At 75.7% G+C, this 57,671-nt stretch carries 47 protein-coding genes (2 of these 47 cut by a window edge); 10 read left to right on the forward strand and 37 right to left on the reverse strand.

All coding sequences use genetic code 11. The annotated features are described in order from the left end of the window. The 6 genes from rny to E4A51_RS04110 all read right to left on the reverse strand — a co-directional run. Positions 1-426, reverse strand: the beginning of a protein-coding gene (rny, locus tag E4A51_RS04085) for a ribonuclease Y (protein WP_134850951.1). Its footprint begins 1,107 nt before the window's first position; 426 of the gene's 1,533 nt are visible here — the first part of the coding sequence; the start codon lies at positions 424-426; its stop codon lies off the left edge, out of view. Positions 427-579: 153 nt separating this feature from the next. Continuing rightward, the gene (locus tag E4A51_RS04090; RefSeq protein ID WP_070319361.1) at positions 580-1,176 is read right to left on the reverse strand and encodes a regulatory protein RecX; all 597 of its coding nucleotides are present in this window, start codon (positions 1,174-1,176) and stop codon (positions 580-582) included. Positions 1,177-1,178: 2 nt separating this feature from the next. Continuing rightward, on the reverse strand, positions 1,179-2,216 hold the full coding sequence (gene recA / locus E4A51_RS04095; RefSeq protein ID WP_046528147.1) for a recombinase RecA: 1,038 nt from the start codon (positions 2,214-2,216) through the stop codon (positions 1,179-1,181). Positions 2,217-2,471: 255 nt separating this feature from the next. Then, entirely contained in the window at positions 2,472-3,248 is a 777-nt protein-coding gene (locus tag E4A51_RS04100) for an MBL fold metallo-hydrolase (RefSeq protein WP_134850952.1), read from the reverse strand. Further along, a complete protein-coding gene (locus E4A51_RS04105) occupies positions 3,245-5,440 on the reverse strand; it encodes a phage holin family protein (protein ID WP_240696372.1) in 2,196 nt (731 codons plus the stop codon). Before E4A51_RS04105 ends, E4A51_RS04100 begins: the two co-directional genes overlap by 4 nt. Positions 5,441-5,445: 5 nt before the next feature. After that, the gene (locus tag E4A51_RS04110; protein ID WP_046530458.1) at positions 5,446-5,688 is read right to left on the reverse strand and encodes a DUF3046 domain-containing protein; all 243 of its coding nucleotides are present in this window, start codon (positions 5,686-5,688) and stop codon (positions 5,446-5,448) included. Positions 5,689-5,751: 63 nt separating this feature from the next. Between E4A51_RS04110 and E4A51_RS04115 the strand changes: the two genes are divergently transcribed. Both E4A51_RS04115 and E4A51_RS04120 read left to right on the forward strand, forming a co-directional pair. Further along, positions 5,752-10,833: a DEAD/DEAH box helicase gene (locus tag E4A51_RS04115; protein ID WP_134850953.1), complete on the forward strand. Its 5,082-nt coding sequence runs from the start codon at positions 5,752-5,754 to the stop codon at positions 10,831-10,833. 27 nt (positions 10,834-10,860) lie between these two features. Next, positions 10,861-11,682, forward strand: coding sequence for a DNA-formamidopyrimidine glycosylase family protein (locus E4A51_RS04120; RefSeq protein WP_134850954.1), 822 nt, complete (start codon positions 10,861-10,863; stop codon positions 11,680-11,682). A gap of 82 nt (positions 11,683-11,764) precedes the next feature. On the opposite strand, the gene E4A51_RS04125 is transcribed toward E4A51_RS04120, so the two are convergent. From E4A51_RS04125 to E4A51_RS04145, 5 genes are all read right to left on the reverse strand, one after another. After that, positions 11,765-12,103 carry a helix-turn-helix domain-containing protein gene (locus E4A51_RS04125; RefSeq protein WP_046528143.1) on the reverse strand — a complete coding sequence of 113 codons (339 nt, stop codon included), beginning with the start codon at positions 12,101-12,103 and terminating at the stop codon, positions 11,765-11,767. Positions 12,104-12,311: 208 nt separating this feature from the next. After that, complete coding sequence (locus E4A51_RS04130; protein ID WP_070319380.1) at positions 12,312-12,785, reverse strand: CinA family protein; 474 nt, start codon at positions 12,783-12,785, stop codon at positions 12,312-12,314. A gap of 5 nt (positions 12,786-12,790) precedes the next feature. Beyond that, entirely contained in the window at positions 12,791-13,384 is a 594-nt protein-coding gene (gene pgsA / locus E4A51_RS04135; RefSeq protein WP_052748179.1) for a CDP-diacylglycerol--glycerol-3-phosphate 3-phosphatidyltransferase, read from the reverse strand. 87 nt (positions 13,385-13,471) lie between these two features. Beyond that, entirely contained in the window at positions 13,472-15,637 is a 2,166-nt protein-coding gene (locus E4A51_RS04140) for a bifunctional diguanylate cyclase/phosphodiesterase (RefSeq protein WP_134850955.1), read from the reverse strand. Between the two features lie 11 nt (positions 15,638-15,648). Beyond that, on the reverse strand, positions 15,649-18,264 hold the full coding sequence (locus tag E4A51_RS04145; protein ID WP_082739930.1) for a DNA translocase FtsK: 2,616 nt from the start codon (positions 18,262-18,264) through the stop codon (positions 15,649-15,651). A gap of 130 nt (positions 18,265-18,394) precedes the next feature. Here E4A51_RS04145 and E4A51_RS04150 point away from each other — a divergent pair, with 130 nt between their 5' ends. Further along, positions 18,395-19,552, forward strand: a complete 1,158-nt coding sequence (locus E4A51_RS04150) for a DNA glycosylase AlkZ-like family protein (protein WP_240696373.1) — start codon at positions 18,395-18,397, stop codon at positions 19,550-19,552. 220 nt (positions 19,553-19,772) lie between these two features. Here E4A51_RS04150 and E4A51_RS04155 read toward each other — a convergent pair whose 3' ends face one another. The 4 genes from E4A51_RS04155 to E4A51_RS04170 form a co-directional block, all read right to left on the reverse strand. Continuing rightward, positions 19,773-21,458 carry a ribonuclease J gene (locus E4A51_RS04155; RefSeq protein ID WP_046528137.1) on the reverse strand — a complete coding sequence of 562 codons (1,686 nt, stop codon included), beginning with the start codon at positions 21,456-21,458 and terminating at the stop codon, positions 19,773-19,775. A 37-nt stretch (positions 21,459-21,495) separates the two neighbouring features. Beyond that, positions 21,496-22,425: a 4-hydroxy-tetrahydrodipicolinate synthase gene (gene dapA / locus E4A51_RS04160; RefSeq protein WP_134850957.1), complete on the reverse strand. Its 930-nt coding sequence runs from the start codon at positions 22,423-22,425 to the stop codon at positions 21,496-21,498. An 88-nt stretch (positions 22,426-22,513) separates the two neighbouring features. Next, positions 22,514-22,996 (reverse strand): dihydrofolate reductase, encoded by a 483-nt coding sequence (locus E4A51_RS04165; protein ID WP_179210963.1) that lies wholly within the window; start codon positions 22,994-22,996, stop codon positions 22,514-22,516. A gap of 5 nt (positions 22,997-23,001) precedes the next feature. Next, complete coding sequence (locus E4A51_RS04170; RefSeq protein ID WP_046530455.1) at positions 23,002-23,838, reverse strand: thymidylate synthase; 837 nt, start codon at positions 23,836-23,838, stop codon at positions 23,002-23,004. Between the two features lie 146 nt (positions 23,839-23,984). On the opposite strand from E4A51_RS04170, the gene E4A51_RS04175 reads away from it, so the two are divergent. The 4 genes from E4A51_RS04175 to E4A51_RS04190 all read left to right on the forward strand — a co-directional run bounded on the left by E4A51_RS04175 (position 23,985) and on the right by E4A51_RS04190 (position 27,160). Further along, on the forward strand, positions 23,985-25,454 hold the full coding sequence (locus E4A51_RS04175; protein ID WP_134850958.1) for an NAD-dependent succinate-semialdehyde dehydrogenase: 1,470 nt from the start codon (positions 23,985-23,987) through the stop codon (positions 25,452-25,454). A 111-nt stretch (positions 25,455-25,565) separates the two neighbouring features. Beyond that, positions 25,566-26,270, forward strand: coding sequence for an AzlC family ABC transporter permease (locus E4A51_RS18530; RefSeq protein WP_134850959.1), 705 nt, complete (start codon positions 25,566-25,568; stop codon positions 26,268-26,270). Beyond that, positions 26,267-26,581, forward strand: a complete 315-nt coding sequence (locus tag E4A51_RS18535) for an AzlD domain-containing protein (RefSeq protein WP_046528134.1) — start codon at positions 26,267-26,269, stop codon at positions 26,579-26,581. The genes E4A51_RS18530 and E4A51_RS18535 overlap by 4 nt, the downstream gene beginning before the upstream one ends. Positions 26,582-26,608: 27 nt before the next feature. Further along, entirely contained in the window at positions 26,609-27,160 is a 552-nt protein-coding gene (locus E4A51_RS04190) for a GNAT family N-acetyltransferase (RefSeq protein ID WP_134851170.1), read from the forward strand. Between the two features lie 19 nt (positions 27,161-27,179). Here the strand turns inward: E4A51_RS04190 and E4A51_RS04195 are convergent, their stop codons facing one another. The 14 genes from E4A51_RS04195 to rimP all read right to left on the reverse strand — a co-directional run bounded on the left by E4A51_RS04195 (position 27,180) and on the right by rimP (position 44,770). Further along, positions 27,180-27,671, reverse strand: a complete 492-nt coding sequence (locus E4A51_RS04195; RefSeq protein ID WP_070319370.1) for a hypothetical protein — start codon at positions 27,669-27,671, stop codon at positions 27,180-27,182. Further along, entirely contained in the window at positions 27,668-28,426 is a 759-nt protein-coding gene (gene dapB / locus E4A51_RS04200) for a 4-hydroxy-tetrahydrodipicolinate reductase (RefSeq protein ID WP_082739933.1), read from the reverse strand. The genes E4A51_RS04195 and dapB overlap by 4 nt, the downstream gene beginning before the upstream one ends. Positions 28,427-28,477: 51 nt before the next feature. Beyond that, positions 28,478-29,305 carry an AraC family transcriptional regulator gene (locus E4A51_RS04205; protein WP_134850960.1) on the reverse strand — a complete coding sequence of 276 codons (828 nt, stop codon included), beginning with the start codon at positions 29,303-29,305 and terminating at the stop codon, positions 28,478-28,480. Positions 29,306-29,371: 66 nt separating this feature from the next. After that, the gene (locus E4A51_RS04210) at positions 29,372-30,694 is read right to left on the reverse strand and encodes a pitrilysin family protein (RefSeq protein ID WP_134850961.1); all 1,323 of its coding nucleotides are present in this window, start codon (positions 30,692-30,694) and stop codon (positions 29,372-29,374) included. A 1-nt stretch (position 30,695) separates the two neighbouring features. Then, complete coding sequence (locus E4A51_RS04215) at positions 30,696-32,933, reverse strand: polyribonucleotide nucleotidyltransferase (RefSeq protein WP_134850962.1); 2,238 nt, start codon at positions 32,931-32,933, stop codon at positions 30,696-30,698. A 202-nt stretch (positions 32,934-33,135) separates the two neighbouring features. Next, positions 33,136-33,405 (reverse strand): 30S ribosomal protein S15, encoded by a 270-nt coding sequence (gene rpsO / locus E4A51_RS04220; RefSeq protein WP_046528127.1) that lies wholly within the window; start codon positions 33,403-33,405, stop codon positions 33,136-33,138. A gap of 156 nt (positions 33,406-33,561) precedes the next feature. Beyond that, the gene (locus E4A51_RS04225; protein WP_046528126.1) at positions 33,562-34,551 is read right to left on the reverse strand and encodes a bifunctional riboflavin kinase/FAD synthetase; all 990 of its coding nucleotides are present in this window, start codon (positions 34,549-34,551) and stop codon (positions 33,562-33,564) included. A gap of 189 nt (positions 34,552-34,740) precedes the next feature. Continuing rightward, entirely contained in the window at positions 34,741-38,001 is a 3,261-nt protein-coding gene (locus tag E4A51_RS04230; protein ID WP_240696374.1) for a glycoside hydrolase family 9 protein, read from the reverse strand. 167 nt (positions 38,002-38,168) lie between these two features. Continuing rightward, positions 38,169-39,128, reverse strand: a complete 960-nt coding sequence (gene truB / locus E4A51_RS04235) for a tRNA pseudouridine(55) synthase TruB (RefSeq protein ID WP_134850964.1) — start codon at positions 39,126-39,128, stop codon at positions 38,169-38,171. Next, the gene (gene rbfA / locus E4A51_RS04240) at positions 39,125-39,559 is read right to left on the reverse strand and encodes a 30S ribosome-binding factor RbfA (protein WP_046528123.1); all 435 of its coding nucleotides are present in this window, start codon (positions 39,557-39,559) and stop codon (positions 39,125-39,127) included. Before rbfA ends, truB begins: the two co-directional genes overlap by 4 nt. Before the next feature lie 173 nt (positions 39,560-39,732). Continuing rightward, the gene (gene infB, locus E4A51_RS04245) at positions 39,733-42,612 is read right to left on the reverse strand and encodes a translation initiation factor IF-2 (RefSeq protein WP_134850965.1); all 2,880 of its coding nucleotides are present in this window, start codon (positions 42,610-42,612) and stop codon (positions 39,733-39,735) included. Between the two features lie 70 nt (positions 42,613-42,682). After that, complete coding sequence (locus E4A51_RS04250) at positions 42,683-42,997, reverse strand: YlxR family protein (protein ID WP_370297470.1); 315 nt, start codon at positions 42,995-42,997, stop codon at positions 42,683-42,685. Positions 42,998-43,152: 155 nt separating this feature from the next. Further along, on the reverse strand, positions 43,153-44,199 hold the full coding sequence (nusA, locus tag E4A51_RS04255; RefSeq protein ID WP_046528120.1) for a transcription termination factor NusA: 1,047 nt from the start codon (positions 44,197-44,199) through the stop codon (positions 43,153-43,155). Between the two features lies 1 nt (position 44,200). Next, on the reverse strand, positions 44,201-44,770 hold the full coding sequence (gene rimP / locus E4A51_RS04260; protein ID WP_134850967.1) for a ribosome maturation factor RimP: 570 nt from the start codon (positions 44,768-44,770) through the stop codon (positions 44,201-44,203). Positions 44,771-44,917: 147 nt separating this feature from the next. Here rimP and E4A51_RS04265 point away from each other — a divergent pair, with 147 nt between their 5' ends. Further along, positions 44,918-45,994 carry a DUF4439 domain-containing protein gene (locus E4A51_RS04265; protein WP_134850968.1) on the forward strand — a complete coding sequence of 359 codons (1,077 nt, stop codon included), beginning with the start codon at positions 44,918-44,920 and terminating at the stop codon, positions 45,992-45,994. Between the two features lie 93 nt (positions 45,995-46,087). Here the strand turns inward: E4A51_RS04265 and E4A51_RS04270 are convergent, their stop codons facing one another. Then, entirely contained in the window at positions 46,088-47,881 is a 1,794-nt protein-coding gene (locus E4A51_RS04270) for a proline--tRNA ligase (RefSeq protein WP_070320603.1), read from the reverse strand. Positions 47,882-47,991: 110 nt separating this feature from the next. Between E4A51_RS04270 and E4A51_RS04275 the strand changes: the two genes are divergently transcribed. After that, positions 47,992-48,882, forward strand: coding sequence for an Fpg/Nei family DNA glycosylase (locus E4A51_RS04275; RefSeq protein ID WP_134850969.1), 891 nt, complete (start codon positions 47,992-47,994; stop codon positions 48,880-48,882). 114 nt (positions 48,883-48,996) lie between these two features. On the opposite strand, the gene E4A51_RS04280 is transcribed toward E4A51_RS04275, so the two are convergent. From E4A51_RS04280 to E4A51_RS04290, 3 genes are all read right to left on the reverse strand, one after another. Continuing rightward, entirely contained in the window at positions 48,997-49,896 is a 900-nt protein-coding gene (locus E4A51_RS04280; protein WP_134850970.1) for a DUF4081 domain-containing GNAT family N-acetyltransferase, read from the reverse strand. Between the two features lie 82 nt (positions 49,897-49,978). After that, the gene (gene ispG / locus E4A51_RS04285) at positions 49,979-51,115 is read right to left on the reverse strand and encodes a flavodoxin-dependent (E)-4-hydroxy-3-methylbut-2-enyl-diphosphate synthase (RefSeq protein ID WP_174524314.1); all 1,137 of its coding nucleotides are present in this window, start codon (positions 51,113-51,115) and stop codon (positions 49,979-49,981) included. Between the two features lie 145 nt (positions 51,116-51,260). Then, a complete protein-coding gene (locus tag E4A51_RS04290; RefSeq protein ID WP_046528113.1) occupies positions 51,261-52,574 on the reverse strand; it encodes an RIP metalloprotease in 1,314 nt (437 codons plus the stop codon). A 252-nt stretch (positions 52,575-52,826) separates the two neighbouring features. Between E4A51_RS04290 and E4A51_RS04295 the strand changes: the two genes are divergently transcribed. Then, a complete protein-coding gene (locus E4A51_RS04295; RefSeq protein WP_240696376.1) occupies positions 52,827-54,152 on the forward strand; it encodes an FAD-binding oxidoreductase in 1,326 nt (441 codons plus the stop codon). 36 nt (positions 54,153-54,188) lie between these two features. On the opposite strand, the gene dxr is transcribed toward E4A51_RS04295, so the two are convergent. The 4 genes in view from dxr to E4A51_RS04315 are tightly spaced (at most 32 nt apart) and all read right to left on the reverse strand, a layout consistent with a single transcriptional unit that may run on beyond the window. Next, the gene (gene dxr / locus E4A51_RS04300; RefSeq protein WP_134850972.1) at positions 54,189-55,343 is read right to left on the reverse strand and encodes a 1-deoxy-D-xylulose-5-phosphate reductoisomerase; all 1,155 of its coding nucleotides are present in this window, start codon (positions 55,341-55,343) and stop codon (positions 54,189-54,191) included. A gap of 32 nt (positions 55,344-55,375) precedes the next feature. Beyond that, a complete protein-coding gene (locus E4A51_RS04305; protein WP_134850973.1) occupies positions 55,376-55,930 on the reverse strand; it encodes a DivIVA domain-containing protein in 555 nt (184 codons plus the stop codon). Next, on the reverse strand, positions 55,927-57,057 hold the full coding sequence (gene rlmN / locus E4A51_RS04310; RefSeq protein ID WP_046528109.1) for a 23S rRNA (adenine(2503)-C(2))-methyltransferase RlmN: 1,131 nt from the start codon (positions 57,055-57,057) through the stop codon (positions 55,927-55,929). Before rlmN ends, E4A51_RS04305 begins: the two co-directional genes overlap by 4 nt. Positions 57,058-57,089: 32 nt before the next feature. Continuing rightward, positions 57,090-57,671: the 3' portion of a phosphatidate cytidylyltransferase gene (locus tag E4A51_RS04315; protein ID WP_070320607.1), read on the reverse strand. Its footprint extends 261 nt past the window's final position; the window shows 582 of its 843 coding nt (coding positions 262-843); its start codon lies beyond the right edge, outside the window — the gene reads right to left on this strand; it ends in the stop codon at positions 57,090-57,092.

Consider the following 57,671-nt stretch of genomic DNA (forward strand, 5'->3'; position numbering starts at 1 on the left):
CTGCGTGAGTCCGCTGACCGACTCGAGCTCGGCGCGCGCCTGCGCGCGGGCGTCGGCGAGGCGTTCGTTGGCGGAGCGGTCGGCGTCGGCGAGCGTGCGGGCGGCGACGTGCTCGGCACGGTCGAGCGCGCGGGCCGCGCTGCGCTCGGCGGCGGCGACGGCCTCCGCCTCGGCGCGGGTGCGGCGCTCGAGCTCGGCGATCTCGGCGCGCTGCGCGGCGACCTCCTGCTCGCGCTCGACGACGCGCCGTTCGCGCCGTTCGGCGTCGGCGAGCATCGCGCGCGCGTCCTCGCGGATGCGCTCGACGTCCTGCGAGGCCCGGCGTCGCTGCAGGTCGGCCTCGCGGCGCGCGACCAGGACGAGCAGGAGCGCGACGAGGCACGCACCGAGCAGCCCGACGACCGTCGCGATCGTGCTCTGGTCCACGTGGTCCTCCCGACGTCGGGAGCCGCGGCAGCACCCGTGACGTTCATTGTGCCGGGCGACGGGCCCGCCGATGACCAGGTGGCGGCGCGGCGGCGCCACGGTGGGGCGTGGTGCGGGGCACGACGCGCGACCCTGCGGACCCGAAGAGCGTGGCTACAGCGTGCCGTCGTCCGGGGCGTCCTCGTCGTCGACGCCCTCGGCCGCGAGCTCCTCGCGCACGAGTCTGGACACGAGCCCACCGGGGTAGCCCTTGCGCGCGAGCGCTCCGTAGACGCGCCGTACGCGCACGTCGCGCTCGAGCGCCGCGGTGGTGCGCAGGCGGCGCCGCACGAGCTCGCGCGCGGCGTGCTCCTCGTCCTCGTCGTCGACGCCCTCGAGCGCGACGGCGGCGGTCTCGTCGTCGATGCCCTTGCGGCGCAGCTCGACGGCCAGCGCGCGCCGCGACAGCCCGCGTTCGGCGTGGCGTGAACGCACGAGCATGTGCGCGTACTCCTGGTCGTCGATCAGCCCGACCTCGGTGAAGCGGTCGAGCACGCGCGTCGCGACGTCCTCCGGGACGTCGCGGCGCGCGAGCGCGTCGGCGAGCTGGGCGCGTGACTGCGCCGCCCCGGTGAGCCGGCGCAGCACGATCGCGCGCGCCACCGACTCGGGGTCGGGCTCGTCGTCCTGCGCGGCCGCGCCGACCTCGGGCGGCTCGACGGCCGGCCGGCCGCGGCGACGTGCCGCGGGCCGGCCGGTGAGGTCTCCCACGATCAGAAGTCGACCGGGACCGGGGCGTCGGCGGGCGCGTCGACCACGGCGCCGATGCCGAGCTTCTCCTTGATCTTCTTGTCGAGCTCGTTGGCCAGGTCGGGGTTGTCGCGCAGGAACTTGCGCGCGTTCTCCTTGCCCTGGCCCAGCTGGTCGCCCTCGTAGGTGAACCAGGCACCCGACTTGCGGATGAAGCCGTGCTCGACGCCGAGGTCGATGAGCGACCCCTCGCGCGAGATCCCGACGCCGTAGAGGATGTCGAACTCGGCCTGCTTGAAGGGCGGGGCCATCTTGTTCTTGACGACCTTGACGCGCGTGCGGTTGCCGACCGCGTCGGTGCCCTCCTTCAGGGTCTCGATGCGACGGATGTCCATGCGGACCGAGGCGTAGAACTTGAGCGCCTTGCCACCGGTCGTCGTCTCGGGGCTGCCGAAGAAGACGCCGATCTTCTCGCGCAGCTGGTTGATGAAGATCGCGGTGGTGCCCGACGCGTTGAGCGCACCGGTGATCTTGCGCAGGGCCTGCGACATGAGGCGCGCCTGGAGGCCGACGTGCGAGTCGCCCATCTCGCCCTCGATCTCGGCCTTGGGCACGAGCGCGGCGACCGAGTCGATGACGATGATGTCGATGGCGCCGGACCGGATCAGCGTGTCCATGATCTCGAGCGCCTGCTCGCCGTTGTCGGGCTGCGCGACCAGCAGCGCGTCGGTGTCGACGCCCAGCTTCTTGGCGTACTCGGGGTCGAGCGCGTGCTCGGCGTCGATGAACGCCGCGATGCCGCCGGCCTTCTGCGCGTTGGCGACGGCGTGCAGCGCGACCGTCGTCTTGCCGGAGGACTCGGGGCCGTAGACCTCGATGATGCGCCCGCGGGGCAGACCACCGATGCCGAGCGCGACGTCCAGCGCGATCGACCCCGTGGGGATGACCTCGACGGGGGCGCGGCCGTCGTCGCCGAGGCGCATGACCGACCCCTTGCCGAACTGGCGGTCGATCTGGCTGAGTGCGGCCTCGAGGGCCTTCGCGCGGTCAGGTGCGGCCATGGTGCTACCTCGTCGTCTCGTGCAGCGTCGCGCTGCTCCTGCGGGAACTGGTCTCGTCCTGCGTGACGCTATGCCCGACCACCGACATCCCGGCCGGACCGCCGCACGCCCGCGTCCGGCGCTGCCGGGGGGCGGGGCTGTGGTCGGTTCGACCGTGTCACCGCACCCCACGCTACCCGAACACGTGTTCGATGCGCGCACGCGCGGCGGCGTGTCGCGCCGCGCACCCGCACCCGCGCCGGCGGCGACCCGCCGTCACGGCGCCGCGCGGACCTCGGTGACGTCGCCCGGCTCGAGCACCCGCACCTCCACGTCCGGCGCGACGCGGCGCGCGGCGGCCTCGAACGCGCGCCCCGCACGGTCCATCCACCCCGGCGGCAGCCGCCGCGACGCGGGCGCGTGCAACGTGCCCCAGTGCACCGGGACGGCGACGCGCGCGCCGACCGACGCGCACACGCGCGCGGCCTCGAGCGGGTCGAGGTGCCCGCCGGACAGCCGCGGCCCCCACCCGCCGACCGGCACGAGCGCGACGTCGACCGGCGCACCGGCCAGCTCCGGGACCCGCGCGAGCCCCGGGAACGGGCCGGTGTCCCCCGCGAACCACACCGTCGTCCCGTCGCCGCGGACGACGAACCCCGTCGCCGCGTTCGGGCGGTGCGGCATCGGCCGGTGCCCGTGCTCCGCGGGGACCGTCCGCACCCGCACGTCCGTGCCCGGCGACGGCCACCACTCGTCGTCGGCGAGCCCGACGCCGTGCAGGCCGTGCGCCGCGAGCCAGTGCGCACTCGTCGGCGCGGCGAGCACGGGCACCGGGCCGAGCAACCGCAACGAGCCGAGCTCGGCGTGGTCGTGGTGCAGGTGCGACACGAGCGCGACGTCCGCGCCGCGCCAGTCCGACGTCCGCGGGGCGCGACCGCCGCGGCGGCGCAGCACACCGGCGTGCCGCCGCAGCAGCGGGTCGGTCACGACCCGCACCCCGGCCACGTCGAGCACGGTCGTCGCGTGACCGAGCCAGCGGACCCGCACGCTCACGACGCACCCTCCCCTGGCTGCCTGGTCGTGCGCGCGAGCGGCGCGGCGCGCACCCCCCGCTCGACGAGCCAGTCCACGAGCTGCGCGTGCACCGCGTCCGGGCCCACGAGCACGCGGCGGCCGTCGACGTCCTCGCAGCGCGCGTCGTCCACCGCGAGGTCCGCCGGGTGCAGCAGGAACGCGAGGTTCTGCGGACCGCCCAGTCCGCCGTGCGAGCCCACCTGCCCCTCGAACGCGTGCACCTGGTCGCGCGGGCCGACCGCCGACACGAGCAGCAGGTCGCCCGTGTGCGGCAGGCGCGCGGCGCGCGCGAGGTCGGCGCGGGCACGCGAGGGGTACGCCGCGAGCGGGTCGTCCCCCTCGACCACGTCCCCCTCGACCTCGAGCAGCCGCAGACCCGAGCGCCCGACCGCCACGAGCCCGCGCGTGCGCGAGTCGACCACGACCACGCCCACCGCGGGACGCGCCGCGAGCCCCGGCACGAGCCCGGGCCAGCGCTCGTGCACGTCCTCGAGCGTCAGTCGCCCGGGCGCGTCCGGGAACCACACGAGGCCCAGGTTGCCCGACCCGACCACCACGACGTCCGGCACGTCGGAGCCGGCCCCGCGTGCGGCGCGACCGTGCTCGCGCACGCGCGGCACGCCCTCGTCGCGGCGCACCCGCCCGCGGCGTCGGTCCGCCCCGGCGTCCGGGCCCAGCACGACGGGGTCCCCGGGGCGTCCCAGCACGCTCGTGAGCAGGGAGTTCAACGGCCCCCAGTCCTCGCCGTCCGCGCTCTCGACACCCTCGACGCGCTCGACCCCGCCCTCGGCAGCCGGCTCGGCCATGAGGGCGCGCACGGTGTCCAGCAGCGAGCGGCCCTCGACCTGCTCGAACGTCGCCCCGAGCGTCTGACCGTGGTCCGAGAGCACCACGAGGTCGTACTCGCGCGGCGCGACGCGCGCGACCTGCTCGAGGATCCGCAGCACCTGGTCGAGACCCTCCAGCGAGCGCAGCGACTCGGGCCGCGTCGGTCCCGCGTGGTGCGCGACCTCGTCGTAGTCCACGAGGTCGACGAACACGGTCGGCACGCCCCGCACGAGCGCGTCCGCGACCAGCGAGGTCGCGAGGTCGCGCAGCAGCACGTTGGTCACGGCGCGCAGCAGCACGTACCACCCGCCGCGGGGCACGCGCGGACGCACGTCGTGCACGGTCTGGCGGCGCGCCTGGTAGAGCTCCTTGACGACCTCGCCGACCGTGACGGTGACGGCGCGCGCGAGCACGAACGGCCGGGCGAAGAACCGCACGTAGCCCGGCCCCGGGCCCAGGCCGTGCCGGCGCCCCCGGCTCATCACGAGGTAGGACGCCGCGGCGTCGCCCGAGAACATCGTCGCGACCGCCGTGCCGCCGCCGGCCAGCAGGCCCGCGCCGTCGGACAGCCGCTCCTCGACGACGGCCGCGTCGTCGGGGTGGTTGGTGACGACGAGCCGGCCCAGACCGCGGTCCCACCAGCGGAACGCGGGGATCTGGTCGGCCGCGCCGTGCAGCAGACCGGCCTGCGCGGCGGGCGTCGTCGACGGCACGGTCGCCCACCAGGTCGCGAGGCGGTGCGTGCCCTCCTCGACCCACCGCTGCATCGTGGGGACGAGCCCGGCCTCGACGGCCTGGTCGAGCACCGGCGCGCTCACGCCGTCGAGCTGCACCACGAGCATGCCGCGCGGCCGGTCCCCCGCGTCGTGGTCGCGCGCGCCCGCGGACCGCTGCGCGCGCCGCACGACGTCCGCGACCACGTACTCGTTGTCGCTCGACCCCCAGAGCCAGCGCCCGGCCGCCATCACCACCGACGTGAGCACGAGCACCCACAGCACCGCCCAGCCCGACGTGACCTCGACGCCCGACGCGACGCTCAGCGCCGCCCACAGCACGAGCACCTGCGCCGCGAGCCCCGCCACGAGCGCCCCGCCCGCGCCCGCGACCGACGCGAGCAGCCGCAGGGGCGCGCGCAGCACGAGGTCCCCCACGCCGACCGCGAGCGCCGCCAGCAGCACGCCCCACGGGGTCGTCGCGCCCACGCCGTCGACCACGGTGATGGCCACGCCCAGCCCGAGCGCGGTGACGACGAGCGAGAACAGCGCGTCGCCCACATCCACCGCGCGCGGCAGCAGCCGCCGGCGGCGGTCGTCCCCCACGGACGGGCGCGGGTCGGGGGTCACGGTCCTCAGCGGTCCGCGCGGCGCGGCGGCGCCTGCCGGTGCGGGTCGCTCCCCCAGCGTCGGGCGTCCGGGATGCCGAGCTCGTCGCACAGCGCGTGCCACACGGCGCGAGGGTCCTCGCCGTCCGCGAGCGCGACGGCGCCCGTGCGGCCGCCGAGCTCGCCGAGCACGAGCTCGTCGAGCAGCAGCCGGCCCTGGACGGGGCCCAGCACGTCGTCCACCAGGTCGGTCAGCTCGCGGTACCTCACGCCCCCAGCCTGCCACCGTCGCGCCGGGCCGCGCGTGTCGGTGCCGACCGACACAATGGCCCGGTGGTGCTCGACCGATTCTCGGAGCCGACCCGTGCGTGGTTCACGGGCGCGTTCGCCGCGCCCACGGCCGCGCAGGCGGGAGCGTGGGAGGCGGTGTCGGGCGGCGACCACGCGCTGGTCGTGGCCCCCACCGGGTCGGGCAAGACCCTCGCGGCGTTCCTGTGGGCGCTCGACGGCCTGCTGACGGGCGAGCCGCCCGCCGAGCCCGGTGCGCGGTGCCGCGTCGTGTACGTCTCGCCGCTCAAGGCGCTCGCGACCGACGTCGAGCGCAACCTGCGCTCGCCGCTCGTGGGGATCCGGCAGGCGGCGACCCGGCTCGGGCGCACGCTGCCCGACGTCACGGTGGGCATCCGCACCGGCGACACGCCGCCGAACGAGCGGCGCGCGTTCGCCACGTCACCCCCCGACGTGCTCATCACGACCCCCGAGTCGCTGTACCTGGTGCTCACGTCGGGCGCGCGGGCGGGACTCGCGGGGGTGCGCACCGTGATCGTCGACGAGATCCACGCGGTCGCGGGCACCAAGCGCGGCGCGCACCTGGCCGTGAGCCTCGAACGACTCGACGCGCTGCTCGAGCGCGAGGGCGGGCCGGGCCCCGTGCAGCGCGTCGGGCTGTCGGCCACCGTGCGGCCGGTCGACGCGGTCGCGGCGTTCCTCGGCGGCGCGCGACCGCGCGACGAGGGCGGTCGCGAGGTCGTCGTCGTGCAGCCGCCGTCGCAGAAGGTCATCGAGGTCGACGTCGTCGTGCCCGTGCCCGACCTGGGCGACCTCGCGTCCGCCGCACGTCCCGGTGCCGCGGGCACCGCCCCGGGGTCGATGAACCGCTACGGCGGCCCGGGGATCGACCCCGACCTCGCGGGGTTCGGCGCGCCCGCACCGGGGGCCGCGCCCGTGGCCGTCGACGACGGGCCGCCGCGCGCGTCGATCTGGCCGCACGTCGAGGAGCGCGTCGTCGACCTCGTCGCGGCGCACCGCTCGACCCTCGTGTTCACCAACTCGCGGCGGGGCGCCGAGCGGCTCACCGCGCGCATCAACGAGGTCTGGGCGGAGCGCCACGGCGCGGACGTGCCCGACCCCGGCGCCGCGCAGCCGGCCGCGGCACCCGGGCAGTCCGGCACGTCGGCGGGCGTCGACACGCGCGACGCCGCGACGATCGTCGCGCGCGCGCACCACGGCTCGATGAGCCGCGCCGAACGCACCCGCACCGAGTCCGAGCTCAAGGCGGGACGGCTGCCCGCGGTCGTCGCGACCAGCTCGCTCGAGCTCGGCATCGACATGGGCGCGCTCGACCTCGTCGTGCAGGTCGGCGCGCCGCCGTCGGTCGCGAGCGGCCTGCAGCGCGTCGGGCGCGCGGGCCACCAGGTCGGGGCCGTGTCCCGGGGCGTCGTGTTCCCGACGTACCGCGGCGAGCTCGTGCCGGCGGCGGTGACCGCGCAGCGCATGCGCACCGGCGAGCTCGAGGCGCTGGCCGTGCCGGCCAACCCGCTCGACGTCCTCGCGCAGCAGGTGGTCGCGATGGTCGCGGTGGACGACTGGCCGCTCGACGACCTCGCGCGCGTCGTGCGGCGCGCGGCGCCGTTCGCGACGCTCGGCGAGGCGACGCTGCGGGCCGTGCTCGACATGCTCGCGGGCCGCTACCCGTCGGAGGACTTCGCGGAGCTGCGCCCGCGCATCGTGTGGGACCGGGTCGCCGACGTGCTCTCGGGCCGCCCCGGCGCGTTGCGGCTCGCGGTGACGAGCGGCGGCACGATCCCCGACCGGGGCCTGTTCGGGGTGTTCCTCGCGGGCGGCGGCGAGACCAGCGACGTGCCGGCCGACGCCGAGCGCTCGGGCGGCCGCGTGCGCGGCGGCAAGCGGGTCGGCGAGCTCGACGAGGAGATGGTCTACGAGTCGCGCGTCGGCGACACGTTCACGCTGGGGTCGAGCACGTGGCGCATCGAGGACATCACGCCCGACCGCGTGCTCGTCACGCCCGCCCCCGGGATCCCGGGGCGCCTGCCGTTCTGGAAGGGCGACGCCCCGGGACGCCCCGCCGAGCTGGGGCGCGCGGTGGGCGGGTGGGTCCGCGAGGTCGCGGCGCTCGGCGACGACGCCGCGCGCGAGCGCGTCGAGGCGGCGGGGCTCGACGCGTGGGCGGCGGACAACCTGCTCGCCTACCTGCGCGAGCAGCAGGAGGCGACGGGGCAGGTCCCGAGCGACACCGTGGTCGTCGTCGAGCGCTTCCGTGACGAGCTGGGCGACTGGCGCGTCGTGCTGCACTCGCCGTACGGCGCACGTGTGCACGCGCCGTGGGCCCTCGTCCTCGCGGCGCGCCTGCGCGAGCGGTACGGCGTCGACGCGGCCGCCATGCACGCCGACGACGGCATCGTGCTGCGCCTGCCCGACGTGCTCGACGGTGCCGCGGACAGCGCGTGGGACGCCGACGGCGGCACCGATTCCGGGCCGCGCCTCACGCTCGACGACCTGCTGCTCGACCCCGACGAGGTGCTCGCGTCGGTGCGCGACGAGCTGGGCGCGTCGGCGATGTTCGCGGCGCGGTTCCGCGAGGCGGCCGGCCGTGCGCTGCTGCTGCCCCGACGGCGCCCCGACCGGCGCCAGCCCCTGTGGCAGCAGCGGCAGCGCGCCGCGCAGCTGCTCGAGGTCGCGGCGCGCTACCCCGACTTCCCGATCCTGCTCGAGGCGGTGCGCGAGTGCCTGCAGGACGACTTCGACACCGACGCGCTGATCGAGCTCATGCGGGACGTCGGCTCGGGGAGGGTGCGCGTCGTCGAGGTCACGACGACGCACCCGTCGCCGTTCGCGCAGTCGCTGCTCTTCGGCTACACCGCGCAGTTCCTGTACGAGGGCGACGCGCCGCTCGCGGAGCGACGCGCGGCCGCGCTCACGCTCGACCCGACCCTGCTGGCCGAGCTGCTGGGCTCGGGCGGCGAGTCCCAGCTCGCGGACCTGCTGGACCCCGAGGCCGTCGAGCGCACCGAGGCCGAGCTCGCGGGCACGGCGCCCGACCGGCAGGCGGGGACGCTCGAGCAGGTCGCCGACGTGCTGCGCCGCCACGGCCCGCTGCCCGTCGCCGACGTGCAGGCACGCACGCGCGCCGACGTGCGCGACCTCGTCCCCGACTGGCTCGACGAGCTCGCGGCGGCCCGCCGGGCGATCCGTGTGCGGCTCGGCGGCGTCGCGCCCGAGCGCGCCGAGCAGTGGGCGGCCGTCGAGGACGCCGGTCGGCTGCGCGACGCGCTGGGCGTCGCGCTGCCCGTCGGGGTGCCCGAGGTGTTCACCGAGGTCCTGCCCGACCCGCTCGCGGACCTGCTGCGCCGGCACGCGCGCACGCACGGCCCGTTCCCCGCGGCGCAGGCGTCCGCGCGGTTCGGGCTCGGCGTGGCCGTGGTCGGCGAGGTGCTGCGCCGCCTCGAGGTGTCCGGCGTGCTCGTGCAGGGGCGGCTGCGCCCCGACGTGCTGGGCGGCACCGGCGACGAGTTCTGCGACGCCGACGTGCTGCGCCGCCTGCGGCAGCGCTCGCTCGCGGCGCTGCGGTCCCAGGTCGAGCCGGTCGACCCGCGCGCGCTGGGCGTCTTCCTGCCGCGCTGGCAGGGCGTGCACGCGGTCGGGCGACGGCCCTCGGGCCTGCGCGGCGTGGACGCGGTGGCCCGCGCGGTCGAGCAGCTCGCGGGCTTCGCCGTGCCGGCGTCGGCGCTCGAGACGCACGTGCTGCCCGCGCGGGTGCCGGACTACTCCCCCGCGATGCTGGACGAGCTGACCTCGGCCGGTGAGGTGCTGTGGGCGGGCCACTCACCCCTCGCGGGCCACGACGGAATGGTGTCGCTGCACCCGGTCGCGGTCGCGGACCTCACGCTCGCCCCCGTGCCGGACCTCGACGCGACCGATGCGCCCGCGAGCGGCCCGGTGCACCGGGCCGTGCTCGCGGCGCTCGAGGGCGGCGGCGCGTGGTTCCTCGGTCCGCTCGTCGAGCGGGTCGCCGCCGTCCGGCTCGACGACGACCCCGCGCCGGGCACGACGGCCGTGCTCGAGGCCCTGTGGGACCTCGTGTGGGCGGGCCGGGTGACGAACGACGGCCTCGGCCCGCTGCGCGCGTGGCTCGCGGGCGGCCCGACCGCGCACCGCACGCAGGCCGCCCCCGCGCGCGGGCGCCCGCTGCGACCGCGACTCGGGCTGCGGGCCGGGGTCCGGCTGGGTGTGCCGACGGCACGTGACGACGGCGGGCGCGTCGGCGGCTCGACGTCCGGCGCGGGCGCCGGACGCTGGTCCCTGCTCCCGGCACGCGAGCCCGACCCGACCGTCCGGGCGCACGCGCTCGCGGCGCAGCTGCTGGACCGGCACGGCGTCCTCACGCGGGCGGTGGCCCCCGCCGAGGGCGTCTCCGGGCGGTTCGGCGACGTGTACCGCGTGCTCAGCGCGCTCGAGCAGTCCGGTCAGGTGCGCCGCGGGTACTTCGTCGAACGGCTCGGGGGGTCGCAGTTCGCGCTGCCGGGCGCCGTCGACCGGCTGCGGGCGGACGCCGAGGTGGTCGACCGCGCACGCGAGCGCGCGGCCGACCGGCTCGACACCGCTCCCCTGGGTCCGGGCCTGCCGTGGCAGGACGTGCCGCCGCCCGCGTGGGGGGCGCCCGCCGGGCCGGGTGCGTGGTCGCCCGGGGCGCCCGACGCCGACCGGCGGTCCGCCGACCAGCCCTGGGTCGTCGTCCTGGCCGCGACCGATCCGGCGAACCCGTACGGTGCGGCGCTCGCGTGGCCCGACGCCCCCGAGGGGCGCGACGGCTCGCGGCACCGACCGGGGCGCAAGGCCGGCGCCCTCGTCGTGCTCGTCGACGGCGGCCTCGCGCTGTACCTCGAACGGGGCGGGCGGACGCTGCTGACGTTCAGCGACGACCGCGTGACGCTCGACGCAGCGGCCGACGCGCTGGTGCACGCCGTGCGCGAGCGCCGCGCGGGCCGGCTCACCGTCGGGCGCATCGACGGCGCCGAGGTGCTCTCGGCGGACGTCCTCGCGACCCCGGCCGCGACCGCGCTGACCGGTGCCGGGTTCGTGACGACGCCGCGCGGGCTGCGGCTGCACGCGTCGTGAGGGCCGCCCGGGAGCCGGGGGCGACCGATGCCCGAGGGTGACGTGCTGCGCCGCGCCGCGGCGCACCTCGACCGTGCGCTCGCCGGGCAGCGGCTCGTGCGGGCCGACCTGCGCTGGCCGACGGCCGCGACGGTCGACCTGCGCGGGCGCACGGTGCTCGGCACGCGGCCCTACGGCAAGCACCTGCTGACCCGCTTCGACGACGGGCGCACGCTCCACACGCACCTGCGGATGGACGGGACGTGGCGGGTCGTGCCGTCGTCGGACCGCCGCGCGGCGGCCCGGGCACCGCAGGTGCGCGCGGTGCTCGCGGTCGAGCGGTGGACCGCCGTCGGGTACCAGCTCGGCATGCTCGACGTCGTGCCCACGTCGGCCGAGCCGACCCTGCTGGGGCACCTGGGGCCCGACGTCCTCGACGGCGACTTCGACGACACGCCCGGTGTGCCGTGGGCCGGGCCGCCCGTCCTCGACCTCCCCACGCCGGGGATCGACGAGGCGGTGCGGCGCTGGCACGCGCAGGGCGGCCGCCCCGTCGGCGAGGTGCTGCTGGACCAGCGGGTCGTCGCCGGGCTCGGCACGATCTTCATGGCCGAGTCGCTGTTCGCACGCGGCTGGTGGCCGTGGGCCCGCGCCGACGCGGTCGACGACGCGGCGGACGTGCTGCGTGCCGGTCGCGCGCTGCTGCGCGCGTCGGTCGCGACCGGCCGCCCGGACGCCGCGGTCTACGGGCGCGAGGGTCGCACGTGCCCGCGGTGCGGCGCGCGGGTCGCGCGCGACGACATCGGCGTGGCACCCACGCAGCGGCAGGTCTACTGGTGCCCGGGCTGCCAGGTGCGCGGGCGCGGCTGAGGCCGCGGGTCGACGACGGCAGGACGCACGACGGGCCGGGCACGCCGCTCCCGGCGTGCCCGGCCCTCGTGATGCCTGTGCGTCAGCCGACGGGCGTGAGCTCCGACCGCGGCATCGCCCACCCGGCGTCGCCGAGGTCGGACCCGGCGGCCAGGTCGGCGGGGACGGTGTCGGGGATGTGCAGACCCTCGGCCACCGCGACACGGTCGCTGACCTCGCGCAGCACGAGCGACAACGGCACGTCGAGCGCGTCGCAGATGCTGCTGAGCAGCTCGGACGACGCCTCCTTCTGCCCGCGCTCCACCTCGCTGAGGTAGCCGAGCGAGACACGGGCTGCCGAGGAGACCTCACGCAGGGTGCGGCCCTGGCGCTGGCGCGCGTCCCGCAGGACGTCACCGATCTCTCGTCGTAGGACGACCATCTGGGCTCCCCCCTTCACGTCACGTCCTCGGTCGACGGACGGTCCCGCGGGGTGCGCGGCCGTCCCACTCGCTGCACCCGGCCGCACGGCCGGGAGGCGACCACCGTACCGCGCACCGCCGACGCGTGCGCCTGACGGGCGGGTGGTGGTCCGGGTGGTGTTCACACCGTCCCCAACGCGAGGGCGGCCCGCCGTGTTCCCCGCGACGTCAGCGCTCACCCGGCAGCGCCGCGAGCGCGAGCGCGAGCACGGCCCGCACCGTCCCGGTGCGGACCCGCGCCCGGTCCCCCGCGAGCACGAGGCTGCGGACCTCGCGCACCCCGGCCGCGACGACGGCGACGTGGACGGTGCCCGGTGGACGACCGTCCTGCGGGTCGGGCCCCGCGACGCCGGTCGTCGCGAGACCGACGTCGGCGCCGCAGACTCGACGCACGCCCGCGGCCATCGCGAGCGCCACGTCGGGGTCGACCGCACCGCGCGCGGCCAGCAGCTCCGCGTCGACGCCCAGCACGCTCGCCTTGAGGTCGGTGGCGTACGCGACGACCCCGCCGCGCACCACGGCCGACGCACCGGGCACGTCGACGAGCGACGCCGCGACGAGCCCGCCCGTGAGCGACTCCGCGGCCGCGACCGTGAGGCCCGTGCGGGCGAGCAGCCCGACCAGCGCCCGGGCGTCGGGCAGCGGGCTCACAGCCCCGCCGTCGGCGGGACGCCCGCGGCGCGGCGGATCCGCACGGCGGTCCGCACGTAGTCCGCACCGGTCACGAGCGTGACCGCGACCGCGGCCGCCATGACCACGGCCGCGACGACGCCGACGAACGCCGGCAGGTGGTCGAGCGGCAGCAGGTACAGCGACAGCGCGACGGACTGCAGGACGGTCTTCAGCTTGCCGCCGCGCGACGCCGGGAGCACCACGTAGCGCAGCAGGAAGAACCGCATGACCGTGATCCCGAGCTCGCGCACGAGCACGAGCACCGTGACGGCCCACCAGAGGTCGCCCAGCCACGAGAGCAGCACGAGCGCGGCGCCGATCAGCAGCTTGTCGGCGATCGGGTCGAGCATCTTCCCGAGGTCGGTGACCTGGCCGGACCGGCGCGCGAGCCAGCCGTCGAGCCGGTCGGAGGCGGCGGCCACGACGAACAGCGCCGTCGCGAGCAGGCGTCCGCCGACCGTGTGCCCACCGTCCGCGAGGAGCGCGACCGCGAAGAACGGCACGACGGCGATCCGCAGGACGGTCACGACGTTGGCCGGGTTCCAGGCGGAGGGAGCGTCGGCGACCACGCGCCACAGCCTACGGGGCGGGCGGCGCACGACCGGCATCTCGCAGGTCACGGGTCCAGGACGCGCGCCCGGCGGTGACGGCGCGCCTCAGGCGAGCGGCAGCGCGCCGCCGTAGAGCCACCCCTGGCCGTAGCGCCAGCCGTTGCGGCGCAGGAAGTCGGCCTGCTCCTCGTTCTCGATGCCCTCCGCGATCGTCACCATCGCGAGCTCGCGCGCGAGCGCGCCGAGCGCACGTGTCACCTTGCCGGCGGTCGGGTCGTGCGGGATGCCTGACGTGAACGACATGTCGAGCTTGACGCCCGCGACGGGCAGGTCACGCAGGTACGACAACGGCGAGACACCGGTCCCGAAGTCGTCGAGCAGGATCGGCACGCCCGCGGCGGAGAGCTGGGTCAGCTCGTGACGGATCCGGGTCCCGGACGCCACGAGCGAGGACTCCGTCAGCTCGAGCACCAGCCGCCCCGCCGTCACGCGGTGCCGCGACAGGTCCTGCAGGAGCCGCGTCGCGAGCTCGGAGTCCCCCAGCTGGTCGGCCGACACGTTGACGGACACCCAGCGCGCGTCGTCGGCGGTGCGTGCCAGGAACTCCACGACGCGCGACGCCACGAACTGCCCGAGCAGCACCGACACGCCCGCCTCCTGGATGTGCGGGAGGAACGCGCCCGGCAGCAGCAGGCCGCGCTGCGGGTGCTGCCACCGCACGAGCGCCTCGTACCCGACGACCCGGGCGTCCGACAGGTCGACGATCGGCTGGTAGTGCACGACGAGCTCGTCGTGCTCGATCGCGTGCACGATCTCGCGCTGCAGGGTCGGGGCGGTGGACAGCTCCATCGACGCGTCGTACACCTCGGTGCGGCCGCGGCCGCCCTGCTTCGCGCGGTAGAGGGCCGCGTCGGCCGCAGCGAGGAGCGTCGGGGCGCCGGCGTCCACGAGGTGCTGGTCCGCGAGCGCGATGCCCACGCTGGCGGCCACCGCGAGGCGGCGTCGCCCCACCCGCACGGGCTCCGCGAGCCCGGCGTGGATCGCGTTGGCGACCTCGAACACCGCGCGCGCCGCGTGCACCGACTGCAGCACCACGACGAACTCGTCGCCCCCCAGCCGCGCGACCGTGCCGCCGCCGGCCGTCGCGGCGCGCAGCACGCCCGCGACGTGCACGAGGATGTCGTCGCCGGCGGCGTGGCCGTACCGGTCGTTGACCGCCTTGAAGCCGTCGAGGTCGCACGCGAGCACCGACACCCGGTCGACCGCGCCCGGCTGCGACAACGCCGTGTGCAGCACCTCCTGCAGCAGCGTGCGGTTGGCCAGCCCGGTCAGGGGGTCGTGCATGGCCCGGTGCGTGAGCATCTCGGCCTGCATGCGGGACTCCGTCGCGTCGCGCACCTGGACGACGAAGTGGTCGGGCCGGCCGTCGGCGCCGCGCACGAGCGCCGCGTCGAGCACGACCCAGACGAGCTGCTCGTCCGCGCGCCGGCACCGCATCTCGAGCGAGAAGCGCTGCTGGCCGCCGCCCAGGAGCCGGTCGGTCGCCGCCCGCTGGGCCGCGTGGTCCTCGGGCGCGCTGAGGTCCGCCATGGGGTACCCGCGCAGGGCCTGCACGTGGGTCCCGAGCAGCTCGGCGAGCGCGACGTTGGCCTCGGTGATGCGCCACTCGAGGTCGACGAGCGCCATCCCGATCGGCGCGTTCTCCATCGCGACGCGGAACTGCGTCTCGCTGCGCGACAGCGCGACCTCGACGTCGCGGCGCGCGGTGATGTCGACGACCGTGGTCAGCACGGCGGCCTCGTCGTCGTCGGCGGGCACGCCGCGGCTCGTGACCTGGACGACCGACGGACGCGCACCCGCCAGCGGCGGGACGAGCGTGACCACCGTGGTGCGCTCCGGCTCGCCGTGGCGACCGAGCACCTGCGCGGGGCTCACCGCCAGCCCCCGGTCGTCGAGCAGCACGAGCGGCAGGTCCGCGACCGCGACGCCCACGACCGCGTCGCGGGCCACGCCCAGGATCTCGGCCGCGCGCTCGGACAGGTCCAGCACGCGCGCGTCGTGCGACTGCACGACGACACCCTCGTGCGTGACGCTCTGCAGCGCGTCGTACCGCCGGCGCAGCTGCCGGGCCACGTGCACGAGCTCGGCGTTGCGCCGCGTCTGCGCGCGCTCGCGCCGCAGCAGCACCAGCACGGTCACGAGGGAGACGATCGCGACGAGCGCGATGACAGCGCTGACGACGCCGTACGGTCCGACCAGGTCTGCGCCCACCGGACGGCCGCTCAGTCGTCGGCGGGCTCGGGCCCGCCGTCCCTCTCCTCGTCGTCCGGGCCGTCCGCGGCGCCCGTGTCGCCGCGCAGCATGGCGAGCGTGCCGGGCAGGTCGTCGGGCTGCACGAGGACCTCGCGCGCCTTCGACCCCTCGGAGGGGCCGACGATCTCGCGGGACTCGAGCAGGTCCATGAGCCGCCCGGCCTTGGCGAAGCCGACGCGCAGCTTGCGCTGCAGCATCGACGTCGAGCCGAACTGCGTCGTGACGACCAGCTCGGCGGCCTGCAGCAGCAGGTCGAGGTCGTCGCCGATGTCCTCGTCGACCTGCTTCTTGGCGGCGACGACCGTGACGTCCTCGCGGTAGACGGGCTTGAGCTGCGCCTTGACGTGCTCGACGACGGCGTGGATCTCGGACTCGGCGACCCACGCGCCCTGCGTGCGCATCGGCTTGGCGGCGCCCATCGGCAGGAACAGCGCGTCACCCTGGCCGATGAGCTTCTCGGCGCCCGGCTGGTCGAGGACGACGCGCGAGTCGGTGAGGGACGACGTCGCGAACGCGAGACGCGACGGCACGTTGGCCTTGATGAGCCCGGTGACGACGTCGACCGACGGCCGCTGCGTCGCGAGCACGAGGTGGATGCCCGCGGCGCGTGCGAGCTGCGTGATGCGCTGGATCGAGGCCTCGACGTCGCGCGGGGCGACCATCATGAGGTCGGCGAGCTCGTCGACGATCACCAGCAGGTACGGGTACGTCGCGATCTTGCGCTCGGACCCCGGCAGCGGCTTGACCTTGCCCGCGCGGACCGCGGCGTTGAAGTCGTCGATGTGCTTGTAGCCGAACATCGCGAGGTCGTCGTACCGCGCCTCCATCTCCTTGACCACCCACTCGAGCGCCTCGGCGGCCTTCTTGGGGTTGGTGATGATGGGCGTGATGAGGTGCGGGATGCCCTCGTACAGCGTGAGCTCGACGCGCTTGGGGTCCACGAGGATCATGCGGACCTCGTCGGGCGTGGACCGCATGAGGATCGAGACGATCATCGAGTTGACGAACGACGACTTGCCCGCGCCGGTGGCGCCCGCGACGAGCAGGTGGGGCATCTTCGCGAGGTTCGCGACGACGTAGCCGCCCTCGACGTCCTTGCCGACCCCGATCACCATGGGGTGCTCGGACCGCTTCGCGGCGCTCGAGCGCAGCACGTCGCCGAGCGCGACGGTCTCGCGGTCGGTGTTGGGGATCTCGATGCCGATGGCGGACTTGCCGGGGATCGGCGACAGGATGCGCACGTCGGCGCTCGCGACCGCGTACGCGATGTTCTTGCTCAGCGCCGTGACGCGCTCGACCTTGACGCCCTGCCCGAGCTCGACCTCGTACCGCGTGACGGTGGGGCCACGGGTGAACCCGGTGACCTGCGCGTCGATCTGGAACTGCTCGAGCACCGACGTCAGCGACTCGACCACGCGGTCGTTCGCGGCGGAGCGCACCTTGTGCGGCGCCCCCTTGGCGAGCGCGTCCTCGTGCGGCAGCAGGTAGACGACGTCGCCCTCGAGCATCGGCTGCTCGCCGCGCGGCACGCCGGTCGGGGCCGGGGCGGTGAGCTCGGGCGTGACGACCGCGGTCGGCGCGGTGGGGGCCGCGGGCGGCATGCGCCGCGTCTCGACCACGTCGGGGACGTCGTCGACGTCGTCGAGGTCCTCGTGGTGGACCTGGGCGGCACGCTCGAACGCCTCGTCGCCCTCGTACTCGTCGAGGCGCCGGTCGTCGGGGTCGGGGACGTCGTCCGCGCGACGCCGGCCGAGCAGCGAGCGGCGCTTCTTCGCGGGCGGCTCGGGCCGCGCGCTGTGCAGCGCCTCGATCACCAGCGGCGCGTCCTCGTCGTCCTCGACCGCCGCGCTCTCGTGCTGGCCGGTCAGGCGCCGGTACAGGCCCTGCAGGCGCGGTCCGATCTGGTGCACGGGGGTGGCGGTGACGACCAGCACGCCGAAGAACGCGAGGATCCCGAGCAGCAGGCCGGCGACCACGGGGGTCAGCAGCGTCGCGAGCGGCGTGCCGACGGCGAACCCGACGATGCCGCCGGCCGCACGGACGGCCGCCATGTCCTGCGTGCCCGGCTGCCCGTGCGTGAGGTGCACGATCCCGCAGACCGCGATCGTGATCGCGCTCAGGCCGATGCCGATGCGCGAGTTGGCCTGGACGCGCTCGGGGTGCCGCATGAGGCGCACCGACACGCCCAGCAGCACGACCGGCACCGCGACGCCGACGACCCCGAACGTCCCGGCCACGACGTTGTGGATCACGTCGCCCGCAGTGCCGGACAGGTCCCACCACTCGCGTGCGGCGACGACCACCGCGAGGCCGAGCAGCGTGAGCGCCAGACCGTCGCGCCGGTGCGCCGGGTCGAGGTCGCGCGCTCCTGCGCCGACGTGCCGGGCGGTGCCGCCCACGACGTGCGCGACGCCCATCCACGCGCCGCGCAGCATCCGCAGCGGCAGGGGCGGGCGCGGGGGCTCGGCGGGCTTGCGGGCGGCGGGACGCGACCCGCCGCCCGCCCTGCCGCCCTGGGGCGACCGCGACGACGCTCCGGAGGCGCGCGTCGAGCGCGCAGTGCCTGGGGTCGTACGGGTCGCCATGGTCCTCACGGTAGCGGTGGGTCGGGCCGGAGCGTCGTCGGCGCACGTCCGTGTCGCGCACCGACCTGCGCCGTCCCGTCCGCACGACGCCCGTCGGACGGGTGTCGGCGCCCCGTGCCACGATGCCCGCATGGCACGCACGCCACGTCGAGCCGCCGGCACCGGCGCCACGCCGTCGGTCGACCGTGGGACCGCGCTGCGCCACCGCGCGCACGTGCAACAGCTCACGCGCCCGCCGTCGTCGGCGGCCGACCCGACGGACGCGCACGTCCTCGACCTGGGCGTCCAGGACACGGGACCCGACGGGGCGCTGTGGGCTCTCGCCGTCCGGGGCGTCGCGACGCGGGCGCGCGAGCACCCCGACGTCCTCGCCTACGCATGGACGCTGCGGGGCGCGCCGCACGCGTACCGCCGCGCCGACCTGCGGGATGTCGAGCGCGCCGTGCGCCCGTGGTCGGACGACGACGCCGCGCGGCGCATCTTCGACGCGGCCCGGCCCCTGCGCGCCGCGGGCATCGGCCCCGCGGCGGCGCTCGGCCGGGTCGCGAGCGCCCTGCGCGAGGTCGTCGACCGCCCCCGGGTCAAGGGCGAGGTCTCGACAGCGCTCACCGCGCTGCTGCCCGCGCCGTACCTGCGCGAGTGCCGCCCCTGCGGGGCCACGCACGCCTACGAGCAGACGTTCCGGCTCGCGGCGCTCCACGCGGGCCTCGAGCTCGAGCCCGGCACGTCGCCACCCGTGCTGCGCCGCGTGCCCCGGTGGACGTCGACCCGCGTCGGCGACACCACGCCGGCCCCGCCCGGCGCGCCCCTCGACCTCGTGCACGGCGCGCTGCACCTGCTCGGACCGACCACGCGTCGCGACGTCGCGACATTCCTCGACGCCGCCCCCGCGGACGTCGCAGCGCGCTGGCCCGACGACGCCGTCGACGTCCTCGTGGACGGTCGTCCCGCCCAGGTGCTGGCCGACGACCTCGACGCGCTTCTCGCCGCACCCGCGCCGACCGGCGTCGTGCGGCTGCTCGGCCCCTTCGACCTCTGGCTGCAGGCGCGCGACCGCGACGTCGTGGTGCCCGACCCCGCCCTCCGTCGCACCCTGTGGCCCACGCTGGGGCGGCCGGGCGCCGTGCTCGCCGACGGCGAGGTCGTCGGCACGTGGCGTCCGCGGACGCGCGGCCGGAGCCTCGCACTCGAGGTCGAGCCGTGGACGCCGTGGGACGACGCGCTGCGCCACGCCGTCGACGAGCAGCACCGCCTGCTCGCCGCGTTCCGCGGCGTCGACGTGACGTGACGGTGCGGGCTCACACCCGCACCGTCACCGTCCGCTGCGCTCCGGCTCAGGCCTCGAACCGTGGTCGGTCCGCGCCTGCGCTCCGCTCCCGGCGCGTGCGCTGGCGCGCCCGCACCGTCCGCTGCGCTCCGGCTCAGGCCTCGAACCGTGGTCGGCCCGCGCCTGCGCTCCGCTCCCGGCGCGTGCGCTGGCGCGCCCGCACCGTCCGCTGCGCTCCGGCTCAGGCCTCGACGACCACCGGGATGATCATCGGGCGACGGCGCAACTTGTTGGACACGAAGCGGCCCACGACGCGCCGCATGACCTGCTGCAGCTGGTGCGTGTCGGTCGCGCCGCCGCGCACGGCCTCCTCGAGCGCGGCCGTGAGGTCCGGGAGCACGCCGTCGAAGACGTCGTCCTGCTCGGCGACGCCGCGCGCGTGGATCTGCGGGCCGGCGAGCACCGTCCCGTCGGCGGAGGACACGACCGCGAAGATCGACACGAAGCCCTCGTCGCCGAGGATCCGGCGGTCCTTGAGCTCGGCCTCCGTCAGCTCGCCGACGCTCGAGCCGTCGACGTACACGTACCCGCACGGCACGGCCCCGACGACGCTCGCGCGACCGTCGACGAGGTCGACCACGACGCCGTCCTCGGCGAGCACGACCCGGTCGGCCGGGACGCCGGTGCGCACCGCGAGCGCGGCGTTCGCGATGAGGTGCCGCACCTCGCCGTGCACGGGCATGACGTTGCGCGGACGCAGGATGTTGTAGCAGTACAGGAGCTCGCCGGCGCTCGCGTGGCCCGAGACGTGCACCTTCGCGTTGCCGGAGTGCACGACGCGCGCCCCGAGCCGCATCAGCCCGTTGATGACGCGGAAGACCGCGTTCTCGTTGCCCGGGATGAGGCTCGACGCGAGCACGACCGTGTCGCCCGGGCCCACGGAGACCTTGTGGTCGCCGTTGGCGATCCGCGACAGCGCGGCCATCGGCTCGCCCTGCGAGCCCGTGCACATGAGCACGACCCGGTCGTCCGCGAGCTTCTCGATCTGCTTCTGGTCGACCAGCACGCCGTCGGGCACCCGCAGGTAGCCCAGCTCGGCGGCGATCCCCATGTTGCGCACCATCGACCGCCCGACCAGGGCGACCTTGCGCTCGTTCGCGACGGCCGCGTCGATGACCTGCTGGACGCGGTGGACGTGCGACGCGAACGACGCCACGACGACGCGCCCCGTCGACTCCGCGAACACCTGGTCGAGCACGGGGCCGATCTCGCGCTCGGGCGTGACGAAGCCGGGCACCTCGGCGTTGGTCGAGTCGACCATGAACAGGTCGACGCCCTGCTCGCCCAGGCGCGCGAACGCCCGCAGGTCCGTGATGCGGCCGTCGAGCGGCAGCTGGTCCATCTTGAAGTCGCCGGTGTGCAGCACGGTCCCGGCCGGCGTGCGCACGGCGACGGCGAGGGCGTCGGGGATCGAGTGGTTGACCGCGACGAACTCGCACTCGAACGCGCCGAGCGTCTCGACCTGGCCCTCGCGCACCGCGAGCGTCAGCGGCGTGATGCGGTGCTCCTTGAGCTTGGCCTCGACGAACGCGAGCGTGAGCTGCGAGCCCACCAGCGGGATGTCGCGGCGCAGCCGCAGCAGGTACGGCACGGCACCGATGTGGTCCTCGTGGCCGTGCGTGAGGACGATCGCGTCGATGTCGTCGAGCCGGTCCCGGATGTAGTCGAAGTCCGGCAGGATCAGGTCGACGCCGGGCTGGTGGTCCTCGGGGAACAGCACGCCGCAGTCGATGACGAGCAGGCGCCCGCCGTACTCCAGCACGGCCATGTTGCGCCCGACCTCGCCGAGGCCGCCGAGCGGGACGATCCGCAGGCCGCCCTCCGGCAGCGGCGGCGGCAGGGTGAGGTCGGGGTGGGGGTGACTCATGGATCTCCTGGGTGATCGGTGGGTGCCGACCCGTGCGTCATGCCCGGTCGGCGCCCGCGACGACGTCGAGCAGCCCGCTGGCGGCCAGACCGGCGCGCACGTGCGCGGCCTCGTCGTCGGTGAAGGGGACGAGGGGCAGCCGCATCGCGCGGCTGCTCAGGAGGCCGAGCTCGACGAGCGCGGCCTTGGCGGCGGAGGCCTGGAAGCCCGCGCCGTTGACGGCCGTGACGGCCGGGAGGACCTCGCGCAGCACGGCGAGCGCACCGGCGGCGTCGCCCGCGCGCCACGCGGCGAAGAGGCGTGCGAACGCGGCGGGCGCGACCTGCGTCGTCACACCGACGAGGCCGACGGCGCCGTGCGCGAGGAACGCGAGCGCGAGCGCGTCGTCGCCGCTGTACCACGCCAGGCCCGTGCGCGGGATGGCGCGCGCGGCCTCGACCACGTCGCCCGACGCGTCCTTCATCGCCACGACGCGGTCGTGCGCCGCGAGCCGGTCGACCGTGCCCGGGGCGAGCCGGACGACCGCGCGCCCGGGGACGTCGTAGAGCATGACGGGCAGGTCGGTCGCGTCGGCGACGGCTGTGACGTGCCGCACGACGCCCTCCTGCGAGGGCCGCGAGTAGTAGGGCGTCACGACGAGCAGGCCGTGCGCACCGGCGGCCGCGGCCTGCTCGGCCATGCGGACCGCGTGCGCGGTGTCGTTGGAGCCGGCGCCCGCGACGACGTACGCGCGGTCGCCCACGGCCTCGACGACCGCCTCGACGACCGCGGCCTTCTCGGGCGAGTGCGTGGTCGAGGACTCCCCCGTGGTGCCGTTCAGCACGAGGCCGTCGTGACCCGCGTCGACGAGGTGCTGCGCGAGCCGGACCGTCGCCTCGAGGTCGATCGCGCCGTCGGCGGTCATCGGGGTGACCATCGCCGACAGCAGCGACCCGAACGGGTGGGTGGCGGAGGTCACGGCAGGCATGCGCACACGGTACCGCCCGGGCACGGCCGCGCGCGGCGGCGTCCCGTGCGCCGGTCGGCCGGGCCCGCGCCCGCGACCGACGGGCGCGTCAGCGCCGCCACGTGTCGAAGCGGTAGCGGGCGCCCGTGCGGGACACGAGCCACGGCGCGTCCTGACCGCCGGCGACGCACCGCCAGCCGGGGCCGATCGCGGGCGCCGTCGTGTCCCCCGGCACGTCGAGGTCGACGACGGTCACCTCGAGCACGTCGGCGCGGTCGAGCGCCGCGGCGTAGACCGCTCCCCCGCCGATGACCCACACGTCGGGCGCGGTCGCGAGCGCGGCGTCGAGGTCCGCCAGCACGTCCGCGCCGGGGGCGTCGAACCCCGGGTCGCGCGACAGCACCACGTTGCGCCGGCCCGGCAGGGGGCGGAAGCGCTCGGGCAGCGACTGCCAGGTCGCACGCCCCATGACGACGGTGCCGCCGGCCGTGACCTCGCGGAAGTGCGCCATGTCCTCCGGCACGTGCCACGGGATGCCGCCGCCGTCGCCGATGACCCCGGCGGGCGTCTGCGCCCAGACCAGCCCGATCACCGCGCTCAGACCGCCACGGGCGCCGCGATGGCCGGGTGGTGCCGGTACCCGACCACCTCGACGTCGTCCCACGTGTAGTCGAACAGCGACGCGGCGCGCCGCAGGTGCAGCTGCGGCGCCGGGTACGCCTCGCGCGTGAGCTGCTCGCGCACCTGGTCGACGTGGTTGTCGTAGACGTGGCAGTCGCCGCCGGTCCACACCAGGTCGCCGACCTCGAGGTCGACCTGCTGCGCGACCATGTGGGTCAGCAGCGCGTACGACGCGATGTTGAACGGCACCCCGAGGAACAGGTCGGCCGAGCGCTGGTACAGCTGGCACGAGAGCCGACCGTCGGCGACGTAGAACTGGAAGAACGCGTGGCACGGCACGAGCGCCATGTCGTCGAGCGCCGCGACGTTCCACGCCGAGACGACGTGGCGGCGCGAGTCCGGGTTCGACCGCAGCTCGGACAGGAGCGTCGTCAGCTGGTCGACGTGCCCGCCGTCGGGCGTCGGCCAGGACCGCCACTGGACGCCGTAGACCGGGCCGAGCTCACCGTCGGCGTCGGCCCACTCGTCCCAGATGTGGACGTCCTTGGCGACGAGCGAGGCGATGTTCGACTCGCCGCGCAGGAACCAGAACAGCTCCTCGGCGACCCCGCGGAAGAACACCCGCTTGGTCGTGACGAGCGGGAAACCGGCCCGCAGGTCGAACCGCATCTGGTGCCCGAACACCGAGCGCGTCCCGGTGCCGGTGCGGTCGGCCTTCGGGGTGCCGGTGGTCAGGACGTGCCGCAGCAGGTCCTCGTACGGCGTGGGCACGGTGGCGGGGAGCGCGACGGGCGCGGCGGCGAGGTCGGCCATGGGCACATCGTCGCACCCCCGCGCCGACGCACGGGCCCGGCGTCCGGCGCGCCGCGACCGCGAACCCCGTCACGGGCGTGCCGTCCGGTGCGGGACCCTCACCTCGCGGTTGGCGGGCGCGCCGCCACGCGGCGAGGATGGCGCGCATGAGCACGTCGCTGCCCCCCTCGGTCGCCGCCCACCTGCCCACCGGGCTGCTCGTCGGGGGCCGGTGGCGCCCCGCACGCTCGGGCGCGACGTTCGCGGTCGAGGACCCCGCGACGGCCACGACGCTGTTCGAGGTCGCGGACGCCGACGAGCGGGACGCGCGCGACGCGCTCGACGCGGCCGTCGAGGCCGCCGAGCCGTGGCGACGCACGTCGCCCCGCCGACGGGCCGACCTGCTGCGCGCGGTGTACGACGTGCTCACGGCGCGTGCCGAGGACGTCGCCGCGCTCGTCACGGCCGAGGGCGGCAAGCCTCTCGCGGAGTCCCGCGCCGAGGTCGCGTACGCGGCCGACTACGTGCGCTGGTACGGCGAGCAGGCCGTGCGGCTCGACGGGCTCGCGCGCCGCGCACCGGCAGGCACGCACCACCAGCTCGTGCTGCGACGCCCGGTCGGCCCCGCGCTGCTCGTCGCGCCCTGGAACTTCCCGGTCGCGATGATCGCCCGCAAGGTCGCACCGGCGCTCGCCGCCGGGTGCACGTGCGTCGTCAAGCCCGCGCAGCTCACGCCCCTGACGACCGCGTACGTCGCCGAGCTGATCCGCGCCGAGCTCGAGGCCCGCGACCTGCCCGCGGGCGTCCTCAACGTCGTCCCGTCGTCGTCGGCGCGGCGCATCAGCGAGCCGCTGCTCGCGGACCCCCGCCTGCGCAAGCTGTCCTTCACGGGCTCGACCCAGGTGGGCGCGACGCTGCTCGCGGCCGCCGCACCGCACGTGCTGCGCACGTCGATGGAGCTGGGCGGCAACGCGCCGTTCCTCGTCTTCGCGGACGCCGACCTCGACGCCGCGGTCGAGGGCGCCGTGCAGGCCAAGATGCGCAACAGCGGGCAGACCTGCGTCGCCGCCAACCGCTTCCTCGTGCACGCGTCCGTCGCCGAGGAGTTCACGGCCCGGCTCACCGCCGCGTTCGACGCGCTCGTCGTCGGGCACGGCGCCGAGCCCGGCGTGACCGTCGGGCCGCTGATCGAGCGCGCCGCCGTCGAGCGGGTCGCGGACGTCGTCGCCGAGGCCGCGGACGGCGGTGCGACCGTGCGGACGGGCGGCGACCCGCTGCGGCGCAGCGGGTACTTCTTCGCGCCGACCGTGCTCGCCGGCGTCGCGCCCGACGCGCGTGTCGTCACCGACGAGACGTTCGGACCCGTCGCGCCCGTCGTGACGTTCGACGACGACGCCGAGGCGCTGCGCCTGGCGAACGGGACGCCGTTCGGTCTCGTCGCGTACGCGTACACGCGCGACCTGACGCGGGCCATGCGGCTCGTCGAGGACGTCGAGGCCGGGATGATCGGCATCAACCGCGGCATGGTGTCCGACGCGACCGCGCCGTTCGGCGGCGTCAAGACCTCGGGCCTCGGCCGCGAGGGCGGCGAGGCCGGCATCGAGGAGTACCTCGAGCCCGTGTACGTCGCGCTCTGACCGGGAGCCGCCGCGCCGGGTCCGGGACCGGCCCGCGACGGCCGCCGCCCGCGGCGGTCGGCCCGTGGACGCCGCGGCGGACCGCTCGAGGGCGTGTGCGACAGTGACCGCGTGACACCGCTCGACCCCGTGACCGCCGCACGACGGCAGGCGGTCTCGGTGTCGGTCGCCACGGGGCTGTACGGCGTGTCGTTCGGCGCGCTGTCCGTCGCCGCCGGGCTCGACGTGCCGCAGACCATGGCGCTCAGCCTGCTGATGTTCTCGGGCGGGTCGCAGTTCGCGTTCATCGGCGTGGTCGGCGCCGGGGGTGCCGCGGGCGCGGCCGTCGCGTCCGCCGCGCTGCTGGGCGCGCGCAACGGCCTGTACGGCGCGCAGCTCGCGCCGCTCCTCGCGCTGCCGTCCCGTCGACGCCTGCCCGCCGCGCACCTGACGATCGACGAGTCGACGGCCGTCGCCACGGCGCAGCCGACCCGGGTCGCGGCGCGCGTCGGGTTCTGGTGGACCGGGCTCGGCATCTACCTGCTGTGGAACCTGTTCACGCTCGTCGGCGCCCTCGCGGGCGACCGGCTCGGCGACCCGCGCGCCTACGGCCTGGACGCCGCCGCGGCCGCCGCGTTCCTCGCGCTCGTCTGGCCCCGGCTCGCGGGTCGCACCGCGCAGGTCGTGGCGGGCGCCGCCGTGGTCGTCGCGCTCGCGACCACGCCCGTCCTGCCCGCCGGCGTGCCCGTGCTCCTCGCGGCGCTCGTCGCCGTCGTCGTCGGGCTCGTCAGCACGGGCCCGCCGCCGGCCGCCCCGGCACCGGGCGGTGCCGCGTGACCGGGCTCTGGTTCGCCGTGCTGCTCGCGGGGCTCGCCTGCCTGGGCATCAAGCTCGCCGGTCACCTGCTGCCCGAGCACTGGCTCGCGCAGCCCCGCGTCGCCCGGGTCGCCGCGCTCGTCACGGTCGCGCTGCTCGCCGCCCTGGTCGCCGTGCAGACCGCCACGACCGGCGGCCGGCTCACGCTCGACGCGCGGCTGCCCGCGCTCGTCGTCGCGGCGGTCGCGCTGGCGCTGCGCGCGCCGTTCGTCGTGGTCGTGCTGCTCGCCGCGGCGACCGCCGCGGGGCTGCGCCTGCTCGGCATGCCCTGACGGACCGCGCGTTAGGCTCGCCGGGTGCTGCCCCCCACCGCCGACGTGTCCGTGCGCCCCGCCGTGCCCGGCGACGAGACCCGCATCGCGCACATCCAGCTCGCCGCGTGGCGCACCGCGCACGCCGACGTGCTGGGTGAGGTCGTGCTCGGCTCGCTCGACGAGGACGCGTTCGTCGCGCAGTGGGCGCAGGCCGTCACCGCTCCCCCGGGCCCCGGGCACCACGTGCTCGTCGCGTGCGACGGCCCGCACCTCGTGGGCTTCGCGTCGGTCGCGCCGATCCCCGCGCCCGACCCGACCGACGCGCCCGCGGGCGTCGTGCTCGCGCTCGAGGTCGACCCGCAGGCGCAGCGCGGCGGCCACGGCTCACGGCTGCTGGCCGCGGCGGTCGACCTGCTGCGCGCCGACGGCGCCGACCAGGTGCAGACCTGGGTGATCGAGGGCGACGCCGCGCGCGAGCAGTTCCTCGAGGGCGCCGGGCTGGGGCCCGACGGCCTGACGCGTCGGCTCGCCACCGGGCCCGGCCCCGACGAGGAGGCGCACGTCGTGGTCGAGCGCCGCTGGTACGCGGGCATCTGACCGCCGCCGGCCGAGGGCGTCAGGGCAGCTCGGTGCGGGTCGGTCGGCCGCGGTGCAGACGGCTCGCGGTCCGCAGCGCGGCCCGCGCACGCGAGCGGTCGCCCGCCGCGTCGTAGGCGAACGCGAGGTGGTACCACGCGCGCCAGTCGTCGGGCGACGCGTCGACGCGCTCCCGGTGCGGCTCGAACGCGGCGCGGGCCGCGGCACGGTCGACGCGACCGCCCGGGGAGCGCGGCAGGTCGTCGACCGGCAGCTCGCCGGCCGCCGCGAGCGCGTCCGCCATGCGCTGCACGTCGAGCGCCAGCAGCCACTCGCGCACGATCAGCGCGAGCACCAGCAGCGGCGCCACGAGGAACGCGACACCCAGCGCGACGCCGACGGGCTCGCCCGTGCCCATGAGCTGCACGGCGCGCACGCCCACCAGCCACACGTAGAGCGCGAGCAGCGCGCTCAGCGCGACGGCGGCGACGAGGCCCGTCCGGCGACGGCGCGTGCGCGGGGCGTCGGTCATGCGTGCAGGTCCAGCAGGTCCTCGAGACCGACCGTCAGGCCCGGCCGGTCGACGACGCGACGGACCGCGAGCAGCACGCCGGGCATGAAGCTCACGCGGTCGAACGAGTCGTGCCGGATCGTGAGCATCTCGCCCGCGTTGCCGAGCAGGATCTCCTCGTGCGCGACGAGACCCCGCAGCCGCACCGCGTGCACGCGCACACCGTCGACGTCGGCGCCGCGCGCGCCGTCGACGGCCTGCGTCGTCGCGTCCGGCACCGGGCCCAGGCCCGCGGCCGCGCGCGCCGCGGCGATGCCCTGCGCGGTGTGGCGCGCCGTCCCGGACGGCGCGTCGACCTTGTCGGGGTGGTGCAGCTCGACGACCTCCGCCGACTCGAACCACCGGGCGGCCTGCCGTGCGAAGGCCATCGCGAGCACCGCACCGAGCGCGAAGTTCGGCGCGACCACGACCCCCACCCCCGGCGCGCGGACCAGATGGTCGCGCACCCGGCCCAACGACGCGTCGTCCCACCCCGTCGTCCCGACGACCGCGTGCACGCCCGCGTCGACGAGCGTGTGCACGTGGTCCTCGGTGACCGACGGGACCGTGAAGTCGACCGCGACGTGGGCGCCCGCGTCGACGACCGCGCGCAGGTCGTCCCCGGCGTCCAGGGTCGCGACGAGCTCGAGCCCGTCCGCCTCCTGCACGGCGCGCACCGTGGTGCCCCCCATGCGTCCGGACGCTCCCAGCACGGCCACGCGGATCGGTTCGTTCACGCCTCGCACCCTAACCGGCGGCACCCGCACCCGACGGACGGGTCCAGCCCGTCAGACGCCGGCGGGCCCCAGCCGCTGCGCGAGGTGCTCGGCCAGACGACGCAGCTCGACGGGCGGCAGGCCCGTGAACCGCTCGACCTCGCGCGGCGGGTAGCCCGCGTCCACGAACCACTCGACCGTCGCGACCGTCGCGACCGCGTCGACCGGCCCGGTGCCGACGGACTCGCGCACGAACGTGCTGAACCGCACGGCCGCGAGGTACTGCGCGGGCGTCACGCCCAGCAGGGTCGTGCACCACCGGTGCAGGTCGCCGACGCTCGCGGCGACCTCGCGCGCGATGTCGCTCGCGCGCACGAGACCGCGGTGCGCCTCGACGTACGCGATCGCGTCCTCGAGGCGGTCGAGCTCGGCGCCGTCGTGCCGCGGCCGGGCCGCCAGCGCGTCGAGGAGCGCCGCGACGGCCGCGTCGTCCGCGCCCTCGTCGAGCAGCGCGCCCACGCGCGTCGCCGTCCCGGCCGGGAGGACGTCGTCGAGGGCGGTCCAGGCGTCCGCGAGGGGCCGGCCGGCGCGCAGCCGCGCCGGACCCAGCGGGTGCAGCTGCACGCCCAGCCGCACCACGGGTCCGCGCTGCCGCGCGACGACCGCGTGCGTCCAGGGTCCGCGCACGCCGTCGCCGTCGGGCGTGCGCGCACCCGTGAGCGGGTCGACGAGCTCGCCGGCCGCGCCGCGCACGACCTGCAGGAGCCCGCGGCCGTCGGGCAGCAGCACCTCGACGTGGTCGGCGCCCGCCGCGTGGCGCGCGACCCACGCGTGCTCGGCGACGCCGCGCAGCACGGCGGGGACGGGGTACCGGCGGTAGTGGTCGACGGCGACGGGCATGCCCCCATCATGCCGCGCGCGGCGGACGCCGGGACCCGTCGCGGGGCCCGGCGCGGGCCGACGAGGTCAGTCGCCGAACGGGCCCACGCGCACGACGCTGCGCGGCGCGGCCGCGAGCTCGGCCGCGAGCTCCTGCACCTGCGCCGCCGTCACGGCGCGCACGCGCTCGAGCGACTCGTCGACGTCGAGCAGCTCGCCGTGGACCAGCTCGGCCTTGCCGAGCCGGCTCATGCGCGACCCGGTGTCCTCCATGCCGAGCACGAGGCCGCCGCACAGCTGGCCGATGCTGCGCGTGAGCTCGGCCGCACCCATGGGCGCGTCGGCCATGCGCTCGAGCTCGGCGACCATCAGCGCGGTCACCTCGTCGACGCGTGCGGGCGTGCAGCCCGCGTAGAGCCCGAACAGGCCGGTCTCGGCGTGGCCGGTCGCGAACGAGTACGTCGAGTACGCCAGGCCGCGCTTCTCGCGGATCTCCTGGAACAGCCGCGAGGACATGCCGCCGCCCAGGGCGGCGCTCAGCACCGACAGCACGAACCGACGCGGGTCGGTCGAGGTGAGGCAGGGGCCGCCGACGATGACGTTGGCCTGCTCCGTCGAGCGGCGGATCGTCAGCTCGAGCGCCGCGGGCGGCACCGGGGCGCCGGCGGCGCGGCGCGCACGCGGCGTGGCCGTGGGGTCGAGCGGCCAGCCGCCCGCGGCGAGCGCGGCCTCGACCTGCGCGCACAGGGCGTCGTGGTCGACTCCCCCGGCGGCGGTGACGACGAGGGTCTCGGGGCGGTAGTGCTCGCGGTAGTGCTCCCACACGGCGTCGCGCGGCACGTCGCGGATGGCCTGCGGGGTGCCGCCGATGGGCCGCCCGAGGGGCGTGTCGCCGAACACGGCGGCGGCGAACTGCTCGTGCGCGACGTCCGACGGGTCGTCGTCGTTCATCGCGAGCTCTTCGAGGATGACGCCGCGCTCGGTCTCGAGCTCGTCGGCGTCGAGCCGCGCCGAGGTCACCATGTCCGCGATGACGTCGACCGCCATGGGCACGTCGGAGTCGAGCACGCGCGCGTAGTAGCACGTGTGCTCCTTGCCGGTCGCGGCGTTGGCCTCGCCGCCGACGGCGTCGAACGCCTCGGCGATGTCCATCGCCGTGCGCCGCGCCGTGCCCTTGAACAGCAGGTGCTCGAGGAAGTGCGTCGAGCCGAAGTGGCCCGACGTCTCGTCGCGCGAGCCGACGCCGACCCACGCCCCGACCGTGGCCGAGCGCAGGCCGGGCATGTGCTCGGTGAGCACGCGGACCCCGCCGGGCAGGACGGTGCGCCGCACGGCGGCGCCTCCGTCCTGCCCGACGACGAGGTCAGCCCCCGGCGAACCGGGGGCGACCAACGGGAGGGCGAGCGGCACGTCAGGCGTCGGCGGTGGCGGACGCGTCCGCTGCCTCGTCCTGGGCCCCGGCCTCGGCCTCGTCGAGCACCGCGTGCAGCGAGAGCTTGCCGCGCGGGTCGATCTCACCGATCTCGACCTGGACCTTCTGGCCGATCTTGAGGACGTCCTCGACGTTCTCGACGCGCTTGCCGCCCACGAGCTTGCGGATCTGCGAGATGTGCAGCAGACCGTCCTTGCCCGGGGACAGCGAGATGAACGCGCCGAACGTCGTCGTCTTCACCACGGTGCCGACGAAGCGCTCACCGACCTCGGGCATGTGCGGGTTGGCGATCGCGTTGATCGCCGCCCGCGCGGCCTCCGCCGACGGACCGTCGGTGGCGCCGATGTAGACCGTGCCGTCGTCCTCGATGGAGATGTCGGCGCCGGTCTCCTCCTGGATCTGGTTGATCATCTTGCCCTTCGGGCCGATGACCTCGCCGATCTTGTCGACCGGCACCTTGACCGAGATCACGCGGGGCGCGAACGGGCTCATCTCGTCCGGGACGTCGATCGCCTCGGCGATGACGTCGAGGATCGCGAGGCGCGCCTCCTTGGCCTGCGTCAGCGCGCCGGCCAGCACCGAGGCGGGGATGCCGTCGAGCTTGGTGTCGAGCTGGATCGCGGTGACGAACTCGCGCGTGCCGGCGACCTTGAAGTCCATGTCGCCGAACGCGTCCTCGGCGCCCAGGATGTCGGTGAGGGCCGCGTAGCGGGTCTCACCCTCGACCGTGTCGGACACCAGGCCCATCGCGATGCCCGCGACGGGCGCGCGCAGCGGGACACCGGCGTTGAGGAGCGACAGCGTCGCGGCGCAGACCGAGCCCATCGACGTCGAGCCGTTCGAGCCCAGCGCCTCGGAGACCTGGCGGATCGCGTAGGGGAAGTCCTCACGCGCCGGCAGGACCGGGACGATCGCGCGCTCGGCGAGCGCGCCGTGGCCGATCTCGCGGCGCTTCGGCGAGCCCACGCGGCCGGTCTCGCCGGTCGAGTAGGGCGGGAAGTTGTAGTGGTGCATGTACCGCTTGCGCGTCTCGGGCGAGAGCGAGTCGATCTGCTGCTCCATGCGGAGCATGTTCAGCGTCGTGACGCCGAGGATCTGGGTCTCGCCGCGCTCGAACAGCGCCGAGCCGTGCGTGCGCGGCAGCACCTCGACCTCGGCCGACAGCGTGCGGATGTCGCGCAGGCCGCGGCCGTCGATGCGGAAGCCGTCGGTGAGGATCCGCTGGCGGATGAGCTGCTTCTGCAGCGAGCGGTACGCGGCGGAGATCTCCTTCTCGCGTCCCTCGAACTGCTCGGCGAGCTCGCCGACGACCTCGGCCTTGATCTCGTCGAGGCGGTTCTCGCGCTCCTGCTTGCCGGCGATCTGCAGCGCGGCCGACAGGCGCTCGGACGCGGCCTGCTCGACGGCGGCGAACGCGTCGGGCTGGTAGTCCGGGAACGTCGGGAAGGTCTGCGTCTCCTTCGCGGCCTGGGCCGCGAGTTGCTGCTGCGCCTCGACGAGGGTCTTGATGAACGGCTTGGACGCCTCGAGGCCCTGCGCCACGACCTCCTCGGTCGGCGCGGTGCCGCCGCCGCCGTGGATGAGGTTCCACGCGCCCTCGGGCGCGTCGGCCTCGATCATCGCGATCGCGACGTCGTCACCGACGACACGGCCCGCGACGACGATGTCGAACGTCGAGCGCTCGCGCTCGGAGTAGCGCGGGAACGCGACCCACTGGCCGTCGACCAGCGCGAGGCGCGTCGCAGCCACGGGGCCGGAGAACGGCAGGCCGGACAGCTGCGTCGAGATCGACGCGGCGTTGATCGCGAGCACGTCGTACGCGTCGTCGGGGTTGATCGACAGGACCGTCACGACGACCTGGACCTCGTTGCGCAGGCCCTTGACGAACAGGGGGCGCAGCGGGCGGTCGATGAGACGGCACGCGAGGATCGCGTCGGTCGAGGGACGGCCCTCGCGACGGAAGAACGAGCCGGGGATCTTGCCCGCGGCGTACTGGCGCTCCTCGACGTCGACCGTCAGGGGGAAGAAGTCGAAGCCCTCGCGCGGGTGCTTGCCGGCCGTCGTGGCCGACAGCAGCATCGTGTCGTCGTCGAGGTAGGCCACGGCGGAGCCGGCGGCCTGCTTGGCGATGCGGCCCGTCTCGAAGCGGACGGTGCGGGTGCCGAAGCGACCGTTGTCGATCACGGCCTCGGCGAACTGGATCTCGGGACCCTCCACGGGTGCCCTCCTTGTTCTCGAAGGCGCCGCCCACCCCGCGACGGTCTTCGACCGTGGTACCCGGACACGAGTTCCGGGGGCCACTACCGAGGACCGGACGAGCGGGTCGGCGCGGTGGATTGCGGTGGAGCGTGCGTGCGGGGTACCGACCCCGTACGCAGGACCAGCCCGGACCGTGACGGTCCGGGCTGGTCCAGGTGGTTCAGCGACGCAGGCCGAGCCGCTCGATGAGGGCGCGGTAGCGGTTGATGTCGATCTTCTGCAGGTAGGCCTGGAGGCGACGACGGCGCCCGACCAGGAGGAGCAGACCACGACGGCTGTGGTGGTCGTGCTTGTGCTCCTTGAGGTGCTCGTTCAGGTCGTTGATGCGGCGCGTCAGCACGGCGATCTGGACCTCGGGCGAGCCGGTGTCGCCCTCGTGGGTGGCGTACTCGGCCATGATGGCCTGCTTCGTGGCGGGGTCGAGCGACACGGTGCTCCTCAGGTTTCTCGTTGCGCGGTGCGCCGGGGCATGTCCACCCGGGCTCTCTCGGTCCGCGGCCGGTCGAACGGCACGCCAACTCTACCGCACGAGGGCGCCTGGTCCGGGCGTTCCCGGCGGCGGGCGCAGGACGACGACCCGCGGCCGTCAGGCGCGCGGCAGCCCGAGCACCGCGCGGACGTCCTCGACGTCGCGGGCCATGCGCTCGAGCAGGGCCTCGACCGAGTCGAAGCGCAGCGTCGGCCGCAGTCGCTCGACGAGCTCGAGCGCGACCTCGTCGTCGTAGAGGTCGAGGTCGGTGCGGTCGAGCACGTACGCCTCGACGCGGCGGTCGTGACCGTCGAACGTCGGGTTGGTGCCGATCGACACCGCCGCGGGCAGCACGCGCTCGGCGGCCGGCACCGGCGTGCCGTCGGCGCGTCGTTCGCGCCGCAGCCAGCCCGCGTAGACGCCGTCGGCCGGGACCATGCCCGCGACGTGCCCGAGGTTGGCCGTCGGGTAGCCCAGCTCACGGCCCCGCGCGTCGCCGTGCACGACGACGCCGCGCACGTGGTGGGTGCGCCCCAGCACGTCGGCCGCGGCCCGCACGTCGCCGGCCGCGAGCAGCTCGCGCACCCACGTCGAGGACCAGCGGCGGTAGCCGCCCGGCTCGTCGGCGTCGTCGGGACGCACGTCCTCGATGACCTCGACCGTGAAGCCGTGCCGCTCCCCCAGCCGGCGCATCGTCGTGAGGTCCCCGGCGTTCTGCCAGCCGAACCGCACGTCACGTCCCACCACGACCGTGCGCGCGTGCAGCGCGTCGACCAGGTAGCGGCGCACGAACTCCTCGGGCGACTGCCGCGCGAAGTCCAGCGTGTACGTCACCAGCAGCGCGGCGTCCAGCCCGGTGCCCGCGAGCAGCTCGAGGCGGTCGGCGTCGCCCAGCAGCAGCGGGGGCGCCTCGAGCGGACGGTGCACCTGCGCGGGATGGGGCGTGAACGTCACCGCGACCGCGTGCGCGCCCACGGCGCGCGCGTCCGCGACCATGCGCGTGAGCACCGCGACGTGCCCGCGGTGCACGCCGTCGAAGTTGCCGAGCGTCACGACGGACGGCCCCCACGCCGTGGGCACCTGCGACACGTCGGTCCAGACCTGCACACCCGCTCCGTTCTGCGCCCCGCGCACGCGGGACCCGGCGGACAAGCCTGCCACGCCCCGGGCGTGGTCCGGGACGCGCGATGCCCGGCGCCGGCACGCCCGCCGCACGGCTGCGCCCCGCCGGTCGGTCGACCGGCGGGGCGCAGCGTCGTCGCCGGGGACGACGACCGGGCCGCTCGGGCCCGCGCGTCAGCGCCCCAGGCGGAGCGTCAGCCGCGCCGGGTCCGTCGTGGCGCGCCCCGCGTCGTTGCTGAACACCGCGCGGTACTGCGTGCCGACCGCGAGCGGCGTCACCGGCACGCGCAGCGTCGTGCCGTGCGCACCGGGAACGGGCAGCCAGGGGCCCGAGAACCACCGGAACTGCCACCGCACGGCGGGCTGCGGGTACCCGGTCGCGGCGGCCTCGAACGTCGCCCACGACCCCAGCCGCGCGGTCGCGTCGGCGGGGTGCCGCACGACCACCGGTGCCGCCGCCGCGACGGCGAGCCGCGCGGCCCGCGTCGTGGCCGTCCCCGACGCGTTCGTGAACACCGCCCGGTACGACGACCCGGCGGCCGCCGCTGTCGCCACGACCTCGAGCGACGCGCCCGTCGCACCCGGCACGTCGCGCCACGTGCGGCCGTCGCCGACCTGCCACTGCACCGTGGGCGCCGGGACGCCCGAGGCGGCCGCGGTGAACGTGGCGGTCGTCCCGAGCGCCGCCGTCACGTCGGTGGGCTGCGTCGTGACGACCGGGGCGACCGGGGCGACCGACCCGTCGCGCTGGTCCGCGACGAACGACGCGACCCACGACAGCGCCGAGTTCCAGTTGATCGTGAGCTCGTTCGACGCCCACGAGCTGATCTCGTCGAGGTAGCAGGTGGCCGGTGCGCACCCCTCGGTGAACGCGGCCTGCATGGTCGGGTCCCACGTCGAGGCGATCGAGTTGGGCCCGCCCGCGAGAGACCCGACCGGCGGGTGCGGCAGCGACGGGTCGAGCTGCGCCGCGAACCAGCGCGAGTGCTGGTTCTGCGACGACACCGTCCCCCAGCCGGTCACGTACGAGCGGTTGAGCGCGTTGCGCCCGAACAGGTAGTCCAGCCCCTCGAGCGTGCCGCGCAGGTACCGCGCGTCGTGCGTGAGGTCGTACGCGGTCGCGGTCACCACGAGAATGTTCGCGACGGACGAGTTCGAGCCCCAGTCGTACACGCCACCGGTCGGCGAGTACACCGAGCCCCACGGCTGCGCGTCCTGGGCCGCGAGGTAGGCGTCGGCCGCGGCGACGACCGACGCCCGGACGGCGTCACGGTCGGGCAGCGCGTTCGGCACGGTCGCGAGCGTGAGCCGCCCCAGCGCCGCCGTGCTCCCCCACGAGAACCCGCCCACGCCGAACACGTCACCCGTGTGGTGCGGGCTCGCCGCGACGTCGTCGGCGTACCGCTGCTCGCCGGTCGTGACGAACAGCTCGGCGGCCGCCCAGTAGAACTCGTCCGTGACGTCGGCGTCGTCGTACGGGCCGCCACCGTCGTTGCCCGCGGCCGCGGGCGCGTACACGTCGGGGTGCGCGAGCGCCGCGTCGTACGTCGAGCGCGCCGCCGCCAGCAGCGTGTCGGCGAACTCCTGGTCGTACGGCGCGAACAGCCGCGCGCCCTGCGCCGCGACGGCCGCGACGTTGAGCGTCGCCGCCGTGGACGGCCGGTGCAGCGACCGCGGCTGCGCGTCGTCCGCGGGCATCAGCGGCAGCCCCGTCCAGCCCTCGTCGTGGACCTTGTGGTGCACCATGCCCGCGTACTCGCCCGACGGCGCGACCATCCGCAGCATCCAGTCGAGCTCCCAGCGCGCCTCGTCGAGCACGTCGGGGACGCCGTCGCCGTGCTCCGGCAGGGCGAGCGTGCCGTCGTCCAGCGCACCCGGCCGCGCCGTCGCGGCCGTGAGCGTGCGCTCGTACGTCGACAGCAGCTGCGCGACCGCGATGCCGCCGTTGACCACGTACTTGCCGTGGTCGCCCGCGTCGTACCAGCCGCCGCTCACGTCCAGCGTGTAGTCGCACGTCCAGCCGTCGTAGTAGTCGCGCGGGCCGATGCACGGCACCGCGGTGTCGCCCTGGTTCGGGGCGACGCCGACGTGCCCCGCCTCGCGCGCGTACTGCTCGCCGACGATCGACGCCTCGATGTCGGTGCCCGAGCGCGCGAGGTAGAAGTAGTTGAGCGCGTCGTACCGCAGCTGCGCGTACAGGTCCGCGGCGATCGTGAACGGGTGGCTCGTCTCGCCGTCGGCCACCAGCGTCAGGCCCGCGCCCGTCGCGTCGACGTCGGCCATGTCGATGACGTGGACGTGCTCGCCGGACGACGCGTCGTCACCGACGACCTGCGTCGAGCCCTGCGCGAGGGTCGCGCCGTCGGCGTCGTGCAGCTCCCACGCGACCGGCTCGGTCGCGTCGGTCACGAGCGTCGCACGCTTCGGGCCCTGCGGCAGGTACCCCACCTGGTTGACGCGCACGCGCGGACCGGTGTCCGGCTCGTACGGCGGCGGCGGGGTGGCGGACGTGGTCAACGAGACCTCCGAGAGGCAGAACGTGTACGGCGCGGCCTTGCCCAGGTGGAACGCCACCTGACCGGCAGCCTCGCCGTCGGCGGGGAACGTGTGCGCCGCGGTGAACGGGTACGCCAGGGTCGTGGCCTGCGTGCCCAGCGGTGCGGCGGACTGGTCGAGCACCGTACGGTACGCACCGCCGCCCTCGCCGACGATCGCGCGCACGGGTGTGGCGGGCTCCGTGCGACCCGTGAAGGTCAGCACGTAGTTCTCGCCCTCCTCGATAGGCAGACCCGTGAACGACAGGCCCGCGTCCCAGGGGTTCGCGTTGCCGCCGGGCACGTCGACGCACATCTCGCCGTCCGCGAACGTCGGGTCGCCCGTGCCGTACAGCCCCCAGGGCCCGAGGCCCTCGGCGAACGACGTGCGCGGCAGCAGCTCGGCGTCACCCGTGAACGCGACGTCGTCGAGGCAGAACGTCCACGCGTCCGCCGTGAACCCGCCGAGCTGGAACGCGATCTGCCCCTCCGGATCGCCGTCGCCCGGCGTCGCGGGGTACGACGCGCCCGCCGTGAAGACCTCCTCGACGGGGGTCGGCGCCGAGGTGAGCGTCGGGCTCGTGTCGAGGACCGTGCCGTACGGTGCGCCGTTCTGGCCGACGAGCGCGCGGATCGTCACGTCGGTCGACGCGCTCGCCGTGTAGCTCAACGTGTAGGTCGTGCCCTCGTCGACGGCGACGCCGTTGAGGACGACGCCCACGCCGTACTGCGCGGAGCCGGCGGGCACGTCGACGCACAGCGCGCCCGTGCTCGTGTCCACGTCGCCGTCCGTGCCGTAGGCGACCCACGCGCCGGCGCCGTCGTCGAAGTCGTCGTCCACCGCCGTCGCGGGCGCCAGCCCGGCGCCGGCGAGCACCGCGGCGGCCGTGAGGGCGGTCACCGCGTGGGCGGTCCGTCGTGCGCGTCGAGAAACCACGTCGTCTCCCCTGGGTTCGGGAGCGCTCCCACCTCGGTGTGGGCCGCGCTCGTCGTGCGAGCCAGGGTAGGGGTGAACCGGACGATCCGGAAGAGCCCGGCACCCGCCCGCGGCGGAAGCGTCGTCGCGTGTCAGGTCGCGGCGGGCGAGAACACCACCACGGGACGCAGCCGCGGCCCGCGTCGCTCGACGACCGCGACCAGCGTGCCGTCCGGGCCGATCGCGGCGAGGGGGCCGGCGGGGGCGTCGCCCGGCGCGATCCCCTGCCCGTACGACAGCGCGCGCGCGTCGGCGTCGTCGAGCTCCCGCGCGGGCAGCGCGGCGCGCGCGGCGTCCGCGAGCGGCAGCACGGTCACGGGACGGTCCTCCGGGGTCGCGGCGAGCTCGTCGAGCGTGCGCGCGTCGGCGATCCCGTACCCGGCGACGCGCGTGCGGCGCAGGGCCGTGAGGTGCCCGCCGACACCCAGGGCCGCGCCCAGGTCCCGCGCGAGCGCCCGCACGTACGTGCCCGACGAGCACGTGACCGCGACGTCGACGTCGAGCACGCTCACGCCGTCCACGGCGGCCGCCCGCACGTCGAGCACGTCGAGCCGTGCGACGTGCACGGGGCGCGCCGCGAGCTCGACGTCCTCGCCGGAGCGGACGCGCGCGTAGGCGCGCTGCCCGTCGACCTTGATCGCGGACACGCTGCTCGGCACCTGCTGGATGTCGCCCGTGAGCGCCGCGACGGGCGCCACGAGGTCGTCCCGCGTGAGCGCGGACGCGCCGTGGACGGCGAGGGTCTCGCCCTCGGCGTCGTCGGTCGTCGTGGCGACGCCGAGGCGCACCGTCGCGGTGTAGTCCTTGTCCGCGCCCGTCACGTAGGTGAGCAGCCGCGTCGCACGGCCGATCCCGACGACGAGCACGCCCGTCGCCATGGGGTCGAGCGTGCCGGCGTGCCCGACCTTGCGCGTCGACGCGAGCCGTCGCACGCGCGCGACGACGTCGTGGCTCGTCCAGCCGGCGGGCTTGTCGACGACGAGCACGCCGTCGTCCGCCGTGGGACGGCGCGGCCCGGCGGGCGGGCGGGCCGCCCGCTCGGGTCGGCTCACTCCTCGGTGTCGTCGTCGGCGCGGCGGTACGGGTCCTCGTCGCCGGCGTAGCGCGCACCCGCGGCGAGCCGCGCGACCTCGGCGTCCCGACGGGCCGCCTCGGACAGCGCCTCCTCGAGGTGCGCCGCGGTCTCGGGGACCGCGTCGAGGTGGAACGCGAGCGTCGGCGTCAGGCGGATGCCCGTCTGCTTGCCGACCTCGGAGCGGATCAGGCCCTTGGCGCTCTCGAGCGCCTTCGCGGAGCCGTCACGCGCCTCGTCGTCCCCGAGCACGGTGTAGTACACGTCCGCGTGCTGCAGGTCGCCGGTGACGCGCACGTCGGTCACCGTCACGAACCCGAGCCGCGGGTCCTTCACGCGCGTGTCGATCATCTGCGCGACGACCTGCTGGATCCGCTCCGCGAGCTTGCGCGCCCGTCCTGTGTCAGCCATGTCCGCCGTCCTTCCCTAGACCTTCTCCCCCACCGCGCGGATGGGGCGACTGACGTACGAGGACGACCGGAGGGAGGGGGTGGCGGGCCGTGGTGGGCCTGGCACGGGCCGCCAGGCCCGCGGTAGGCCCGCCACCCCCTCCCGGAGGTCGTCCGGAGATGAACCGACTGACGTCAGCTGCGCGGCTTCTCCCGCATCTCCCACGTCTCGATGACGTCGTCGACCTGCAGGTCGTTGAACGACCCGAGACCGATACCGCACTCGAAGCCCTCGCGGACCTCGGTCGCGTCGTCCTTGAACCGCTTGAGCGACTCGATGGTGAGGTTGTCCCCCACGACCTTGCCGCCGCGCAGGACGCGCGCCTTGGTGTTGCGACGGATCTCGCCCGAGCGGACGAGCGAACCGGCGATGTTGCCGAACTTGGAGGAGCGGAACACCTCGCGCACCTCGGCGGTACCGAGCTGCACCTCCTCGTACTCCGGCTTGAGCATGCCCTTGAGGGCCGCCTCGACGTCGTCGATCGCCTGGTAGATGACCGAGTAGAAGCGCACGTCGACGCCCTCGCGGTCGGCCAGCTCCTCGACGCGCTCCGCGAACTTCACGTTGAAGCCGATGATGATCGCGTTGTCGACCGTGGCGAGGTTGACGTCGTTCTGCGTGATGGCACCCACACCGCGGTGGATGACGCGCAGGTCGACCTCGTCGCCGACGTCGATCTTGAGCAGCGCGTCCTCGAGGGCCTCGACGGCACCCGAGACGTCGCCCTTGAGGACGAGGTTGAGGGTCTCGACCTTGCCCTGCTGGAGCGCCTGCGTGAAGTCCTCGAGGCTGATGCGCTTGCGACGCTTGGCCAGGAGGGCGGCACGCTCGGCCGCCTCGCGCTTCTCGGCGATCTGCCGTGCGGTCCGCTCGTCGGGCGCCACGAGGAACGTGTCGCCCGCGCTCGGCACCGACGCGAGACCCAGGACCTGGACCGGACGTGCCGGGCCCGCCTCGGTGACGGTCTCGCCGTGCTCGTCGAACATCGCGCGGACACGGCCGTGGGCCGTGCCGGCGACGATCGCGTCACCGACGTGCAGCGTGCCGGACTGGACCAGGACGGTCGCGACCGCACCGCGGCCCTTGTCGAGGTTCGCCTCGATGGCGACGCCTCGCGCGTCCTTGTCGGGGTTGGCCCGCAGGTCGAGCGACGCGTCGGCGGTGAGCAGGACGGCCTCGAGCAGCTCGTCGATGCCCATGCGCTGCTTCGCCGAGACGTTGACGAACATCGTGTCGCCGCCGTACTCCTCGGCCACGAGGTTGTACTCGGTCAGCTGCTGGCGGATCTTGTCGGGGTTGGCCGACTCCTTGTCCACCTTGTTGACCGCCACGACGATCGGCACGTTGGCCGCCTGCGCGTGGTTGAGGGCCTCGATGGTCTGGGGCATCACGCCGTCGTCCGCCGCGACCACGAGGATCGCGATGTCCGTGACCTGCGCACCACGGGCACGCATGGCGGTGAACGCCTCGTGACCCGGGGTGTCGATGAACGTGATGGCCCGCTCCTGGCCCTCGTGCGCGGCGCGCACCTGGTAGGCGCCGATGTGCTGCGTGATGCCGCCGGCCTCGCCCGCGACGACGTCCGTGGACCGGATGGCGTCGAGGAGCTTGGTCTTTCCGTGGTCGACGTGACCCATGACCGTGACCACGGGGGGTCGCGGTGCGAGGTCCTCGTCGCCCTCGGCCTCGAGCTCGGCGTCGAGGTCGATGTCGAAGGACCCGAGCAGCTCGCGGTCCTCCTCCTCGGCCGACACCATCTCGATGACGTAGCCGAGCTCGGCCGCGAGCGTGCCGAACGTGTCCTCGTCGAGCGACTGCGTCGCGGTCGCCATCTCACCGAGGTGGAACAGCACCGTGACGAGCGCGGCGGGGTTCGCGTCGATCTTGTCGGCGAAGTCGTTGAGCGACGAGCCGTGACGCAGGCGGATGACGGTCTTGCCGTTGCCGCGCGGGACGCTGACGCCACCGAGCGACGGGGCCTGCATGGCCTCGAACTCCTGGCGCTTCGCCCGCTTCGACTTCCGCCCGCGGACGGGGCGACCGCCCGCGCGACCGAACGCGCCCTGCGTCGAGCCGCGACCGGCGCCGCCGGGACGACCGCCGCCACCGGGACGGCCGGCGAAGCCGCCACCGCCGCCGGGGGCGCCACCGGGACGACCGCCGCCGCCGAAGCCACCACGACCGCCGCCGGGACCACCGCGGCCGGCGCCCGCGGGGCGCTCACCGGGGCGACCGACACCGCTCTGGGTGCGGCCGGGCATCATGCCCGGGTTGGGGCGCGGACCGCCGGGACGCGGACCGCCCGGACGGGGACCGCCGGGACGCTCGCCCGCGGCCGCGGCCGGTGCACCCTCGGCGGGACGCCGGTCACCGGGACGCGGCATGCCCTGCGAGGACGCGAACGGGTTGTTGCCCGGGCGCGGGCCACCGGGGCGCGGGCCGCCGGAGCGGTCCCCGCCGCGGGGCATGCCCTGCGACGGCGCGAACGGGTTGTTGCCGGGGCGTGCCGCGGGACGCGGCGCACCCGGGCGGGCGCCGCCGGAGGCACCGCCGCCCTGCGCGGGACGCGACGCCCCGGGACGCGCGGCGGGCGCCTGCGGCGCGGGACGCGCACCCGGCGTGGCCGGGGCGGGTCGAGCGGCGGGCGCCGGCGCCGGGGCGGCCGCGGCGGGCGCCTGGGCGTCGGGCGCCGCCGGAGCGGGAGCCGCCGGAGCGGGCGCCGCGGGAGCGGCCGGGGCCGGCGCAGCCGGTGCCTCGGGCGCGGGGGCCGCCGGTGCCGCGGGGCGTGCCGGCGCGGGCGTCGCCGCGGCGGGCTTGGGCGCGGCCGGGCGCGACGAGCCGCCACGTCCACCGCCGGCGGCGGGGTACGTGTCGCGCAGCTTGCGCACCACGGGCGGCTCGATCGTCGAGGACGCCGAGCGGACGAACTCACCGAGCTCGTTCAGCTTGGTCATGAGGGTCTTGCTGTCGACTCCGAGCTCCTTGGCGAGCTCGTAGACGCGGACCTTGGCCACATCTCTCCTGTCCTGGTCCGCCCCGGACAGGGTGGACCGTCGTTAGTGCCGGGTACTCATCGCTGGGTACTCATCGGTGCGTGCTCATCGGGTCGCCATCGGCTTCCAACCCGCTTCCCTGTCGACGGTCGGCACCGGGGTCGGTCCCCGGCACCGTGGTGCTTTGCTGTGGCTGGTCCTGCTCCGTGGCCCGCGCGACGGCGCGTGCCACGTCCTCGGTTCCCCAGGGGCCCGGGTTGCGCAACGCGCGTCCGAACGCCCGCCGCTTCACGGCGAGCTCGAGGCACCGCTGGTCGGGGTGCAGCCACGCACCCCGGCCCGGCATCCGGCGACGCTCGTCGACGACCAGCACGGGCGTACCCGTCCCGGCGTCGGCCAGCACCACCCTCAGCAGGACCGACCTGGGGCCGGTCTCTCGGCACCCCACGCACGTGCGGACAGGCCCCGGTTCGGGCACGGCAGGTGCGGGATCTGGGGTCCGCCTGGACGGCGAGGAGTGCCGGGCGTCCGGCCCAGCCTCGGAGAGTCTACCGCGCCGGGTCACCGGACGTGACCGGGCGCCCCCGCGGCCGGGCCGTCGGACGGCGCGTCGGCCCCCGCGGCGGGCGTCTCGGCGTCGGACCGGATGTCGATCCGCCAGCCGGTGAGCTTGGCCGCGAGACGGGCGTTCTGCCCCTCCTTGCCGATCGCGAGCGACAGCTGGTAGTCGGGGACGACGACGCGTGCCGCCTTCGCGTCCCGGTCCACGACCGTGACGTCGAGCACACGTGCCGGCGACAGCGCGTGCGCGATCATCTCGGCGGGGTCGTCGGAGTGGTCGACGATGTCGATCTTCTCGCCGTGCAGCTCGGCCATGACGGCGCGCACGCGGCCGCCCATGGGGCCGATGCACGCGCCCTTGGCGTTGACGCCGGCGACGTTGGCCCGGACGGCCATCTTGGTGCGGTGGCCGGCCTCACGCGCCATCGCCGTGATCTCCACGGTGCCGTCCGCGATCTCGGGGACCTCGAGCGCGAACAGCTTGCGCACGAGGTTGGGGTGCGTGCGGGACAGCGTGATCTGCGGCCCGCGGGGCCCGCGCGCGACGTCGAGCACGAAGCCGCGCAGCCGCTCGCCGTGCACGTAGCGCTCACCGGGCACCTGCTCGTGCTGCGGCAGCACGGCCTCGACCCCGCCGACGTCCACGAGGACCGTGCGCGGGTCGCGCCCCTGCTGGATGACGCCGCCGAGCACCTCGCCCGCCTTGCCCCGGAACTGCCCGAGCACCTGGTCGTCCTCGGCGTCGCGCAGCCGCTGGACGATGACCTGGCGCGCGGTGGACGTCGCGATGCGCCCGAAGCCCGCGGGCGTGTCCTCGTACTCGGGCGGCTCGGGGGCGTCCTCGGGCGCGTCGGGGTCGCGCGGGTCGCGCGCCCACACGGTCACGTGCCCCGTGCGGCGGTCCACCTCGACGCGCGCCCGCTGCTGCGCACCGGGCGTGCGGTGGTAGGCCGAGAGCAGCGCCTGCTCGATCGCCTCCACCAGCACGTCGAGGCTGATCTCGCGCTCGCGCTCGATGAGTCGCAGCGCCTGCATGTCGATGTCCACGTCAGCCCCTCACTGCGCCGGCGTCGTGCCGGCCGGCGTCCTCGTCGGACTCGTCGTCGCGCACCGCGGCGAGGTCCACCTGCACACGTGCGTCGCGCACGTCCTGCCATGCCAACGTCACGGGCGCACCCTCGACGGGCGTGCGGCCCTTGCCGGGCACCGTCACCGGGACCACGACGACCGCGGGCGCGTCGCCCGCGGCGACGTCGTCGAGCCGCCCGGTCACGGTGCGCCCGTCGACCGTGCGCACGACGACCGTGCGCCCCAGCGCGCGGCGCCAGTGGCGCGCGGCCGTGAGCGGCCGCTCGGCACCGGGGCTGCCGACCTCGAGCGTGTACACGCCGGGCACGACGTCGACCGCGTCGAGCGCGTCCGACACCACCTGCGTGACGTCACCCACCCGGTCCAGGTCGAGCGCGCCGGGGTCGTCCTCGGCGAGGTCCACGACCACGCGGACGACCGTGCGACCGCCGCTGCGGGCGACCTCGAGGTCGTCGAGCAGCAGACCTGCCCCGGTCACGGCGGCCTCGACGACCTCCCGCACACGCGGTGCGGTTCCTGGCGCGACCATGACGCGGCCTCCTGTCGGCTCTCCTGCTGCGGGGCGCAGGCGGCGACCCTGTGACGTTGTCCCACCAGCCTAACGACTCCCGACGCGCGTGGCCGACGCGCACCGGTGCCGCGTCGGTCACGGCGTCACGTGGCAGGATCGCGCCCGATGCACCCGTCCGCCCCCGCCCCGTCCGCGCCGCGGCACCGCGCCCGCGCGGCCCGCCCGACCCGCGCCGCCGCGCTGCTGCTCGCCGGCGCACTCGTGCTGGCCGGGTGCGGCCTGCGCCTCGAGACGCCGCCGCCGGCCGAGCCCACGCCCGATGCGACCGAGCAGGTCCGCGCGCGCACCGTCGGCGACGCGCTCGCACTGGTCTCGGCGGCCGCGGCGCTCTCGGCGCAGGGCGTCGACGAGGCCGTGCGGCCCGTGCTCGACGACGTCGCCGCCTTCTCGACGCGGCACGCCGAGGAGCTCGGCGGCGTGTACGAGTCGGGGCTGCCGGATCCGTCGCCCACCGCGACGCCCACCCCGGCGCCTGAGCTCCCCGAGGACGTCGCGACCCTGCTGACGGCGCTGTCGGCCGACGCCGACGCCGCGACGCGGGACGCCGACGCGGTCCCGGACGGCGCGCTGGCGCGCCTGGTCGGGTCGGTCGCGGTCGCGCGGGACGCGCTCACCGACCGGCTCGCGGCCGCGGCCGGGCTCCCCCGCCCCGACCGCGCGCCCGCGACGGACGACGACGCGGAGCCCGCCGCCGCACCTGACGCGTCCGCGCCGACCACCGACGCTCCCGACGACGCGACCTCACCGGCGCCCGACGGCGCCCCGGAGGCCGCCGCCGTCGCGCTCGCGCACGACGAGGCCGCGTGGACGTTCACGGTGCTCGCGGCACGCTCGGCGGACGACCGACGCGCGGCGCTGCTCGCCGCCGCGGCACGCCACGAGGCGGCCTCGGACCGGTGGGCCACGGCGGCCGGCGTCGCGGGACGCCCGACCGACCCGCGGCGCGCCGCCTACGCGCTGCCCGCGGCGCTCGACGACCCGGCGGTCGCCGACGCGCTGCCCCGCACGCTCGAGCAGGCCGTCGCAGACGCGTGCGCCGCGGCCGTCGCGAGGGCGGCGCCCGGCGCGCGCGGCGACGCGCTCACCTGCCTGCGCGAGGCGACGAGCGCGGCGACGGCCGCGGGTGCGGCGGTCGTGCCGTTCCCCGGCATGGCCGAGCTCGCGACGGCGCCCGTCGGCTGACGGACCCGCCGAACGCACCCGGCGCGCGGTCACGACGACGCCGAGGGGCACCCGCTCGACGCGGGCACCCCTCGTGCGGTGACGGTGCCGGGCTCAGCCGGCGAGCAGCTCGTCCACGAGCTCGGCGACCCGGTCGGCGGCGGTGCCCACCGGCACCTGCTCCGCCGTGCCGCCCGCCCGCGGGCGGACCTCGACGACGCCGTCGGCCAGGCCACGGCCGACCACGACCACGAGCGGCACGCCGAGCAGCTCCGCGTCGGCGAACTTGACGCCCGGCGAGACCTTGGGGCGGTCGTCGTAGAGCACCTCGACGCCGCGCGCGGCGAGCGTCTCGGCGAGCGACGACGCGGCCTCGAACACGGCCTCGTCCTTGCCGGTCGCGACGACGTGCACGTGCGCGGGCGCGACGTCGGCCGGCCACGCGAGGCCGCGCTCGTCGTGGTTCGCCTCGGCGAGCGCCGCGAGCACGCGCGTGACGCCGATGCCGTACGACCCCATGGTGACGACCTGCGACTTGCCGTTCTGGTCGAGCACCGTGAGGCCGAGCGCCTCGGCGTACTTGCGCCCGAGCTGGAAGATGTGGCCGATCTCGATGCCCCGTGCGAGCTCGAGCGGACCCGACCCGTCGGGCGCCGGGTCGCCCGCGCGGACCTCGGCGGCCTCGACTGTGCCGTCGGCCGTGAAGTCGCGGCCGGCGACGAGGTCGAACACGTGGCGGCCGGCGGCGTCGGCGCCGGTGATCCACCGCGTGCCGGGCACGACGCGCGGGTCGAGCAGGTACCGCACGGCCGTGCGCTCGGCGCCCTCGGCGACGGGCACGTTCGGGCCGAGCGCGCGCGGGCCGATGTAGCCGCGGACGAGCTCGGGGTGCGCCGCGAAGTCGGCGTCCCCGGCGGGCTCGACCTCGGCGGGTGCGACGGCGGCCTCGAGTCGCTTGAGGTCGACCTCGCGGTCGCCGGGCAGGCCGACGACGAGCAGCTCACGCTCGCCCGTGGGGTGCACGAGCGCCAGCACGACGTTCTTGAGCGTGTCAGCGGCGGTCCAGGCGCGGTCGGGGCGCGGGAACCGCTCGTTCGCGAGCGCGACGAGCGAGTCGATCGTGGGCGTGTCCGGCGTGTCCTCGACGTGCGCGGCGGGCGTGTCGGACCAGTCGAGCGCGTCCGGGACGACGGTCGTCACGGCCTCGACGTTCGCGGCGTACCCGCCGGGCGAGCGCACGAACGTGTCCTCGCCGATGGCCGTCGGCGTGAGGAACTCCTCCGACCGCGAGCCGCCCATCGCGCCCGACGTGGCCGCGACGATGACGTACTCGAGCCCGAGCCGCTCGAAGATCCGCTGGTACGCGCCCCGCTGCGCCTCGTAGGACGCGGCCAGGCCGGCGTCGTCGACGTCGAACGAGTACGCGTCCTTCATGACGAACTCGCGCCCGCGGATGAGACCGGCGCGCGGACGTGCCTCGTCGCGGTACTTCGTCTGGATCTGGTAGAGCGCGAGGGGCAGGTCCTTGTACGACGAGTACAGGTCCTTGACCAGGAGCGTGAACATCTCCTCGTGCGTCGGCGCGAGCAGGTAGTCGCCGCCGCGCCGGTCCTTGAGCCGGAAGATGTTCGGGCCGTACTCCTCCCAGCGTCCCGTCGCCTCGTACGGCTCCTTGGGCAGCAGCGCCGGGAAGTGCACCTCCTGCGCGCCGATCGCCGCCATCTCCTCGCGGACGACCTGCTCGACCTTCGCGAGCACGCGCAGGCCCAGCGGGAGCCAGGTGTAGATGCCGGGGGCGGCGCGGCGGATGTACCCCGCGCGCACGAGCAGCTTGTGGCTGGCCACCTCGGCGTCGGCGGGGTCCTCACGCAGCGTGCGGACGAACAGCGTGGACATGCGCAGGAGCATGCCCAGGAGCCTAGTGCGCCGCGCCGCCGCCGCACGCACGCGCCGACCGCTGCCCGCCCCCCCCGCCTGGCCCCTGTCCGTGGCGGCCGCGTCGGTGGGAGGATGCCCGGGTGCCGGAGCTGCCCGAGGTGGAGGCGCTCGCGCAGTACCTGCGTGAGCGCACGGTGGGACGCGTCGTGACGCGTGTCGAGGTCGCCGCGATCAGCGCGCTCAAGACGTTCCGGCCCGCGCCGGCCGCGGTGCGCGACGGCACCGTGACGGGCGTGCAGCGCCACGGCAAGTGGCTCGACCTCGCGGTGGCCACCCCTGCGGACGGCGAGCTGCACCTCGTGTGGCACCTCGCGCGCGCGGGCTGGCTGCGCTGGTACGACGCGCTGCCCGAGCGCCCCGCACGGCCGGGCAAGTCGCCGATCGCGCTGCGCGTCGGGTTCGACGACGGCGCGGGCTTCGACCTGACGGAGGCCGGGACGCGCAAGCGGCTGGCGGTGCACGTCGTGGCCGACCCGCGCGACGTGCCGCCGATCGCGACGCTCGGTGTCGAGCCGTTGTCCGACGCGTTCACGCGCGAGCGGCTGGCCGAGCTGCTCGCGGCGCGCAACCAGCAGGTCAAGGGTCTGCTGCGCGACCAGGGGACCATCGCCGGCATCGGCAACGCCTACTCCGACGAGATCCTGCTGGTGGCACGCACGAGCCCGTTCGCGCCGACCCGGTCGTACGACGCGGCGCGCACCGCGACGCTCCACGACGCGATCCGCTCCGTCCTCACCGAGGCGGTCGCGACGGCGTCGGGACGCCCTGCGGCCGAGCTCAAGGACGCCAAGCGGCGCGGGATGCGCGTGCACGGCCGCACGGGCGAGCCGTGCCCGGGGTGGGACGGGACGCCGTGCGGCGACACCGTGCACGAGGTGTCGTTCGCGGACTCGTCGCTGCAGTACTGCCCCACGTGCCAGACGGGCGGCAAGCCGTTGGCGGACCGGCGCATGTCGCGCCTGCTGCGCTGACCGCGCGGCCCGCGGACGCGCCCGACCGTCGTCCGCACGCCCGGACGGCGGAGCTGCGACGCCTGAAGGCGCAGCCCGTGAGACGGGTGCGGCCGGACGCGACGGAGCGAAGCGTCAGAACAGCACGGTCGCGAAGGCACCGACCTCGCGGAACCCGACGGCCTCGTAGGCGCGCACGGCGCGCGTGTTGTAGCCGTTGACGTACAGCGACACGACGGGCGCGACGTCGGCGCGCGTCGCCTCGACGACCGCCGCCATGCCGCCCTCCGAGAGCCGCTCACCGCGTCGCTCGGGCTCCACCCACACGCCCTGCACCTGCGCGACGCCCAGCGCGACCGCGGGCACCTCGGCCTTGAACACGACCCGCGGGCGGCGCCACGTGCCGCGGTCGACGAGCACGAACGAGCGCCCCTCCTCGACGAGCCGGCGCACCCGCACCTCGTACGGGCCGCCGGGGCCGCTGGCGGGCGAGTAGCCGACCTCCTCGGTGAACATCCGCACGCAGGCGGGCAGCACGAGGTCGTACTCGTCGGGCCGGGAGCGGCGCACGCGCGGGTCCGGGGCGACGCGCGGGTCGGTGTCGAGGACCATCGACGGCTGGTGGGCCCGCACCTCGCGCTCGGCCGGCCAGGAGCGACGCAGCCGCGACCAGAGCCCGAGCACGGGCTCGGCGGCCCCCACGATCGACGAGCAGCGTCGGCCGCGTGCGGCACCCAGGTCGGCGAACGCCGTCAGCGCACGCGACACGACGTCGGGGTCGGACGTGCCGAGGACCGGCACGAGGTTCGCGCCGACCCAGCAGACGGCGTGCAGCGCACCGTCCTCGGCGTACCCCCAGAGCTCGCCGCCGGCGCGGCGCACGCCCTGCTCCGCGGCCTGCAGGAGCCTGCTCGAGGCGAGCACCGACGCGACGGGGTCGACCGCGCACACGGCGAGCGCCGCGGGCACGTCGGCGTCCGCGAGCACGACCGCACCGGTCCGCCCGCCGAGCGCCGTCGCGCGCGGAGCCACCATGCCCTGATTGTGCACCACGTCACACCCCGGCGCGGCGTCCGGCCCACCGTCGCCGACGGTCACGCGCACGACCCGCGGGTCGTCACCCGACGGTGACGACGGGCGAGCCGTCGCCCGACTCCACCGGGTCCATCGTCTCGGCGAGGCGCATGGCCTCCTCGATGAGCGTCTCGACGATCATCGCCTCGGGCACGGTCTTGATGACCTCGCCCTTGACGAAGATCTGCCCCTTGCCGTTGCCCGACGCCACGCCGAGGTCGGCCTCGCGCGCCTCGCCCGGCCCGTTGACGACGCAGCCCATGACGGCCACGCGCAGCGGCACCTCCATGCCCTCGAGTCCCGCCGTGACCTTCTCCGCGAGCGTGTAGACGTCGACCTGCGCGCGACCGCACGACGGGCAGGACACGATCTCCAGCTTGCGCGGGCGCAGGTTGAGCGACTGCAGGATCTGGATGCCGACCTTGACCTCCTCGACCGGAGGCGCGGACAGCGACACGCGGATGGTGTCGCCGATGCCCTTGCTCAGCAGCGCGCCGAACGCCGTCGCCGACTTGATCGTGCCCTGGAACGCGGGGCCGGCCTCGGTGACGCCGAGGTGCAGGGGCCAGTCGCCGCGCTCGGCGAGCAGCTCGTAGGCCCGGACCATCACCACGGGGTCGTTGTGCTTGACGCTGATCTTGAAGTCGCGGAACCCGTGCTCCTCGAACAGCGACGCCTCCCACACGGCGGACTCGACGAGCGCCTCGGGCGTCGCCTTGCCGTACTTCGCGAGCAGGCGCGGGTCGAGCGAACCGGCGTTGACGCCGATGCGGATCGAGACGCCCGCGTCGGTGGCCGCCTGCGCGATCTCCTTGACCTGGTCGTCGAACTTCCGGATGTTGCCCGGGTTGACGCGCACCGCGGCGCAGCCCGCGTCGATGGCCGCGAACACGTACTTCGGCTGGAAGTGGATGTCCGCGATGACGGGGATCTGGGACTTGCGTGCGATGGCCGGCAGCGCCTCGGCGTCGTCCTGGCTCGGCACCGCGACGCGCACGATGTCGCAGCCCGCGGCCGTGAGCTCCGCGATCTGCTGGAGCGTCCGGTTGACGTCGGTCGTCGGGGTCGTCGTCATCGACTGGACCGAGACGGGGGCGTCACCGCCGACCTCGACCTTGCCGACGCGGATCTTGCGGGACGCGCGCCGCGGGGCCAGCACGGGGACTGGCGCCTGCGGCATGCCGAGGCTGATCGGTGTGCTCACGTGTCCATCATCCCATCCCCCGGGCTCCCGGGCGCTGTCGTACGGTGCCGTGCGGCAGCACGTGCACGGGGCCGACACGGGACGTCCACGTGGTGCGCCCCGTGCTCGGCGAGGAGCCCGCTCAGCCGAGCCGGACGGGGTTGACGATGTCCAGGTACACGAGCAGCAGCCCGACGCCGCCCAGCAGCACGAACACCGTGTACGCGAGCGGGACCAGCCGCGCCGAGTCGGACGGTCGGGGCCGCGACGCGCCCCGCACGCGGGCGACCTGCCGACGCGCGCCCTCCCACAGCGCGGTCACGACGTGACCGCCGTCCAGCGGCGGCAGCGGCAGCAGGTTGAACACGAACAGCGCGAGGTTGAGCATCGCGAGCGTCGACAGCAGGCCCGCGGCGCGCACCGCGACGGGCTCGGAGTCCATCGACGCGATCTCGCCCGCGAACCGGCCGATGCCGACGGGGCCGACGATCGACGTCTGGTCGCGCTCGCCCCCGGAGACGGTCGTCGAGACGAGGTCGACGATGCGCTGCGGGAGGGTCACGACCACCTTCATGGTCTGCCACGTGCCGTCGGCGGCGACCGCGAACGCCTCCCCCAGCGGCTGGCGCTCGATCTCGTTCGCGGGCGAGATCCCCAGGAAGCCGACCGGCCGCAGGACGGGCTTCCCGGCCGCGTCGGTCACGACGAGACCGTCGTCGTCGACGACGGGACGGTCCGCGACGACCGGTGTCGCGGTCAGCTCGACCTCGCGACCGTCGCGCTCGACGACGATCGGCACGGCACGGTCCGTCGTGTCCCGGATGAGACCGCTGACCTGCGCCCACGAGGACACCGCGACGCCGTCGTAGGACACGATGCGGTCACCCGGCTCGAGGCCCGCCGCCGCGGCCGGCGCGGCCGGGTCGTCGTCGGCGCACGTCGTGCCCGCGGGCGCGTCGGCGGCGACGATGCACTGCGACACGGTCGCGACGGTCGTGCTCGCGGTCGGCACACCGATGCCCACGTAGGCGACGACGAGCAGCACGACCGCGATGAACAGGTTCATCACCGGCCCGCCGAGCATGACGACGAGCTTCTTGGGGGTGGACAGCCGGTAGAACGCGCGGTGGTCCTCACCGGGGTGGATCTCGTCGGCGCTCGCGGCGCGCGCGTCCGCCGCGACGCGCTGGAACCAGTTGCGCGGCTCGCGCGCACCCACGGCGGCGTCGGTGGGGTACATGCCGACGAGGCGGACGTAGCCGCCGAGCGGCAGCGCCTTGACGCCGTACTCGGTCTCGCCGCGCGTGCGCGACCAGAGCGTCGGCCCGAAGCCGACCATGTACTGGCTGACCCGGACGCCGAACCGCTTGGCGGGCACCATGTGCCCCACCTCGTGCAGCGCGATCGACGCGAGCAGCACGACGACGAACACGAGCACCCCGACCAGGGCCTCCACGCGACACCACCTCCCGCGGACCCGGCGGCCCGCCCCTGCGCGCACAGCGTACGTCTGCGCCCACCCATGGTGAGGCCCGGACCTGGACGTCCGCTGGGAAGTCGCCTGGTCGGCGGAGCGGCACCCGCACCTCGGAGGGCGGTCCGGGCGGGCACGCGCGGACCCCGCCTTGTGCCGCGTCCGCAGCCGCGCGACGATCGGCCGCATGACGCCCGAGCCCGCCGCACCCCTCCGCCCCCGCACGTGCGACCGGTGAGGGCGGCGGCCACGCCGCCGTGGGCCGACGTCCGCGACCCGGCCGGCGCCGGACGGGTCGCCGACAGGCACCGGGCGTCGCTGGACGGTGACACGACCGCGGACGTCGTGGTCGTCGGCGCGGGCGCGACGGGTCTCTGGACGGCGTACTACCTGCTCGAGGCCGACCCGGCGATCGACGTGCTCGTCGTCGACGCGTCGACCGTCGGGGAGGGCGCCAGCAGCCGGACCACCGGGTGGTGCGCCGCGCGGTTCCCGGTCGCGACCGAGACGCTCGCGAGCCGCTACGGCGCGGCCGCCGCGCGCGAGCTCCGCGCGGCGCTGCGCGACACGGTGGTCGAGGTGGGTGGCGTGACGGCCGCCGAGGAGATCGCCTGCGACTTCGCGTACGGCGGTCACCTCGTGCTCGCGCGCACCCCCGCGCAGTCCGCACGACTGGCGGAGGCGGTCGCGTCCGCCCGGCGCTGGGACGACGAGGTGGAGCCGCTCGACGCCGACGAGGCCGGCACGCACCTGCGGGCGGCCGGCACGCGCACCGCGGCCTGGACCCCCGACTCCGCGCGGGTGCAGCCGCGCGCGCTCGCCACCGGCCTCGCGCGCGTGGTCGAGCAGCGCGGCGTCCGCGTGGCGGAACGCACGCGCGTGCTGCGGGTGTCGCCCCGTGCAGTCGTGACCGACCAGGGCACCGTGCGCTGCCGGCACGTCGTGCACGCCACCGGCGCGACGCCCCCGGGGGTCCCGGGCACGGGCCGCGCGGGCGCCGCCACCGACGCCGTCGCGATCGCGACCGAGCCGCTCCCGGCCCCGGTGTGGCACGAGCTCGGGCTGGCGCACGGCACGACGTTCTCGGTGGCGTCCCGCCGGGCCGTCCACGGCCACCGCAGCGCGGACGACCGCCTCGTGCTGACCGCACGCGCCGGCGCTCCCGCACCCTCCGGCGCGCACGCGCGCCTGCGCGCCGCCCTCGTGGACCTGTTCCCGTCTCTCGCCACCCGCGCCGTGACGCACGCGTGGCGGTGGCCGCTCGACGTCGCACGCGACGGGTACGCGTCCGTGGGGGTCGACCCGGCGGCGGGGCTGGCGTGGACGCACGGGCACGCCGAGGACGGCACGGCGCTCGCCAACCTCGCCGGCCGCACGCTCGCGGACCTCCTGACGGGCACCAGCAGCGCGCTCACGCGGCTCCCCTGGGTCGGGCACCGGTCCCCCGCGTGGCCGCCGGGACCGGCGGCCACCGCGATGCTGACCGCAGCGGCGTGGCGCGCGGCCTGGTCCGACCGGACCGAGCAACCGGCGTCACGCCCGCGCACGAGCCGGGGATGAGCGGCCGCGACGGGCGACCTCACCGGCGGGCACCGGTCAGCGGACGGCCAGCACCTCGTGCGCGCGGGCGCGCGCCCACCGCTCGGCGTCGAGCACCGCGTCGAGCGTGAGCGCGTCGCGGGGCGTGCCGTCGTGCTCGTCGAGCACCCGGGCGACCGTCGCCACGACCTGACCGAACCCGATGCGCCCGGCGAGGAACGCCGCGACGCCCTCCTCGTTGGCGGCGTTGTACACCGCGGGGTGGGTGGCCGACGCGGCCACGGCAGCCCGCGCGAGCGCGACCGCGGGGAACACGTCCTCGTCGAGCGGCTCGAACGTCCAGGACGTCGCCGCGCTCCAGTCGCACGGCCGGGCCGCTGCCGGCACGCGCTCGGGCCACGCGAGCCCCAGCGCGATCGGCAGCCGCATGTCGGGCGGCGACGCCTGCGCGATCGTCGACCCGTCCACGAACTCGACCATCGAGTGCACGACCGACTGCGGGTGCACCACGACCGCGATGTCCGCGACCGGCACGTCGAACAGCAGGTGGGCCTCGATGAGCTCGAGCCCCTTGTTCATGAGGCTGGCCGAGTTGACCGTCACGACCGGGCCCATCGACCACGTCGGGTGCGCGAGCGCCTGCTCCGGCGTCGCCGCCGCGACCTGCTCGGCGGACCACCCGCGGAACGGGCCGCCCGACGCCGTGAGCACCAGGCGACGGACCTCGCGGGCCGTGCCCGAGCGCAGCGCCTGCGCGATCGCGGAGTGCTCGGAGTCGACCGGGACGACCTGGTCGGGCCGGACGGCGGCGTCGTGCACGAGCGAGCCGCCCACGACGAGGGACTCCTTGTTGGCCAGCGCGAGCGCGCTGCCGGCACGCAGCGCCGCGAGCGTCGGCAGCAGCCCGACCGACCCCGTGATGCCGTTGAGGACCACGTCGGCGCCCGACGCGGCGAGCTCGGCGGCGGCGTCCGGCCCGTCGAGCACGCGCACGCCCGGCAGCGCCTCCCGCACCCTCGCCGCCGCGACGCGGTCCGCGACGGCCACCGCGGGCACGGCGTGCGCGAGCGCCTGCTCGACCAGCAGGTCCACCTGGGCACCGCCCGCCGACAGACCCGTCACGGTGAAGCGGTCGGGGTTCGCCGCCACGATGTCGAGCGCCTGCGTGCCGATCGACCCCGTCGACCCCAGCACGACGACCGTGCGCGTCATCCCGTCACCCCCCGCCGGCCGGCGCGACCCGCTCACTCGACCCCGAGCAGGACCTCGACCGCACGCGCGACGAACGCGTCGACCGGGCCCTCCGCGTAGCCGTTGCGCCCGTTGCGGCGCCGGAACGTCGCCGAGCGCACCTCGGCCGCCGCGAGCGGCGCGCCGGTGTCGAAGTACGCGACCAGCCGGTGGCACAGCTCGTCGACGTCGGCCGGCTCGTAGCCGGGCCGACGCCCCTCGGGCGGCGCGAACCGGTCGCCGTCCGGCCGACCGAGCCGGCCGTAGAGCGTGCGCGCCTGCGTGCCGAGGTGGGCCATCCAGGCGTCCTGGCCGTTGTCGGCCACGAACTGCGCGCGGTGCCGCGCGACGAACGCCGCCTCGAGCCGGTCGAGCGCCGCGTCGACCGCCGCCGTCACGTACCCGCCGCGGACCATGTCGAACGCGACGGTCCGCACGTCGGCACCGGACATCGTGCCGGCGGGACCCTGCTCGTAGACGGCCCGTGCGTGCGAGAAGAACTCGTCGACCTCGTCGGGGTCGTACCCCCGGCGCAGGCCGGACACCGTCCGGAACATCCCGTCGCTCACTCGTCCTCCTCCGCCGCGAGCTGACCGCACGCACCGTCGATGTCGCTGCCACGGGTGTCCCGGATCGTCGTCGGGATGCCGTGCGCACGCAAGCGTGCCACGAACTCCTGCTCGACCCGCGGATCGCTCGCCGTCCAGCGCGAACCCGGCGTCGGGTTCAACGGGATCGGGTTGCAGTGCACCCACCCCGAGCCGCCGCGGGCGAGCAGCTTCTCGCCGAGCAGGTCCGCGCGCCACGCGTGGTCGTTGACGTCGCGGATCAGCGCGTACTCGATCGACACGCGGCGCCCCGTGGCGTCGAAGTACCGGCGCGCCGAGTCGAGCGCCTCGTCGACCGACCAGCGCGTGTTGACCGGCACGAGCTCCGAGCGCAGCTCGTCGTCGGGTGCGTGCAGCGACAGCGCGAGCGTCACGGGGATGCCCTCGCCGGCGAGCTTGTCCATGGCCGGCACGAGCCCCACCGTCGAGACCGTCACGTTCCGCGCCGACATGCCGAAGCCGTCGGGCGCAGGGGCCACGAGCTGCCGCACGGTCGCCATCACCGACTTGTAGTTGGCGAGCGGCTCGCCCATGCCCATGAAGACGACGTTGCTCAACCGGGTCTCGCCACCGGGGACCTCGCCCGCCGCGAGGGCGCGCGCCGCCTCGCGCACCTGCTCGACGATCTCGGCCGTCGACAGGTTGCGCAGCAGCCCCATCTTGCCGGTCGCGCAGAACGAGCACGCGAGGCCGCACCCGGCCTGCGACGACACGCACAGGGTCGTGCGGTTCGCGTACCGCATGAGCACCGACTCGACCTTGGCGCCGTCGAACAGGTGGTACAGCGTCTTGACCGTCGTGCCGTGGTCCGCCGACAGCGTGCGGCTGGTGGTCAGCAGCTGCGGGAACAGGTCGGCCACGAGCACGTCGCGCGACGCCTTCGGCAGGTCGGTCATCGCGGCGGCGTCGGCCGTGAGGTGCGTGAAGTAGTGCGTCGCGAGCTGCTTGGCGCGGAACGGCTTCTCGCCGAGGGCGGCGACGGCGGCGACCCGCTCGTCGGGCGTGAGGTCGACGAAGTGGCGCGGCGGCTTGCCGCGCGCTCCGCGGGTGGGGGCGCTGAGCTGCAGGCGCACGGGCGCGGCGTTCATCGGCGGCGCCTCCTTCCGGTGGGTGGGCGGTGTCAGCCGGCGGCCGGCTGGAGGACCGAGAGCAGGAGCCACACCGTCGGGGCCGTGAGCAGGAGCGAGTCGAGACGGTCGAGCACGCCGCCGTGGCCGGGCAGCAGGCTGCCCATGTCCTTGAGCTCGAGGTCGCGCTTGATCATGGACTCGGCGAGGTCGCCGAGCGTCGCGCTCGCCACGGTGCCGAGGCCGAGGAGCGCCCCGACGAGCGGGTCGCCGTGGAAGACCGTCTGGATGCCGACGACGCCGACGACGCTCGTGAGCACGACGGACCCGACGAGGCCCTCCCAGGACTTCTTGGGGCTCACCGACGGCGCCAGGGGGTGGCGACCGAGCAGCGTGCCGACGACGTAACCACCGGTGTCGCACGCCACGCCCAGCAGGATGAACAGCGCGACACGGGCGGGACCGTCGGGCTCGGCGAGCATCAGCATGACGAAGCCGCCGAGGAACGGCAGGTACGCCGCCGCGAAGGTCGCCGCCGAGGCGTCGCGCAGCGCGGCCTCGCCGCTGCCGTCGAGCACCCGCCACACCACGGCGCCGCCCACCGTCAGCAGGAACGCCACGAAGAGCGCCTCGGT

Source organism: Cellulomonas sp. HD19AZ1, assembly GCF_004535805.1.
Taxonomy (GTDB): Bacteria; Actinomycetota; Actinomycetes; order Actinomycetales; family Cellulomonadaceae; genus Cellulomonas; species Cellulomonas iranensis.

Bases quoted from the DNA above. Each gene is read 5' to 3' on its own strand.
- recA (WP_046528147.1), bottom strand. From the start codon at position 2,216: ATGGCCGCACCTGACCGCGCGAAGGCCCTCGAGGCCGCACTCAGCCAG.
- E4A51_RS04120 (WP_134850954.1), top strand. From the start codon at position 10,861: ATGCCCGAGGGTGACGTGCTGCGCCGCGCCGCGGCGCACCTCGACCGT.
- E4A51_RS04125 (WP_046528143.1), bottom strand. From the start codon at position 12,103: ATGGTCGTCCTACGACGAGAGATCGGTGACGTCCTGCGGGACGCGCGC.
- E4A51_RS04145 (WP_082739930.1), bottom strand. From the start codon at position 18,264: ATGGCGACCCGTACGACCCCAGGCACTGCGCGCTCGACGCGCGCCTCC.
- E4A51_RS04150 (WP_240696373.1), top strand. From the start codon at position 18,395: ATGGCACGCACGCCACGTCGAGCCGCCGGCACCGGCGCCACGCCGTCG.
- E4A51_RS04155 (WP_046528137.1), bottom strand. From the start codon at position 21,458: ATGAGTCACCCCCACCCCGACCTCACCCTGCCGCCGCCGCTGCCGGAG.
- dapA (WP_134850957.1), bottom strand. From the start codon at position 22,425: ATGCCTGCCGTGACCTCCGCCACCCACCCGTTCGGGTCGCTGCTGTCG.
- E4A51_RS04170 (WP_046530455.1), bottom strand. From the start codon at position 23,838: ATGGCCGACCTCGCCGCCGCGCCCGTCGCGCTCCCCGCCACCGTGCCC.
- E4A51_RS04175 (WP_134850958.1), top strand. From the start codon at position 23,985: ATGAGCACGTCGCTGCCCCCCTCGGTCGCCGCCCACCTGCCCACCGGG.
- E4A51_RS04195 (WP_070319370.1), bottom strand. From the start codon at position 27,671: ATGACCGACGCCCCGCGCACGCGCCGTCGCCGGACGGGCCTCGTCGCC.
- E4A51_RS04205 (WP_134850960.1), bottom strand. From the start codon at position 29,305: ATGCCCGTCGCCGTCGACCACTACCGCCGGTACCCCGTCCCCGCCGTG.
- rbfA (WP_046528123.1), bottom strand. From the start codon at position 39,559: ATGGCTGACACAGGACGGGCGCGCAAGCTCGCGGAGCGGATCCAGCAG.
- rimP (WP_134850967.1), bottom strand. From the start codon at position 44,770: ATGGTCGCGCCAGGAACCGCACCGCGTGTGCGGGAGGTCGTCGAGGCC.
- E4A51_RS04265 (WP_134850968.1), top strand. From the start codon at position 44,918: ATGCACCCGTCCGCCCCCGCCCCGTCCGCGCCGCGGCACCGCGCCCGC.
- E4A51_RS04270 (WP_070320603.1), bottom strand. From the start codon at position 47,881: ATGCTCCTGCGCATGTCCACGCTGTTCGTCCGCACGCTGCGTGAGGAC.
- E4A51_RS04280 (WP_134850970.1), bottom strand. From the start codon at position 49,896: ATGGTGGCTCCGCGCGCGACGGCGCTCGGCGGGCGGACCGGTGCGGTC.
- ispG (WP_174524314.1), bottom strand. From the start codon at position 51,115: ATGCCGCAGGCGCCAGTCCCCGTGCTGGCCCCGCGGCGCGCGTCCCGC.
- dxr (WP_134850972.1), bottom strand. From the start codon at position 55,343: ATGACGCGCACGGTCGTCGTGCTGGGGTCGACGGGGTCGATCGGCACG.
- rlmN (WP_046528109.1), bottom strand. From the start codon at position 57,057: ATGAACGCCGCGCCCGTGCGCCTGCAGCTCAGCGCCCCCACCCGCGGA.